56 protein-coding genes and 1 pseudogene (2 of these 57 cut by a window edge) are annotated in these 55,928 nt (G+C 64.6%); 28 read left to right on the top strand and 29 right to left on the bottom strand.

Going from position 1 to position 55,928, the window contains the following annotated elements; all coding sequences use genetic code 11:
• A protein-coding gene (locus tag J2T21_RS04130; RefSeq protein WP_307578783.1) for a M14 family zinc carboxypeptidase crosses the window boundary here: on the bottom strand, positions 1-1,078 show its 5' portion. 89 nt of this gene lie to the left of the window's left edge; 1,078 of the gene's 1,167 nt are visible here — the first part of the coding sequence; its start codon is at positions 1,076-1,078; its stop codon lies beyond the left edge, outside the window.
• Between the two features lie 218 nt (positions 1,079-1,296).
• On the opposite strand from J2T21_RS04130, the gene J2T21_RS04125 reads away from it, so the two are divergent.
• Positions 1,297-1,914 carry a hypothetical protein gene (locus J2T21_RS04125; RefSeq protein WP_307578781.1) on the top strand — a complete coding sequence of 206 codons (618 nt, stop codon included), beginning with the start codon at positions 1,297-1,299 and terminating at the stop codon, positions 1,912-1,914.
• Here J2T21_RS04125 and J2T21_RS04120 read toward each other — a convergent pair.
• Together J2T21_RS04120 and J2T21_RS04115 are read right to left on the bottom strand one after the other, a co-directional pair.
• Positions 1,911-2,918 carry a PDR/VanB family oxidoreductase gene (locus J2T21_RS04120; RefSeq protein ID WP_307578779.1) on the bottom strand — a complete coding sequence of 336 codons (1,008 nt, stop codon included), beginning with the start codon at positions 2,916-2,918 and terminating at the stop codon, positions 1,911-1,913. The two genes, J2T21_RS04125 and J2T21_RS04120, sit on opposite strands and share 4 nt — an antisense overlap.
• Before the next feature lie 36 nt (positions 2,919-2,954).
• Positions 2,955-4,049, bottom strand: coding sequence for an aromatic ring-hydroxylating dioxygenase subunit alpha (locus tag J2T21_RS04115; RefSeq protein ID WP_307578777.1), 1,095 nt, complete (start codon positions 4,047-4,049; stop codon positions 2,955-2,957).
• A 115-nt stretch (positions 4,050-4,164) separates the two neighbouring features.
• Between J2T21_RS04115 and J2T21_RS04110 the strand changes: the two genes are divergently transcribed.
• The 3 genes from J2T21_RS04110 to J2T21_RS04100 all read left to right on the top strand — a co-directional run bounded on the left by J2T21_RS04110 (position 4,165) and on the right by J2T21_RS04100 (position 6,226).
• Positions 4,165-4,746, top strand: a complete 582-nt coding sequence (locus tag J2T21_RS04110; RefSeq protein ID WP_307578774.1) for a PadR family transcriptional regulator — start codon at positions 4,165-4,167, stop codon at positions 4,744-4,746.
• Positions 4,747-4,867: 121 nt separating this feature from the next.
• Positions 4,868-5,269: a VOC family protein gene (locus tag J2T21_RS04105; RefSeq protein ID WP_307578772.1), complete on the top strand. Its 402-nt coding sequence runs from the start codon at positions 4,868-4,870 to the stop codon at positions 5,267-5,269.
• A 105-nt stretch (positions 5,270-5,374) separates the two neighbouring features.
• Positions 5,375-6,226: a methylenetetrahydrofolate reductase gene (locus J2T21_RS04100; protein WP_307578770.1), complete on the top strand. Its 852-nt coding sequence runs from the start codon at positions 5,375-5,377 to the stop codon at positions 6,224-6,226.
• Positions 6,227-6,311: 85 nt separating this feature from the next.
• Here J2T21_RS04100 and J2T21_RS04095 read toward each other — a convergent pair whose 3' ends face one another.
• Positions 6,312-7,310, bottom strand: coding sequence for an ABC transporter substrate-binding protein (locus J2T21_RS04095; RefSeq protein ID WP_307578768.1), 999 nt, complete (start codon positions 7,308-7,310; stop codon positions 6,312-6,314).
• A gap of 301 nt (positions 7,311-7,611) precedes the next feature.
• Between J2T21_RS04095 and ligM the strand changes: the two genes are divergently transcribed.
• Positions 7,612-9,018 carry a vanillate/3-O-methylgallate O-demethylase gene (ligM, locus tag J2T21_RS04090; RefSeq protein WP_307578766.1) on the top strand — a complete coding sequence of 469 codons (1,407 nt, stop codon included), beginning with the start codon at positions 7,612-7,614 and terminating at the stop codon, positions 9,016-9,018.
• A gap of 172 nt (positions 9,019-9,190) precedes the next feature.
• Here the strand turns inward: ligM and J2T21_RS04085 are convergent, their stop codons facing one another.
• From J2T21_RS04085 to J2T21_RS04040, 10 genes are all read right to left on the bottom strand, one after another.
• Positions 9,191-10,054, bottom strand: coding sequence for an ABC transporter ATP-binding protein (locus J2T21_RS04085; RefSeq protein WP_307578764.1), 864 nt, complete (start codon positions 10,052-10,054; stop codon positions 9,191-9,193).
• The gene (locus J2T21_RS04080; RefSeq protein ID WP_307578763.1) at positions 10,044-10,817 is read right to left on the bottom strand and encodes an ABC transporter permease; all 774 of its coding nucleotides are present in this window, start codon (positions 10,815-10,817) and stop codon (positions 10,044-10,046) included. Before J2T21_RS04080 ends, J2T21_RS04085 begins: the two co-directional genes overlap by 11 nt.
• On the bottom strand, positions 10,814-11,653 hold the full coding sequence (locus J2T21_RS04075; protein WP_373457887.1) for an ABC transporter permease: 840 nt from the start codon (positions 11,651-11,653) through the stop codon (positions 10,814-10,816). The genes J2T21_RS04080 and J2T21_RS04075 overlap by 4 nt, the downstream gene beginning before the upstream one ends.
• Positions 11,650-12,630, bottom strand: a complete 981-nt coding sequence (locus J2T21_RS04070; RefSeq protein WP_307578761.1) for an ABC transporter substrate-binding protein — start codon at positions 12,628-12,630, stop codon at positions 11,650-11,652. Before J2T21_RS04070 ends, J2T21_RS04075 begins: the two co-directional genes overlap by 4 nt.
• A gap of 15 nt (positions 12,631-12,645) precedes the next feature.
• Complete coding sequence (locus J2T21_RS04065; RefSeq protein ID WP_307578759.1) at positions 12,646-14,190, bottom strand: acyl-CoA synthetase; 1,545 nt, start codon at positions 14,188-14,190, stop codon at positions 12,646-12,648.
• Positions 14,191-14,253: 63 nt separating this feature from the next.
• On the bottom strand, positions 14,254-15,249 hold the full coding sequence (locus J2T21_RS04060; RefSeq protein WP_307578757.1) for an ABC transporter substrate-binding protein: 996 nt from the start codon (positions 15,247-15,249) through the stop codon (positions 14,254-14,256).
• 231 nt (positions 15,250-15,480) lie between these two features.
• Complete coding sequence (locus tag J2T21_RS04055) at positions 15,481-15,936, bottom strand: MaoC family dehydratase (protein ID WP_307578755.1); 456 nt, start codon at positions 15,934-15,936, stop codon at positions 15,481-15,483.
• A 73-nt stretch (positions 15,937-16,009) separates the two neighbouring features.
• Positions 16,010-17,197: an acyl-CoA dehydrogenase family protein gene (locus tag J2T21_RS04050; protein WP_307578753.1), complete on the bottom strand. Its 1,188-nt coding sequence runs from the start codon at positions 17,195-17,197 to the stop codon at positions 16,010-16,012.
• A complete protein-coding gene (locus tag J2T21_RS04045) occupies positions 17,194-18,087 on the bottom strand; it encodes an amidohydrolase family protein (RefSeq protein ID WP_307578751.1) in 894 nt (297 codons plus the stop codon). Before J2T21_RS04045 ends, J2T21_RS04050 begins: the two co-directional genes overlap by 4 nt.
• A 17-nt stretch (positions 18,088-18,104) precedes the next feature.
• On the bottom strand, positions 18,105-19,031 hold the full coding sequence (locus tag J2T21_RS04040) for an SDR family oxidoreductase (protein ID WP_307578748.1): 927 nt from the start codon (positions 19,029-19,031) through the stop codon (positions 18,105-18,107).
• A gap of 128 nt (positions 19,032-19,159) precedes the next feature.
• On the opposite strand from J2T21_RS04040, the gene J2T21_RS04035 reads away from it, so the two are divergent.
• From J2T21_RS04035 to pcaC, 11 genes are all read left to right on the top strand, one after another.
• On the top strand, positions 19,160-19,627 hold the full coding sequence (locus tag J2T21_RS04035) for a MarR family winged helix-turn-helix transcriptional regulator (RefSeq protein ID WP_307578746.1): 468 nt from the start codon (positions 19,160-19,162) through the stop codon (positions 19,625-19,627).
• Positions 19,628-19,716: 89 nt separating this feature from the next.
• Positions 19,717-20,127, top strand: a complete 411-nt coding sequence (locus tag J2T21_RS04030; protein ID WP_307578744.1) for a TOBE domain-containing protein — start codon at positions 19,717-19,719, stop codon at positions 20,125-20,127.
• A complete protein-coding gene (gene modA / locus J2T21_RS04025; protein WP_307578743.1) occupies positions 20,124-20,927 on the top strand; it encodes a molybdate ABC transporter substrate-binding protein in 804 nt (267 codons plus the stop codon). Before J2T21_RS04030 ends, modA begins: the two co-directional genes overlap by 4 nt.
• Positions 20,928-20,931: 4 nt before the next feature.
• On the top strand, positions 20,932-21,750 hold the full coding sequence (locus J2T21_RS04020; protein ID WP_307578741.1) for an ABC transporter permease: 819 nt from the start codon (positions 20,932-20,934) through the stop codon (positions 21,748-21,750).
• Positions 21,751-22,797 (top strand): sulfate/molybdate ABC transporter ATP-binding protein, encoded by a 1,047-nt coding sequence (locus J2T21_RS04015; protein WP_307578739.1) that lies wholly within the window; start codon positions 21,751-21,753, stop codon positions 22,795-22,797.
• Between the two features lie 466 nt (positions 22,798-23,263).
• A complete protein-coding gene (locus tag J2T21_RS04010) occupies positions 23,264-24,454 on the top strand; it encodes a 4-hydroxybenzoate 3-monooxygenase (protein ID WP_307578737.1) in 1,191 nt (396 codons plus the stop codon).
• A 58-nt stretch (positions 24,455-24,512) separates the two neighbouring features.
• Positions 24,513-25,346, top strand: a complete 834-nt coding sequence (gene pcaH / locus J2T21_RS04005; RefSeq protein ID WP_307578736.1) for a protocatechuate 3,4-dioxygenase subunit beta — start codon at positions 24,513-24,515, stop codon at positions 25,344-25,346.
• Between the two features lies 1 nt (position 25,347).
• Positions 25,348-25,941 carry a protocatechuate 3,4-dioxygenase subunit alpha gene (gene pcaG / locus J2T21_RS04000; protein ID WP_307578734.1) on the top strand — a complete coding sequence of 198 codons (594 nt, stop codon included), beginning with the start codon at positions 25,348-25,350 and terminating at the stop codon, positions 25,939-25,941.
• A gap of 174 nt (positions 25,942-26,115) precedes the next feature.
• Positions 26,116-27,537 (top strand): lyase family protein, encoded by a 1,422-nt coding sequence (locus J2T21_RS03995; RefSeq protein WP_307578732.1) that lies wholly within the window; start codon positions 26,116-26,118, stop codon positions 27,535-27,537.
• Positions 27,534-28,349 carry an alpha/beta fold hydrolase gene (locus J2T21_RS03990; RefSeq protein WP_307578731.1) on the top strand — a complete coding sequence of 272 codons (816 nt, stop codon included), beginning with the start codon at positions 27,534-27,536 and terminating at the stop codon, positions 28,347-28,349. The genes J2T21_RS03995 and J2T21_RS03990 overlap by 4 nt, the downstream gene beginning before the upstream one ends.
• Positions 28,346-28,753: a 4-carboxymuconolactone decarboxylase gene (pcaC, locus tag J2T21_RS03985; protein ID WP_307578729.1), complete on the top strand. Its 408-nt coding sequence runs from the start codon at positions 28,346-28,348 to the stop codon at positions 28,751-28,753. Before J2T21_RS03990 ends, pcaC begins: the two co-directional genes overlap by 4 nt.
• 68 nt (positions 28,754-28,821) lie before the next feature.
• On the opposite strand, the gene J2T21_RS03980 is transcribed toward pcaC, so the two are convergent.
• Positions 28,822-29,238: a winged helix-turn-helix transcriptional regulator gene (locus tag J2T21_RS03980; protein WP_071213785.1), complete on the bottom strand. Its 417-nt coding sequence runs from the start codon at positions 29,236-29,238 to the stop codon at positions 28,822-28,824.
• Between the two features lie 101 nt (positions 29,239-29,339).
• Here J2T21_RS03980 and J2T21_RS03975 point away from each other — a divergent pair, with 101 nt between their 5' ends.
• Positions 29,340-30,218 (top strand): SDR family oxidoreductase, encoded by an 879-nt coding sequence (locus J2T21_RS03975; protein ID WP_307578726.1) that lies wholly within the window; start codon positions 29,340-29,342, stop codon positions 30,216-30,218.
• Positions 30,219-30,592: 374 nt separating this feature from the next.
• On the opposite strand, the gene J2T21_RS03970 is transcribed toward J2T21_RS03975, so the two are convergent.
• Positions 30,593-31,714: a hypothetical protein gene (locus J2T21_RS03970; RefSeq protein WP_307578724.1), complete on the bottom strand. Its 1,122-nt coding sequence runs from the start codon at positions 31,712-31,714 to the stop codon at positions 30,593-30,595.
• Between the two features lie 90 nt (positions 31,715-31,804).
• Here J2T21_RS03970 and J2T21_RS03965 point away from each other — a divergent pair, with 90 nt between their 5' ends.
• Entirely contained in the window at positions 31,805-32,764 is a 960-nt protein-coding gene (locus tag J2T21_RS03965) for a D-2-hydroxyacid dehydrogenase family protein (RefSeq protein WP_307578722.1), read from the top strand.
• Positions 32,765-32,800: 36 nt separating this feature from the next.
• Here the strand turns inward: J2T21_RS03965 and J2T21_RS03960 are convergent, their stop codons facing one another.
• A complete protein-coding gene (locus J2T21_RS03960) occupies positions 32,801-33,733 on the bottom strand; it encodes a LysR family transcriptional regulator (protein WP_307578720.1) in 933 nt (310 codons plus the stop codon).
• A 156-nt stretch (positions 33,734-33,889) separates the two neighbouring features.
• On the opposite strand from J2T21_RS03960, the gene J2T21_RS03955 reads away from it, so the two are divergent.
• Positions 33,890-35,263 carry an MFS transporter gene (locus tag J2T21_RS03955; protein WP_307578718.1) on the top strand — a complete coding sequence of 458 codons (1,374 nt, stop codon included), beginning with the start codon at positions 33,890-33,892 and terminating at the stop codon, positions 35,261-35,263.
• 52 nt (positions 35,264-35,315) lie between these two features.
• Positions 35,316-36,128, top strand: a complete 813-nt coding sequence (locus tag J2T21_RS03950; RefSeq protein ID WP_307578716.1) for a 3-hydroxybutyrate dehydrogenase — start codon at positions 35,316-35,318, stop codon at positions 36,126-36,128.
• Between the two features lie 350 nt (positions 36,129-36,478).
• Here J2T21_RS03950 and J2T21_RS03945 read toward each other — a convergent pair whose 3' ends face one another.
• The 3 genes from J2T21_RS03945 to J2T21_RS03935 all read right to left on the bottom strand — a co-directional run bounded on the left by J2T21_RS03945 (position 36,479) and on the right by J2T21_RS03935 (position 37,694).
• Entirely contained in the window at positions 36,479-36,718 is a 240-nt protein-coding gene (locus tag J2T21_RS03945; RefSeq protein WP_139194746.1) for a hypothetical protein, read from the bottom strand.
• 45 nt (positions 36,719-36,763) lie between these two features.
• Positions 36,764-37,027, bottom strand: coding sequence for a hypothetical protein (locus tag J2T21_RS03940; RefSeq protein ID WP_139194745.1), 264 nt, complete (start codon positions 37,025-37,027; stop codon positions 36,764-36,766).
• 322 nt (positions 37,028-37,349) lie between these two features.
• Positions 37,350-37,694 (bottom strand): hypothetical protein, encoded by a 345-nt coding sequence (locus J2T21_RS03935; RefSeq protein WP_307579566.1) that lies wholly within the window; start codon positions 37,692-37,694, stop codon positions 37,350-37,352.
• Between J2T21_RS03935 and J2T21_RS03930 the strand changes: the two are divergent.
• A pseudogene (locus J2T21_RS03930) lies at positions 37,681-38,229 on the top strand (tripartite tricarboxylate transporter permease); the annotation flags it as partial. The gene J2T21_RS03935 and the pseudogene J2T21_RS03930 overlap by 14 nt on opposite strands.
• A gap of 108 nt (positions 38,230-38,337) precedes the next feature.
• Here the strand turns inward: J2T21_RS03930 and J2T21_RS03925 are convergent.
• Together J2T21_RS03925 and J2T21_RS03920 are read right to left on the bottom strand one after the other, a co-directional pair.
• Positions 38,338-38,994 (bottom strand): NADPH-dependent F420 reductase, encoded by a 657-nt coding sequence (locus J2T21_RS03925; protein ID WP_307579539.1) that lies wholly within the window; start codon positions 38,992-38,994, stop codon positions 38,338-38,340.
• 61 nt (positions 38,995-39,055) lie between these two features.
• Positions 39,056-39,868 (bottom strand): EamA family transporter, encoded by an 813-nt coding sequence (locus tag J2T21_RS03920; RefSeq protein ID WP_307579537.1) that lies wholly within the window; start codon positions 39,866-39,868, stop codon positions 39,056-39,058.
• Positions 39,869-40,036: 168 nt separating this feature from the next.
• On the opposite strand from J2T21_RS03920, the gene J2T21_RS03915 reads away from it, so the two are divergent.
• The gene (locus J2T21_RS03915) at positions 40,037-40,939 is read left to right on the top strand and encodes a LysR family transcriptional regulator (protein ID WP_307578712.1); all 903 of its coding nucleotides are present in this window, start codon (positions 40,037-40,039) and stop codon (positions 40,937-40,939) included.
• Positions 40,940-41,306: 367 nt separating this feature from the next.
• Here the strand turns inward: J2T21_RS03915 and J2T21_RS03910 are convergent, their stop codons facing one another.
• From J2T21_RS03910 to J2T21_RS03885, 6 genes are all read right to left on the bottom strand, one after another.
• The gene (locus J2T21_RS03910; protein ID WP_307578710.1) at positions 41,307-41,903 is read right to left on the bottom strand and encodes a short chain dehydrogenase; all 597 of its coding nucleotides are present in this window, start codon (positions 41,901-41,903) and stop codon (positions 41,307-41,309) included.
• A 96-nt stretch (positions 41,904-41,999) separates the two neighbouring features.
• The gene (locus tag J2T21_RS03905) at positions 42,000-42,656 is read right to left on the bottom strand and encodes an amino acid ABC transporter permease (RefSeq protein ID WP_307578708.1); all 657 of its coding nucleotides are present in this window, start codon (positions 42,654-42,656) and stop codon (positions 42,000-42,002) included.
• Positions 42,653-43,291, bottom strand: coding sequence for an amino acid ABC transporter permease (locus tag J2T21_RS03900; protein WP_307578706.1), 639 nt, complete (start codon positions 43,289-43,291; stop codon positions 42,653-42,655). The genes J2T21_RS03905 and J2T21_RS03900 overlap by 4 nt, the downstream gene beginning before the upstream one ends.
• 4 nt (positions 43,292-43,295) lie before the next feature.
• Entirely contained in the window at positions 43,296-44,090 is a 795-nt protein-coding gene (locus tag J2T21_RS03895) for an amino acid ABC transporter ATP-binding protein (protein WP_307578704.1), read from the bottom strand.
• Complete coding sequence (locus J2T21_RS03890) at positions 44,091-45,092, bottom strand: ornithine cyclodeaminase family protein (RefSeq protein WP_307578702.1); 1,002 nt, start codon at positions 45,090-45,092, stop codon at positions 44,091-44,093.
• Positions 45,093-45,117: 25 nt separating this feature from the next.
• Positions 45,118-45,966, bottom strand: a complete 849-nt coding sequence (locus J2T21_RS03885; protein ID WP_307578699.1) for a substrate-binding periplasmic protein — start codon at positions 45,964-45,966, stop codon at positions 45,118-45,120.
• Positions 45,967-46,191: 225 nt separating this feature from the next.
• Here J2T21_RS03885 and J2T21_RS03880 point away from each other — a divergent pair, with 225 nt between their 5' ends.
• Positions 46,192-46,857, top strand: a complete 666-nt coding sequence (locus J2T21_RS03880; RefSeq protein ID WP_307578697.1) for a GntR family transcriptional regulator — start codon at positions 46,192-46,194, stop codon at positions 46,855-46,857.
• On the opposite strand, the gene J2T21_RS03875 is transcribed toward J2T21_RS03880, so the two are convergent.
• Positions 46,823-47,770 (bottom strand): LysR family transcriptional regulator, encoded by a 948-nt coding sequence (locus J2T21_RS03875; RefSeq protein WP_307578695.1) that lies wholly within the window; start codon positions 47,768-47,770, stop codon positions 46,823-46,825. The genes J2T21_RS03880 and J2T21_RS03875 overlap by 35 nt on opposite strands.
• A gap of 131 nt (positions 47,771-47,901) precedes the next feature.
• Here J2T21_RS03875 and J2T21_RS03870 point away from each other — a divergent pair, with 131 nt between their 5' ends.
• From J2T21_RS03870 to J2T21_RS03850, 5 genes are all read left to right on the top strand, one after another.
• Positions 47,902-49,095, top strand: a complete 1,194-nt coding sequence (locus J2T21_RS03870; RefSeq protein WP_307578693.1) for an NAD(P)/FAD-dependent oxidoreductase — start codon at positions 47,902-47,904, stop codon at positions 49,093-49,095.
• Between the two features lie 53 nt (positions 49,096-49,148).
• Positions 49,149-50,573: a 2-oxoadipate dioxygenase/decarboxylase gene (hglS, locus tag J2T21_RS03865; RefSeq protein ID WP_307578691.1), complete on the top strand. Its 1,425-nt coding sequence runs from the start codon at positions 49,149-49,151 to the stop codon at positions 50,571-50,573.
• 45 nt (positions 50,574-50,618) lie between these two features.
• Entirely contained in the window at positions 50,619-52,148 is a 1,530-nt protein-coding gene (gene amaB / locus J2T21_RS03860; protein ID WP_307578689.1) for an L-piperidine-6-carboxylate dehydrogenase, read from the top strand.
• A 97-nt stretch (positions 52,149-52,245) separates the two neighbouring features.
• Entirely contained in the window at positions 52,246-53,385 is a 1,140-nt protein-coding gene (locus tag J2T21_RS03855) for a Glu/Leu/Phe/Val family dehydrogenase (protein ID WP_307578687.1), read from the top strand.
• Between the two features lie 29 nt (positions 53,386-53,414).
• Positions 53,415-55,928 carry the 5' portion of an FAD-binding and (Fe-S)-binding domain-containing protein gene (locus J2T21_RS03850; protein ID WP_307578685.1) on the top strand. Its footprint extends 372 nt past the window's final position, so the window shows 2,514 of its 2,886 coding nt (coding positions 1-2,514); its start codon is at positions 53,415-53,417; the stop codon falls past the right edge of the window.

Genomic DNA, 55,928 nt, shown 5'->3' with positions numbered 1-55,928 from the left:
CAACGGCGCCGCTGGCAATTCCAGTTAGCAGCTCCTTGACGGCAAGCGCGTTCTGCTTGATGGACTTGCCGCGTGCCTTCTGTCCCAGGCTGCCGTTGGAGGTGTTGCCGGAGGTCTCGAAGAACACCACCGGGTTGGAGTGGCCGGTGGGGTTCATGCCCTTGTAGTCAAGGCCGAGCATCATCGCCGAGACGACGCCGCCCTTGATGTCGATCTCCATGCCGTTGCCGACCTGGTAGCGGTCGGTGTTGACGAACCCGTACTTCCTGAGTGAATCATAGACGTGGACATTCATCTGGCGGGTCTGGTCGTTGTAGAGACCATCCTTGATGCCAGGAAGCGTCGGTCCGTTCGGTGCCAGCGAGATGCCCAACGAGAACGTCACGTCATCGCCGGTTTCCCACTGCTTCTTCAGGCCCTGGTGGTGGATGTCGATTCCATAGTCGGGCTTGACCGTGGTCCAGTACTCGTAGAAGGCCAGGGACTCCTTGGCAGCGAATCCGGTGGGCGTCCAATCTCGGTTGAGGTCGATCAGGCGCTCGCGCCCGTTGGCACCGAGCAGCGGCTTGTTGGATATCTGATCCCACAGGATCGTGTGGCGGATATTCGCCTCGGATCCATCCGGGTTGTAGTTGGGGATGAAGTGCAGCGTGAATTCCTTGCGGAGCAGCTCGTAGTCGGCCGACCCGTTGGTACCCACGTCCTTCAGCACCTGCAGCAGGGCCTCGGCGCCGTACGGTTCGTTGCCGTGGATCCTGCCCTGGAGCCACACGTGCTTCGGCCCTGTGCCCACCGTTGCAACATACAGGTCACGCCCCTGCTCGGACGTGTTCACCGCCATGCCGGCCTCGGTCAGGGTGAAGACATCGACGTTGAACCGGGATGTCTTCTCGAGCTTGAGCATCTCCGACACGACATCCGCATAGGACAGGATGCTGGAGGTATTTGTGGTTCCCTCAACACTGGGGAAGTTTGCATCGGCGGTTGCCGGGGCGACTCCCGCAAATGGAAGGCTGAGTGCAAAGGCACCGGCCATGACGGCGGCGGTGAATTTTCTCCCGTTGACGTTTTTCGACACGTGGACATCTCCTTGGATGGACTTGGGTCTTGAAGCGAAATTGCGGGGATGATCATCCGCAGGCGAGCCTAACTTGGTACTTCGTGTTACGCACGCAAAAAACGGTTGTAGATACAAAGAACGCTCTTACTCGCCGGTACCAATGTTTTTGTCCAGCCTTTTCTTAAACATTTCGTGAACCAGGACCATGCTCTGGATATTTCCTCGAGAAAGGGTTATTGATCAATGCTTTCCAGGCCCTACCCGAGGCCAGGGAAACTCCCCGTGCCCGTGAATTCTCCGCCTCATGGCGCCCCATGGCGATAGGGCAACAGGAGCCGCATCGCACCCACGGCCAACGGATCGGACAAACCATGCTGCTGGGCGGAATCAACCACAGCGCGATTCTTCCCAAGGACGCCAAGCGGCTGGGCGACTTCTACCGCGCGGTCTTCGACGCCGAGGTGGGGGCGTTGGATTTCGCCCAACCATGGAACCCCCTGTGTACTTCGGTGTACTCGGTGTACTTCTGTGTACCGAATGAACAAGAGTGGCTACTGCCCCGTGGCACGCCGAATCTTTCAACGAATCAAGATTCTTTTCCGCCGAACCAAGGTCCTCGCATCAACGGCACCGGCGGGGACAAAAGTACTTTTCGCGCCTTTGCTACCCGCTGGCACCGGTCAGCCGGGTCAATGGGTGCCGCCGGTGGCGATCGGGCGGCATGTGGTCGTCTTCGTCTTGTCCAGGTGCGCTCGGCGCCGCTCCCGTGGTCGGTTGTCATCTCGGCGATGGCCCGGTCGTCGTTGAAGCGGCCCTTGGGCCTGTCGGGTGGATTCCAGGGCGGCTGCGGCTAGTTCGGTTCGATCGTGATGACCGCCGGTCCGGCGCCCGCATCGCTCCGGGAACCTGTCGGGGAGGTGACGGCGCGCGAGACGCAGCAGTTCATCTTCGTGCCCTGGCGCTGCTGGCGCTCGGAATAGAACACATCGCGGTGGTCGATGGCTCCGGAGAGCTCGGTGATGCGGACCTCGCAGAGCCCGCATTCGCCCTTGCGGCAGTCGAACATCATCTCCGCGCCCGCGTCCTCGAGGGCCTCGAGCATGGAGCGGCCCTGGGGGACCTTGACCTCCAGGTTGAGCTTGGGAACCCTGACGATGAATTCCTCGGGATCGTACCAGCCGCTGTTGCCGAAGGTCTCGTAACGAAGGTTGGGCAAGTCCAGTTCGCGCCCGACCCAGCTGCGGCGCACCGCGTCCATCAGCCGGATCGGCCCGCACATGTACAGCTCGGTGTCCGCATCCGCGCGGTCCACCAGCGCGGGGACGCCCAGCGAGGAGCCCTCGTCGTCGACGTGCACCTCGAGACGCTCGCCGTGCAGTTCGGACAGTTTTTTCAGGTACGCCATGGCGCTGCGGCTGCGTCCGACGTACACCAGCGTGTAGTCGGCCTTCAGCCGTTTGAGCACCGCTGCCATGTTGGCGATTGCGGTGATGCCGATGCCTCCGGCGAGCAGGATGTAGCGCCGGGCGCCGACGCGCAGCGGGAAGTTCTGCAGCGGCTGCGTGATTTCAAGTCGCTGCCCCGGCACCAGGCCGTGCATGAAGATCGAGCCTCCCCGCGAGAGCGGCGCCTTCATCACGCTGATCACCAGCCGGGTGCCGTCGTGGTTCGACTCCACCACCGAGTAGGAGCGCTTGGCCGGCTCCCCGTCGATCTTGACCATCAGGTCCACGTGCGATCCCGGTTCGGCCTTGAGCGGCAGGGAGGGTTCGAGCACGATGCGTGCAATGCCGTCGGCGACCGGTACCACCTGTTTGACGGTGGCCGATTGCCAGGTTTCAATGTTGGTTGCTGCCATGGTCCTTGTCCGTATCCTTCGCTGTCCTTCTCCGCCTTAGGCGGAGGCGGCCAGGCGGCCCTCGGCGGCCAGCATCGCTTCGAGGATGCGGCGCACCCACATGCCGCCCGAATCGATGTTCAGGTTGTAGAACTCGTAGTCCGGGTTGGCGTCGATGGCCGCCTGCTGGGCCATGAGCATTTCCTCGTCCTCGCCAAAGACCCCGTGGACGCCGTCGCGCAGCTGGGTGGTGATCAGCTGGCTGTCGAGGCAGTAGTTGCGCATGAAGGCCCAGAAATAGTGGGAGGACCTGTCGGTTTCCGGGGTGATGGTGTTCATGACGAAACCGTTCACGCCCTGGCTGCGGTCGCCTTCCGGTGCACCGGTGCCGGCCTTGGCCACGCCCACGTCGATGCTGATGGTGGAGGGTGCCTCGAAGTTGATGATTTGCCAGCGGTCGACCTTGCCCTCGAAACCGGGGAACTTGTCGCGCATGTTCTTGAGCCAAAACGGCGGGGCGTCGATGTTGTGCATCCAGCGAGTGACGGTCACCTTGTTGCCCTCGCGCACGGTGACGAAGTCGGACTCGCTGAGTTCCTCCTGGCCGATCGTGGAGGAATGGACGAACTCCTCGTGGGTCAGGTCCATGAGGTTGTCCAGCACCAGCTGGAAGTTGCAGGCCGCGTGGATGGTCAGCCCGTCTCCCGCCCACTCGTCGGAAGTCATCTGGTGCATGTCCGGCACCAGGTCCGGGTCGGCCAGCGTCGGGTCGCCCATCCAGATCCACACATAGCGGTAGCGCTCCACGACCGGGAACGAGGGGACGGTGGCGGAGGGGTTGATGGTTTCCTGCGCCGGCATGGAGACGCAACGGCCGGCCGAGTTGTAGATGATGCCGTGGTACGGGCACTGGATGGTGTCCTTTTCCATGGTCTTGCCCATGGACAGCGGCGCAAGCCGGTGCCAGCAGGCGTCCGCCAGCGCGACGGCCCTGCCGTCCTCGGTGCGGTAGAGGGCCACGGGCCGGTTGGCGATGCGGCGGGACATCGGCTTGCGGGTGACCTCGTGGTCCCAGCCGGCCACGTACCAGGCGTTCAGCGGGTGGGGCAGGACCTTGTTGGTGGTGGAGCTGGTCGTGGCGACGACGGTCATGGGGTTTTCCTTTCGATACGGCAGCAAGACTACCTATCGACATAGTTAGTGGTGTTGGTCATAGAGTAACTGCGGATATAGTGATTTGCAACACCCCTGACCGACGAAAGTTGCCATGAGTCTCCGTAATGCATTGTTTGCCTTGCTCGTTGTCGAGCCGATGACCGGATACGACCTGCACAAGCAGTTCGAGTCCTCGGTCGGCCACGTGTGGCACGCCCCCGACTCGCAGATCTATCCGGAGCTCAGGCGCATGGAGTCCGAGGGCCTGCTCGAAGGCGAGGAAATCCCCTGGGGCCCACGTGGCAAGAAACGCCAGTACCACGTGACCGAGGCAGGCAAGGCTGCATTCAGGAACTGGATGGACACCCCGCTGGAATACGCCCGTACCCGAGACCCCGCGCACCTCAAGGCCGCCTATCTGGAATGGGCGGATCCGGATGCCGCCCGGGAGCAGTTGCGCGCCCACATCGAACACCACACGGGGCTGCTGGGCCAATGGCGCGAAAAGGTCAGGGAAATCGAGGACGGCTCCAGCGCCATGCTCAACCGGCGTCTGGCCAACACCCCGGAGGCCGACCGCGAAAAGACCAGCGCCTACAAGATCTACACCTACGAGGGGCTCATGTCCCAGGCGGAGGCAGAAATCGCCTGGGCCCGGCGCGGACTCAAGCTCATCGACCGGCTCAACGGCTGACCGCCAGCCCCATTCGCCCCGAACCGGCCACCGCTGGGCCGCCCTTGAAAACGCCCGGAACCTGTAGCTCAATGGCAGGGAAGGCACTCGAGCGTGCCATGGCAAAACGGAGGATGGCAACATGTTGCTGGATGGGGTCAACCACATCGCGATCATCTCAAACGATGTCGGAAAATTGGGCGAGTTCTACCGAAAGGTCTTCGACGCCCAGGTGGGACCGACCCGCAACCACGGCCCGGGCGAGACCATGACGAACATCAGGATCGGACCGGGCACGGAACTCAATGTCTTCGTGATCGACGGGAACGCCGAGGCACGACGGCAGACCCCGATGTGGGGCCGCGGGCGCATCGACCACCTCGGCCTTGCAGCCGCCTCCCGGCCGGCCTTCGAAACCATCCGCAACCGGATCATCGAGTCCGGAGCGGGAGACGGGAGAATCAACGACTTCGGTTCCGTGCTCAGCATGTTCTTCCGGGACCCGGACGGACTCGAGGGCGAGGTGCTCATTCCCAAGGAATGACCGACCCTCCCCCTGGCCATGGACACCATCGTGCATCCGGGATATACCTATGGGCCTAGGCAATGATGCCGACCTGCCCCACGGGGCACGAAAGGGGCACCACCGATGACAACGGATCATCCCGGCACCACCTCCGGGGGCTTGCTGAACGGATTCTCCCTGGAAATGACGGGCAAGGACATCGCCGCACTCCAAGCGGCAGCCCCGTCTCTGCCGCCCGGAACCCCCGTCAACGTCACTTTCCTGGGCAACGAGGATCTGTCGATGCGGGTGGCCGCGGCGGCAGCCGTCAAGCAGGCCGGACTGCATCCAGTGCCGCACATTTCGGCGCGCAGGCTGGCATCCACCGGCGAGCTCGACGGCTTCCTTGAGGCGCTGGTGCAGGTCGGGTCCGGAAGCCACGTCTTCGCCGTCGGCGGCGACCCGGCCGAACCCATGGGCCCTTTCCCTGATTCGCTGTCGCTGATCACCTCCGGGCGGCTCGAGGCCTTCGGAGTGAACACGGTGTCGATCGCCGGCTATCCCGACGGCCATTCCGAAATCGAGGCCGACGCACTCTGGTCGGCCCTCGAGGCCAAGAGCGCCGCCCTTCGGGAGCGGAGATTCGAGGGCGAAATCATCACCCAGTTCGGGTTCGACACCGTCCCGGTCCTGGACTGGCTAACCACGTTGCGTGAGCGCGGCATCACGTTGCCGGTGCGGATCGGGGTACCCGGTCCGGCTGGCATCAAGCGGCTGCTGGGCTATGCCCGACGGTTCGGAGTCGCTTCCTCCGCCGGGATCGCCAAGCGCTACGGATTTTCCCTGGGGAACCTGCTCGGGACCGCCGGGCCCGAGCGCTTCGTTGCCGACCTGGCCCGGGACTACGACCCGGCACGCCATGGGGAGATCAAGCTGCACTTCTACACCTTCGGCGGCATCAAGACCACCGCGGACTGGGTTGCGACGCACCGCTGAGACGGGGACCAGGAGCATGCAGAACCGACGGCGGCCTGCCGGGAAACCGTTCCCGGCAGGCCGCCGACTTCATGCTTGGTAGGAGCTACTTTGACGGCAGCAGCGCCGTGAGGTCCGGGATCTGCTCGATGAGTCCGCGGTCCAGCGAGATCTCGGCAATCTTCTCGATGGAGGCCTCATTGACCTCGGTGTAGTACCTCGGCATCGTCAGCTTCTCGATGACATCCGGCTCCAGCGAGGTGTAGTCCGGCAGGACGGCCTTGGCCTTTTCCGGGTTCTCGTCGGCAAACTTCTGCGAGGCCGTCATGGCCCGGGCAAATTTGGCGGCCGTCTCGGGGTTTTTCTTGATGTAGTCATCCGAGGTGAAGTACACCGCGACGGTCAGGTCATCGACCGGCTCTGCGTAGTTGGAGAAGATCGGAACATTTCCGTCGGCCTCGGAGATGGTCACGAATGGCTCGACGGCCGCCATGGCATCGACGTTTCCGGCAGCAAGCTGGGCCGTCATGTCGGGGAAGCCCATTTCCACGAAGTGGACCTGCTTATAGTCCCCGCCTGCCAACTTCACGGCCTCGCTGATAGTGGAGTCTGAAATGTTGTTCAGGGTGTTCACCGCGATCTTCTTGCCGACCAGATCCTTGATCTCCTTGATACCACTGTCCGGCTTGGTCATCACCGAGGCGAAGTCCGCCTTGGTGTCTCCGGTGGAACTACCACCGGGTGCCACCATCTTCAGCGGCAAGCTCTTGGAACGCGCCACGATCATGGAGGTGACATTGGAGAAGCCGAAATCCATCTGCTCGCTCATGATGGCCGGGACGATGGCCGCCCCGCCCTGGGCCAGCGTCAGCTTGACGTCCAGGCCCTCCTTTTCGAAGAGCCCTTCCTTGACGCCCAGGTAGATCGGCGCGACGTCCACGATGGGGATCACCCCGACCTCGACCTTTTCAAGTCCCGTGGCGGCGCCGCTGCCGGAGGCACCTTCGGTGGACGATTCGGCCGGTCCGGTCGACGGCGATCCGCTGCCGCAGGCCGCCAAGCTCAGTGCCGCGAACAGGGCCAACGCCCCTTTGATTCTCTTCATGCTGGTCTCCAGGATTCCCGGGGTCGCCCCCGAAACAAAAAGTGATGTACGTCGCATACTACCTATTCCGATAGTGTTTTGGGGGATCATGACGGGACCAAGTATTTGGGCGCACAACTCCACCGCCTCCGGGGGGCGCGGCAAGGACGGGTGGGGTTTGATTTCCCGGAAAATAACTATCGACTTAGTGAGTCTGTTGGCCTATGGTCGGGGTAGCGGCAGATACGCCGCTCCTTCGTGTTCCGGTGCGGGCCTGACAAGAAGAGGGCACCGCTCCCCAAAGGAAAGGAAGCCTTCTCGCATGTCACCCAAGAACCTCCAGGAAGTCCTGGATGCGGCTGGCAACACCGCCGAACTGCTGCGCAATTCCCAGCTCGGGGCCTACGTCTATCCGGTGGTGGCCCCGGAATTCTCCAACTGGCGCAGCGAACAGCGTGCCTGGCGGGAAACCGCAGTGCTCTACGACCAGACCCACCACATGGACAACCTTTTCATCAAGGGCCCCGACGCCCTGAAGCTGATCTCCGACACCGCCATCAACAGCGTGGCGGTGTTCCCCGTGAACCGGGCCAAGCAATACGTACCCACCACCCCGTCCGGCCACGTCATCGGCGACGGCATCCTCTTCCACGAGGAGCAGGATGAATACGTGTACGTGGGCCGGGCGCCTGCTGCCAACTGGCTGCTCTTCCAGGCGGAAACCGGCGGGTACGACGTGCAGATCGAGGTGGATCGCCGCTCACCCTCCCGCCCCATGGGCAAACCGGTGCAACGCAAGTACTGGCGCTTCCAGATCCAGGGGCCGCAGGCCTGGAACATCATCGAGAAACTGAACGGGGAGCCGCTGGAGCAGCAGCGCTTCTTCTCCATGGACACCATGAACATCGCCGGGACGGAAGTGCGCACGCTGCGCCACGGCATGGCCGGGGCACCGGGGCTGGAAATCTGGGGACCGTACGAATCCTACGACACGATCCGCGCGGCGGTACTGGAAGCCGGGGCGGAATTCGGCATGGTTCCCGTCGGCGCGCGGGCATATCCCTCCAACACCCTGGAATCCGGTTGGATCCCTTCTCCGTTGCCGGCGATCTACACCGGCGAGGAGCTGCGCGCCTACCGTGAGTGGCTCGGCGCCGACAGCTATGAGGCCACCAACGCCGTAGCCGGAAGCTTCGACTCCGCTGACATCGAGGACTACTATCACACGCCCTGGGAACTGGGCTACGGGTCCTTCGTGAAGTTCGACCACGACTTCATCGGCCGCGAGACACTGGAAAGAATCGATCCGGCCAGCCAGCGCAAGAAGGTCACCCTGGCCTGGAACGCTGAAGACCTGGGCACGATCCTTTCCTCCGTTTTGGACCCCGACGAGGTCCCCTACAAGTATTTCGACCTCCCGCTGGCCAACTACGGCTCGTCGAACTACGACCGCGTCATCGATGCCGACGGCAAGACCGTGGGCCTTTCCATGTTCACCGGCTACAGCTCCAACGAGCGCCGCGGCCTGTCCCTGGCCATTGTTGATCCGGATGTCCCGGAGGGCACCGAGCTGCGTGTGGTGTGGGGCGAGCCGGACGGCGGGACGAAGAAGACCACCGTGGAGCCGCACCGCCAGTTCGAGGCCCGCGTGGTGGTCAGCCCCGTGCCGTATTCGACCGTGGCCCGGGCCGAATACCAGGGTGGTTGGCGGACCTCCTACGGGAAGTAGGCACCCCAGCAGCCGGCAAAGTGGCCGCCGATCCCGTGAATGGGAACGGCGGCCACTTGTACGTGGTTCGACGGACGAGGCGCGGGCCACAAAAGGACGCCGTACGCCCGTCATCGCCCGACTACGGGGATGACGGACGCACGGCGTCCCGGTAATGAGGGTAAGGATCTTGCTACTTGGCGACCATGGTGATGGCTTCCTCGGGGCGGTGCCCCTGCTTGGCCTTCTGGATCTCCGCATACACGTGGTGGCGCAGCTCGGTGAACCGCGGCAGGGAGCGGGTCTCCAGCTGGTCCCGCTCGGCCGGCAGGTCGATCACGATGTCCTCCTGCACGATCGTCGGCGAGGAGGACAGGATGATGACGCGCTCGCCCAGGTAGATCGACTCGTCGATGTCGTGGGTGACAAACAGGACCGTCACCCCCAGCTTCTTCCAGACGCTGCGGATCAAATCCTCCAGGTCCGCACGGGTCTGCGCGTCCACGGCCGCGAACGGCTCGTCCATCAAAAGCACCTCCGGCTGGTAGGCCACCGCCCGGGCGATCGCCACGCGCTGCTGCATGCCGCCGGAGAGCTGCCACGGGTAGGACCTGGGCACGTGGTCCAGGCCCACCGCCTCCAGCGCCTCGGCCACCAGGCGCTTGCGTTCCTCCTTGGGCACCCCGGCGTTTTTCAGCGGCAGCTCGACGTTCTCCGCCACACGGAGCCACGGGAACAGGGAACGGCCGTATTCCTGGAACACCACCGCCATCTTCTTCGGCGGGCCGGTGACCTTTTGCCCGTCCAGGAGCACCTCTCCGGAGGTGGAATTCAGCAGCCCGGCGATGCACTTGAGCAGCGTCGTCTTGCCCGAGCCCGAGGGACCGACCAGGCAGACCAGCTCGCCGCTGCCCAAATCGAAGGTCAGGTTCCGCACCGCCTCGATGTCCCCGGCGTCGGTGTGGTAGACCTTTTTCAGGTTCCGCACCGAGAGCAGTGCCTCGCCCTCGGGCAGGGTACGCCCGCCTTGGTGGGACGTGGGATTCTCAGACTGCATTTTCAACCTCTTTCAGGCCGTGGTACCAGCGCAGCACGCGGCGTTGGACCCATTGGAAAATAAAGGACAGGGCCACGCCTATCAGCCCCAGGACCACGATGCCGGACCACATTTCCGGGACCGCGAAGGACCGCTGGAACTGCACGATCGTGAACCCCAGGCCGGAGGACGAGGCGAACATCTCGGAGATGACCATCAGGATCAGCCCGATGGACAGCGCCTGGCGCACCCCGGCCATGATCGTCGGGGTCGCCGAGGGCAGGATCTGGTAGCGGATCCGGGAGAACCCGGTGATCCCGTAGGACCGCGAGGTCTCGTTCTGCACCGGGTCGATGGAGCGCACGCCCTCGATGGTGTTCAGCAGCACCGGCCAGATGCAGCCGGAGATGATCACCGCGACCTTCATGCCGTCGTTGATGCCCACCAGCAGCATCAGCACCGGAACCAGCACCGGCGGCGGCAGCGCCCGGAAGAACTCGAACACCGGCTCGGTCACCGCCCGCAGCGTGCGGTTCAGGCCCACGGCCAGCCCCAGCACGATGCCCAGCACGATCGCGGCCAGCACCCCCACCACCAGGCGCATGATGCTGGGCAACACGTCGGTGAGCATCCGCTCCCCGAACCAGGTCTCGATGAACGTGGTGACCAGCTTCGCCGGGGTGGGCACGAAGAAGTTCGGCGCCCCGGAGGTCGCCAGCCACCACCAGGTAAGCAGGATCAGCGGCAACCCCAGCAGGTAGCCGAAGGATTTCAGGATTTTCATGCCGTCGCCTCCCCGCGAACCGACGGGTGCCAGGACAGCACCCGTTTCTCAACCACCCGGGTGACCCCGTTGATCGCGACCCCCAGGAACCCGGTGGCCAGGATCAACGCATACATCCCGGAAATCGCTCCGCCGGACTGCGCCAGGGCGATCTCCTTGCCCAGTCCCGGGGAGCCGATCAGCAGCTCCGCGGTGATCGCCAGGATCAGCGCCACCGAGGCGGCCAGCCGGACCCCGGTCATCAGGTACGGCAGCATCGTGGGGAACACGACGTCCCGCACCCGCTGCGCGTAGGAGAATCCGTAGGACCTGGCGGTCTGCATCGCCACGTTGTCCACGTCCGCCACCCCGTAGAGCACCTGGATCAGCACCTGCCAGAAGCAGGCGTAGACGATCAGCAGCAGCGAGGACTCGATCTTGATGCCAAAGAGCAGCACCGCCAGCGGGATCAGCGCCACCGACGGGATCGGGCGCAGGAATTCGATGGTCGAGTTGGTGAAGCGCCGCAGGAACGGCGACATCCCGATCACCAGGCCCAGCACCAGGGCGGCAGCCACGGCGATCGCCAGGCCGATGGCCCAGGCCAGCATCGTGTCGCCCACGGCCACCCAGAACGCCGTCAGCCCCAGGTCGGTGGCCAGGGCCGCGATGACCTCGGAGGCCGGAGGCAGGTACTTGGCCTGCACCACGCCCAGCGCCGGCATCAATTCCCAGAAGCCCAGGAACACCACGATGCCGATCAGGCCCAGCACCCACTTCGGCAGGCCCTTGGACGGTGCGCGGGAGGCCTTGGCCTTCACCGCGGCGCGCGTCGATGGTTCGGTCATTTGGGTCATGGCAACAGGGCCTCGAGGTCAACGGGCTTGGCGATGGCACCGAATTCCTGGGCCGCGTCGCCGAGCTTCTGTGCGGCCTCGGTGTTGATGTCCACGCGGTAGCGCGGCAGCACCAGTTTGGCGCGGGTTTCCTCATCGATCTTGGTGTAGGTGCCCACGATGTCGCGGACCTCCTGCGGGTTCTCGTTCGCGTATTCCAGCGACTTGTTCATGGCGCGCTGGAACTTGGCCGTCAGCTCGGGCTCGGCGGCGACCTTGTCCGAGGAGGTGAAGTAGCCTGCGATGTCCAGTTCCGGATCGAAGTCGGAGAAGTTGTTGCTCACGACCCGCGCGCCGCCGCCCTTGGCCTGGACCAGGAAGGGATCGAGGATCCAGGCGGCATCCACGATGCCGTTTTCCAGGGCCGCCGGGGCATCGGGGAACGGAACCTCGACGAAGTCAACGGTGCTCGGGTCCCCGCCATCGTCCTTGACGACCTGCGAAACGGTGATGTCTCCGATGTTGGAAAGGTTGTTCACCGAGACCTTCTTGCCTGCCAGGTCCTTGGGGCTCTTGATCGGCGAGTCCTTCGGGACCACCACGGCGCCGAAGTCCCCGTCCTTGTTCCCGGAGGTGGTCACACCGTTGGCAACGACCTTCATGCTCAGGCCCTTGTCGTTGGCAACCATGAGCGAGACGTAGTTGGAGAAGGCGAAGTCGTAGCTTCCGGACTGGATCCCCGGCACGATGGCCGAGCCGCCGGTGGCGGTCTGGATGTCCAGGTCCAGGCCCTCGGCCTCGAAGAAGCCCTTGGAGTCGCCGAGGAAGATCGGGGCGGTGTCCACGATCGGGATCACGCCCACGGTGATCTTTTCCAGACCGGCGCCGCCGGATTCGGAGGCGGCGCCGGCGGCCTCGCCGCTGGGCGAGCCCGAACCGCAAGCGCTCAATGCGAGAATCCCCAAGGCGGCCACTGCGAGTGTGAGTCTGTTTTTCATGGTCGTCATGAATCCTTAGCTGGTGTGAACAGGCGGGGTCGTCCCGCCGAAGGTCTTGCGCAAATCCGTCTTGCGGATCTTGCCGCTGGCGGTGCGCGGGAAATCGTCCGTGAGCACCACGGAACGGGGGATCTTGTACTTGGCCAGGCGTCCGGCGAGGTGTTCCCTGATGTCGGACTCGGTGATGGCCACGCCCTCCACCGGGACCACGACGGCCCGCGGCACCTCGCCCCACTTTTCGTCCGGGACACCGATGACGGCCACCGAGGCCACGCCCTCAAGTTCCATGATGGCCTGTTCCACCTCGGCCGGGTAGATGTTCTCCCCGCCCGAGATGATCATGTCCTTGAGCCGGTCGGAAATGTAGAGGAAGCCCTCGTCATCCTGGTACCCCATGTCCCCGGAGCGGAACCAGTGTCCGTCGATGAAGGCAGCCTCGCTGGCCTCCGGAAGCTGCCAATATTCCTTGATCACGTTCGGGCCCGAGATCAGGATCTCCCCGGCCTGTCCGGCCGGCAGCCGGGCACCTTCGGGGTCGACGATCATGACGTCCGTGAAGAAGTGTGGCAGTCCTGCCGATCCGGCCTTGGAGCGGGAGCGTTCGGCCTGCAGGGAGGTGGCCCCCGGTGCGGTTTCCGTCAACCCGTAGCCGCCCGAGAATCCCAGGCCCCGTTTTTCGTAGGCCTCGAGCACACGCATCGGGACCGCGGACCCGCCACAGGTGAGCATGCGCAGCGAGGAAATGTCGGTGCCGGCCCAAGCGGGGTGCTCGGCCAGCATCTGGTAGGTGGTGGGAACCCCGGAGAGCGAGGTGATCGAATGGCGTTCGATCGCAGCAAGCACCGAGGAGGGCTCGAATCTGTCCTGCAGCACCAGGGTGCCGCCCTTGAGCAGCGTCGGCAAAGCGCCCATGCCCAGCGAGGCCACGTGGAACATCGGGGCGATCATCAGGGCCTTCGCGTCGCTGGTCACGTCGTAGTCGACCAAGACGTTCAGGGAATTCCAGGTCATGTTCCCGTGCGTCAACACCGCACCCTTGGGCCGGCCGGTGGTCCCGGAGGTGTACAGGATGATGGCGGGGTCCTCGTGGTCCACGGCGATGTCCCGGTAGCCGGCCTCCGCCGCACCCAGTGCGCGCTCGTACGCCGAGTCGGCCCCGGGCTCGTCATCGAGCACCAGGTGGTGCTCCACGGGGCTTTCGCCCAGCGAGGCCTGCGCCAGGTCGTCCAGGGACACCGGGCTGATGAGTACGGTGCTGCCCGAGTCGTTCAGCGCGTAGTTCAGTTCACGCGGGGTCAGCCTGGTGTTGAGTGGCACGAAGATGGCACCGATGCCGCCGCAGGCAAAGAGTGTCTCCAGGAAGGCGGAGTGGTTGTTGCCCAGGTATGCCACGCGGCTGCCCTTGGCCACGCCCAGGGCCCGAAGCGCGTTGGCCAGCTTGTCGATGCGGGTCGCCAGCTGCGCGTAGCTCAGGGATTTTTCCCCCTCGATGACGGCCGCGTGGTCCTGCGACTTGACGCGGCGCTTGTGGATCCAGCCGCCGAGGCCTTGGTTGAGCATGGGTGCCTTTCCCGTGTGCCGGCCGGATGGCCGGCACACCTTCTTGGAACGTTGTTGTCGGTACTACTTGACCGTCATGGCCGCGACGTCGGGTGCCTTGGAGAGGAACTTCAGCTTGGCGGCCAGCTCGGCCAGCTTGGCGAGCTGGTCGCTGGGCACCACGCCGTCCCAGGTTTCCATCTTCAGGTTCTCGGCCACCTTGGCGTCCATCTTCATGAACTCGGGCAGCATGGCCTTGGCCCCGGCCTGGTCGGCTTCTGCAGCGGCGAGGGTTTCGGTCATGGCTGCCTTGAAGTCGGCGACGACTTCGGGCTTCTCCTGGGCGAACTTGCCGCTGGTGAAGCTGACCATGGTTGGCAAGCCGGGGATGGCCTTCTGGTTCGGGTAGCCGAGCAGTGCGTTGTCCGGGTTCGCCAGCGCCTTGGACAGGAAGGGCTCCGGGAGCCAGACTGCGTCCATGTTCCCGCGGTCGAGCTGGGCTTCCATGTCCGGGAACGGCATCTCGGAGAATTTCAGGGCCCCCGAGTCCCCGCCGTCGATCGTTGCGGATTCCATGATGGTCAGGTCGCCCTGCGTCTTCAGCGCGTTCACCGAGGTGGTCTTGCCGGCCAGGCCGGCAAAGTCCTTGATGCCCGAATCGGCACGCACGACCACGCCGTTGATGTCGTCCCCTTCGGCCTTGGAGTCGGAGTAGCCCGAGACGATTTTCATGTCCAGGCCCTTGTCGACCGCGGTCAGTACCGAGAGCGGGTTGCCGACGGCGAAGTTGAGGTCGCCGGTGGAGACGGCCGGAAGCATGGCCGCACCGGCGGAGCTGGTGGTGAACTCGACGTCGAGTCCGTGCTTTTCGAAGATGCCCTTGTCGATTCCGTATTTCACGGCAACTGACGGTGCGATCGGCAGGACGCCGACGACAACCTTGGTCAGTCCGTCGGAGCCGGCGGCGGCGGCTCCGGTATCCGAGGCGGCGGAGCCGGAGGGCGATCCCTGGCCGCAACCGGTCAGTGCGAGAGCTGCAATCGATGCCCCGGCGAGGATGGTGGACAAACGCTTCTTCATGGATGCTCCTTGGTGAAAAATGATGGGCCAGGCACCTACGCCCCAACCGCGAGATTCTGTGACCCCTGCCACATAAGACAATCTAAGCACAATCATTGAAAAAATCAATAGTTGTCACTTTTGCGCACCTGGGATGGCTGAATGTGACGCCACATTCGGGCCAGCGACCTTGCGCCACTACGGCAAAGGCCGGGAACACCCCCCAGCGGGCTCCCGGCCTTTTGCTGGATACTAGGCGTAGAAACGGTAAATGCCGCGCGACACCACTGCGGGCTTCGGTGCGCCCTCGACCTCGACAACCTGGTCGACGGCGATCTGGTAGCCGCCCTTGACCTCTTCGACCTCGGCGATCTGCGCTTTCATGCGAATCTGCGCGCCCACCGGCACCGGCGAGGGGAAGCGGACCTTGTCCAGGCCGTAGTTCACGCGGGTGGAGACGCCAGTGACGTCAAAGAGCTCGGACCAGAAGGCGATCTGCAGGCTCAGCGAGAGGTAGCCGTGGGCAATCGGGCCGCCGAAGGGGCCGTCCTTGGCCTTTTCCGGGTCGGTGTGGATCCATTGGTGGTCGTCGGTCGCGTCGGCGAACGTGTTGACCTGGTCCTGGGTGACGGTGCGGAAATCGCTGTAGCCCAGGTCGGTGCCGGCGGCGGTTGCGAGCTGCTCGTAGGAAAGTACTGTCTGGCCCATGATGGGTACTCCTTTAATTAAGTGGCTGTTGCTGAAGTGTTTGGCAAAAGGCTTGGTGGTGCCGGAGTCTTTCTTAGCGGAAGGCCCCGATGCCGGTGATGGCCCGGCCGAGGATCAACGCGTTGATCTCGTCGGTGCCCTCGTAGGAATAGATGGCCTCGGCATCGGCGTGGAAGCGGGCGACGTCGTAGTCCAGCACGATGCCGTTGCCCCCGCAGATCTCCCGTGCCAGGGCCGCGGTCTCCCGGAGCATGCGCGCGGTGAACATCTTGGCCATGGCCGAGTTCTCGTCCTTGTAGATGCCCTCTTCCTGCGCCTGGGTCAGGCTGACCACCATGGCCAGGGAGGCCGTCACATTGGTGAGCATCGTGGCGAGCTTTTCCTGGATCAGCTGGAAGGACACCAGCGGCTTGCCGAACTGGTGGCGCTCGGTGACATACTTCAGCGCCGCCTCGTAGGCGCCGGCCGCCGCTCCGGCGGCGATCCAGGCGACGTCCGAGCGCATGTTGCGCAGGCAGGCGGCGACATCGGCGAATGAGTTGATGTTCGCCAGCCGCGCCGAGTCCGGAACCCCGACGTCAACCAACTCGATGTCGGCGTTCTGCATGATCCGCAAGCTGGTCTTGCGCTCGATCTTGCTCAGCTTCACCCCCGGCGCGTCGGTGGGCACCAGGAAGCACTTGACCTTCGAATCGGCGGTGTCGCGGGCGAAGACCGCCAGCACGTCGGCCTGGGCCGCACCGCCGATCCAGCGCTTGGCGCCGTTGATCACCCAGCGCCCGCCCTGGCCGTCGTCCGTGAAGGTGGCCCGGGTTTCCAGTCCTCCGGCGATGTCCGAGCCGTGGTCCGGCTCGGTGAGCGCGAAGACGCCCTTGTACTCGTAGGAGGCGATGCGCGGGTCCAGTTCGGCGACCTGCTCCGTGCTTCCGCCCAGGTTCACCGTGGTGCGGAACAGCCCGGACTGGGCGTTGTAGAAGGTGACGACCGAGGCATCCACCCGGGCCAGCTCGAAGTTCCGGAAGCCGCCAAAGAGGCCGCGGACCTTTTCGCCGGCGGCCAGCACCTCGGCCGGGCGCATCATGTCCAGCTCGATCAGCGGGGCGATGATCGATTCTGGGAACTCGCCGCGGTCCCAGTGGTCGTTGAGCACCGGGCGCACGTGCTCATCGAGCACGGCGCGCAGGCGCAGCAGCGCCGCGCGCTCGGCATCGGTCAGCAGCCGGGCAAAGCCGTACTGGTCGCTGGGGTAGAAATCGGTCATTGCTTGTCCAGTCCCAGCACCCGCACCGCGTTGTCCTTGAGGATGCCCGGGCGCACTTCGTCCTTCAGCGGCAGCTCGGCGAAGGCGCGAAGCCACTTTTCGGGGGTGATCAGCGGGTAGTCGGTGCCGAAAAGCACCTTGCGGGAGAGCACGTTGTTGCTCATCTTCACCAAGGACTCCGGGAAGTACTTCGGGCTCCAGCCCGACAGGTCGATGAACACGTTCGCCTTGTGCGTGGCGATCGAGTTCGCCTCGTCCTGCCACGGCACCGAGGGGTGGGCCATGATGATCACAAGGCCCGGGAAGTCCGCGGCCACGTCGTCGAGCAGCAGCGGGTTGGAGTAGCGCAGCTTGATGCCTCGCCCACCGGGAAGCCCGGCGCCCATGCCGTTCTGCCCGGTGTGGAAGATGCACGGGCGCCCGATTTCCTCAAGCGCCGCCCACAGCGGGTAGAACTCCTCGCTCGAGGGGTCGAAGCCCTGCAGCGAGGGATGGAACTTGAAGCCGCGCACCCCGAGCACGTCCGCCTGGCGGCGCGCCTCGGTGATCGCGGCCGGGCCGGTGCGCGGGTCGACGGAGCCGAAGGGGATCAGCACGTCGTTGTTGCGCGCGGCCCCGGCCACCAGGTCGTCGATGGAGTTCGGCTCGTGGCCCAGCGCGGTGCGGGCATCGACGGTGAAGAGCACCGCGGCCATCTTCGCCTCGCGGTAGAGCTGCGCGATGCGGTCCACCGAGGGGGTGCGCTCCGCGGACTTGAAGTACGCGGCCGAGGCCTCGAAGAGGTCCTCGGGCATGGCCTTGTGCCCGCAGTCGTCGACCTCGAGGTGCACGTGCATGTCGATCGCGGTGACCGCGTCGAGGTCGATCCTGGCTTCGTAGCGAACGCTCATCGTGATGGTGGTGCTTTCTACTTGGCTGCCGGTTCGGGCTGCAGCTCGGCCGGCAGCTCCGGGAACTTTTCGCCGACCGACTGCAGGTTGTCCGCAAACGGGAAGCGTTCGAGCAAGGTGGCGTAGTCCCAGCCGCCGTCGTTGAATTCCGAGGCAATCGCCTCCGGGTGGCTCCACAGCTGCAGGCGGTCCCCGCCGGCGCCGATGGCCTGGCCGGTGATGTTGCCGGCCTGCTCGGAGGCGAGGAAGGCGATGAGTCCTGCAACGTCGTCGGCGGTGCCGAAGCCCAGTTCCTTGCGGAAGAAGTCCGGCATGGCCTCGCCGCGCTCGTCGGCCTCGACGGCCTTGGCGAAGAACGGCACGGTCTTGGTCATGGCGGTGGCGGCCACCGGGATGACGGCGTTGACGGTGACGCCGGCGCGCTTCATTTCCATGGCCCAGGTGCGCACCATGCCCACGATGCCGGCCTTTGCGGCGGCGTAGTTGGTTTGGCCGAAGTTGCCGCGCTGGCCGGTGGGCGAGCCGATGGTGATGATGCGGCCGGCGATGTTGTTTTCCTTGAAGTAGCCGTAGGCCTCGCGGACGCAGGTGAAGGTGCCGCGCAGGTGCACGTTGATGACCAGGTCGAAATCCTCGTCGGTCATCTTCAACAGCGACTTGTCGCGCAGCACCCCGGCGTTGGTGACCAGGATGTCCAGGCGCCCGAAGTTTTCCACGGCCGCGGCCACCAGGGACTTGGCGGTTTCGGTGGACCCGACGGGAGCCACGACCGCCACGGCTTTGCCGCCGGCCGCGGTGATCGAGGTGACCGCCTCGGCGGCCACGTCGGCATCCACGTCGTTGACGACCACGGCAGCACCCTGGCGGGCGAGTTCCTGCGCGTAGCTCAGGCCAAGTCCGCGGCCGCTGCCGGTAACGATTGCAACTTTTCCAGCCAGTGACATGTCTGTTCCTTCGAGGGTAGTTATTGCCCCCGCCGACCCTGTCGTGGGAACCTTGCTATATACATAACAACTTAAACTCTTGATAAAGTCAACGATTAAGTTTCTTATCAATCTCGAGGGGCAGCACCATGGCAACCAAGCCGGGCACCACCATGAACACCATTGACCGATTCCTGTCCAGCGAACTGGCGGGCGAAATCGAGTTTCTCACCGCCCGCACCCGCTCACTGGGATCGGCGCGGGCCAACAAGCTCCTCGAGCCACTTGACCTCAAGGTCCGCTCCTACTCGGTGCTCTCGCTGGCCTGCAGCGGACTGGCACCCACACAGCGGGAACTGGCCGAATTCCTCTCGCTGGATCCGAGCCAGATCGTGCCACTGGTCGACCAGCTGGAAGGCCGGGGCCTGGTGGAGCGAACCGCCGACCCCAACGACCGCCGCTCCAAGGTCATCACCGGCACGACATCCGGCGAGCAGCTTTACACCAAGGCGCGCAAGGCCACCGCCGAGGGCGAGGCCGTTGCCATGACGAATCTGAGCAAGGCAGAACAAGAGACCCTGCGCGACCTGCTCTCGCGGATCGCTTTTCGCGACTAACCGCTTCGAGGCACCTGGAAATACGGGCACTTTTCCCGATTTGCGCGCTTTAGGTCCCATTACCGCCGCAAATGAGGCACCATGGGAGTATGCCGAAAATTCGCGTCTCCGAAGCAGCCCGCTTTCTCGGGGTCAGCGACGACACCATTCGCCGCTGGACCGAGAACGGAAACCTCACCCCGCAGAAGGACGCCTCGGGCCGGCTGGCCGTCGACGGGCTCGAGCTGGCCCACCTCGCCCGGAACCAGGCCCACCTGCCGGATGACCCCTCGCAGATCGGTTCCTCCGCACGCAACCGATTCGTCGGGCTGGTCACCGCCATCACCATGGACACCGTGATGGCGCAGGTCGAGCTGCAATGCGGTCCCTTCCGCGTGGTCTCGCTGATGAGCAGCGAGGCTGCCCGGGAACTGGACCTCAAGCCGGGGTCCATTGCCACCGCCGTGGTCAAGGCGACCACCGTCATCATCGAATCCCCGCAGGGAAAGACTGCGATATGAGTTTCCTGGGCAAAAGCATGGCCACACTCGTCATGGCAGGGGCGCTCATCGCCTCGCTCGCCGGATGTTCCCCGGGCACCGCAAGCGACGCCTCGTCCAACTCCCCCGGCACCGGGCCCACCGGAAGCATCACGGTATTTGCCGCGGCCTCCTTGAAATCCACGTTCACGCAGCTGGCTGACAACTTCGAGGCCAGCCACCCCGGCACCACCGTCCACCTGAGTTTCGCCGGATCCTCGGACCTGGTCACCCAGATCACCGCCGGCGCCCCGGCCGATGTCTTCGCCTCGGCCGACACCAAGAACATGTCCAAGCTCCAAGACGCCGGCCTGGTGGCCGGCACGCCCGTCGATTTCGCCACCAATACCCTTCAAATCGCGGTTCCCCCGTCCAACCCCGCCTCAATCACGTCTTTTGCCGACCTGGCCAGACCCGGCCTCAAGCTGGTCATCTGCGCATCCCAAGTCCCGTGCGGGGCCGCGACCAAGGCCGTCGAAGAATCCGCCGGAGTGACGCTCGCCCCGGTCAGCGAGGAATCCTCCGTCACCGACGTACTGGGCAAGGTGACCAGCGGCGAGGCCGACGCGGGGCTGGTCTACGTCACCGACGTCTTGGCTGCCGGGGACAAGGCCAAGGGCATCGAATTCCCCGAGTCTTCCGCTGCCGTGAATACCTACCCGATCGCCACCATGGCCACCAGCAAGAACAAGGAACTCGCGGATGCCTTCATCGCCTCGGCCACCGGGCCCGAGGGCCGCAAGGTCCTGGCCGCCGCCGGCTTCGGAAACCCGCGGGGCTAGAGGGATGCGTCGACGAAGCGGTACCGGATACACCGCGGTCCCCCCGTGGATCTATGCGTTCGCAGCCGTGGGTGCGCTTTTTGTCATGCTCCCGCTGGTTGCCATGGCCGCGAAAATCAACTGGGCCCAGTTCATCCCGCTGATCACCTCCGAGTCCTCGCTGACCGCGCTGGGGCTGTCACTGCGCACCTCGGCGGCCAGCACGGCGCTGTGCATCGTGCTGGGCATTCCGCTGGCACTGGTGCTGGCCCGCGGCGATTTCCCGGGCCAGCGTGTGCTGCGCGCCTTCGTGCTGCTGCCCCTGGTGCTGCCGCCCGTGGTCGGCGGCATCGCCCTGCTCTACACCTTTGGTCGCCAGGGCCTGTTGGGCCGGTCCCTGGAGCTGGCCGGGATCCAGATCGCATTTTCCACCACTGCGGTTATCCTGGCCCAGACCTTCGTCGCCCTGCCCTTCCTGGTGGTCAGTCTCGAGGGCGCGCTGCGCACCGCGGGCGGCAGATACGAGGCGGTCGCGGCGACGCTGGGGGCCCGTCCCACCACGGTGCTGCGCCGCGTGACCCTGCCGCTGGTGCTTCCCGGACTGGCCTCCGGAGCGGTACTTTCCTTTGCCCGCAGCCTCGGGGAATTCGGGGCGACCCTCACGTTCGCCGGCTCCCTGCAGGGCGTCACCCGGACCCTGCCGCTGGAGATCTACTTGCAGCGCGAGACCGACGCGGATGCCGCGGTGGCACTGTCCCTGGTGCTGGTTGCCGTGGCCGTCATCGTCGTGGCCCTGTCCTACCGTTCGCCGCGCGGGCGCCAGGCCATGGCGGGGGCAAGCTAGGTGGGGCTCCGGTTCGAGGCCGCGCTGAAATCCCGGAACTTCGAGGTTGCCCTGGAGCTGGCCCCTGGTGAGACCCTGGCGGTGCTGGGCCCCAACGGGGCGGGCAAATCCACGTTGCTGTCCATCATTGCCGGGCTGCTGCGCCCGGACTCGGGCAGCGCGACGATCGGCGAGCGCACCCTCTTTGACCTCGCTTCCAGCCGGTCCACCTGGGTGGCGCCGCACGACCGGGGCACCGCGCTGCTGGCGCAGGAGCCCCTGCTCTTTCCGCACCTGAGTGTGCTGGAGAACGTGGCCTTCGGCCCGCGCAGCACCGGCACCCCCGCGGCCGAGGCCAGAAGCGTGGCGCGCCAATGGCTCGCCTCCACCGACACCGGGGCGCTGGAATCCCGGCGCCCCGGCGAGCTGTCCGGGGGCCAGGCGCAGCGGGTCGCCGTGGCCCGGGCGCTGGCTGCCGGTCCGGACCTGTTGCTGCTCGATGAGCCCATGGCCGCGCTGGACATCCATGCCGCGCCCCTGATGCGCCGGCTGCTGAAGCACGTGCTGGCAGGCCGCAGCGCCATCATCATCACCCACGACGTGCTCGATGCCCTGATGCTCGCCGAAAGGGTCATCGTCATGGAGGATGGGCGCATCACCGAGGCCGGGGCCACCCGTGAGGTGCTCAACAGGCCGCGTTCCCGCTTTGCCGCCGGGCTCTCCGGGCTGAACCTGCTCACCGGCACGGCCCGCACCGAGGGGATCGACACCCGCTACGGACTGGTCTCCGGAACCCCCGAGGGGACGGTGTCGCCGGGCGTCCCGGCGGCGGCGGCCTTCCACCCCTCGGCGGTCTCGGTGTACCTGGATCCGCCGCACGGCAGCCCGCGGAACATGCTTCGCGCCACCATCACCGATCTGGAACCCCACGGGGATGCGATCCGGGTGCGGGCCGGCGACCTGGCCGCGGACATCACCCCGGCGGCGCTGGCCGACCTCGGGCTGGCGCCCGGAATGCGGGCCTTCTTCGTGCTCAAGGCCACCGCCGTCACGATCTATTCCACCTGAAACCGGACGCTGCCCCGTCCCGCGCCGTTACGATTGCCAATGTGACACGCAGCCCGCAGGAACCCGTAGGCATGGACTTCCTTGTTAAGGAAAATCAGCCCGAGCCGTGAGGCGAGCGGGCTGATCATGATGCAACGAGCCTAGCAGAATTCCATCGAATATCAGTGGCAAGCCGTTCAAATCTGGAGCACTCGCTCATGTACGCAAAGCCACCCAGGATTCCTTGACGCCGCTCTGGAGCAGGGCGGCACCGTAGAGTCATTCCCGCCTACGTTCAGCATCTCCATGAATCACCAGAAAATACATTCTCATTCAATGAGATGTGGCATGTGCTTTGTGTGCCGGCGCCCACAGACTGTTTGCAGACGGATCACATTCATTCGGCTTCCCCAGGTTTCCCGCGCGACGACGCACGGCCGCCGGCAGGGGGAACCGCCACCGACGCACCAAAGGACTCAATCGCCCCATGGCCACAGAGCGCACCATCCTCAAGACCCAGGTCGGCATCGTCGGCGGTGGCCCCGCCGGCCTGATGCTCTCGCACCTATTGGCCAAGACCGGCATCGAGAACCTCGTCGTGGAATCCCGCGACCACGAGACCATCCGCAACACCCACCGCGCCGGCATCCTCGAGGCGGGCTCGGTCAAGATGCTCACCGACACCGGGGTCGAGGGCCGGGTGCTCACGCACGGGGACGAGCACGCGGGGATCGACCTTCGCTTCAACGGCGAATCCCACCCGCTGGATTTCACCGACCTGGTCGACGCCACCGTCACGCTGTACGCGCAGAACGAGGTCTTCGTCGACCTCGCCGCGGCCCGGGCGCGCGACGGAGGGGACGTGCGCTACTCCGCCGAGGTCACCGCGGTCTTCGACCTGGAAACCGAGACCCCGAAGTTCCACTTCACCGATGCCGAGGGCAACGCCTTCGAGGTGCACTGCGACATCCTGGTCGGCGCCGACGGCTCGCGCAGCTTCTGCCGCCGCGCAGTCCCCGGAACCCAGGATTTCAAGATCGAGTACCCCTTCGCCTGGTTCGGCATCCTCACCGAGGCCCCCAAGTCCGCACCCGAGCTCATCTACGCCAACTCCCCGCACGGCTTCGCGCTGATCTCCCAGCGAAGCGAAACCGTCCAGCGCATGTACTTCCAGTGCGACCCCAACGAGGACGTAAACACCTGGAGCGAGGACCGCATCTGGTCCGAGCTGCAGCGCCGCGTCGACGGGCCGGACGGGTTCACGCTGAAGACCGGAAACATCTTCGACAAGACGGTGCTGAAGTTCCGCTCCTTCGTGCGCGAACCGCTTTCCCACGGCCGGATGTTCCTGATCGGGGACGCCGGGCACACCGTCCCGCCCACCGGCGCCAAGGGCCTGAACCTGGCCTTCGCAGACGTCAAGGTGCTCTTCGAGGCGCTGGATTCCTTCTACGCCACCCGGAACGACACGCTGCTGCACGGCTATTCCGACCTGGCGCTGAAGCGCGTGTGGAAGGCGCAGAACTTCTCCTACTGGATGACCTCGATGCTGCACACCCCGGTGGACGCGGACCCGTTCATGGCCAAGCGCGCCCTGGGCGAGCTCGACACCGTGACCTCCTCGCGCTACGGGCAGCAATACCTGGCCGAGTCCTACACCGGCTGGCCGCACTCCTAGCCTTCACCCCCGCCTTTTCTCCACCACACCCGCACGCCCCCACCGAAAGGAGCACGCAGTGAGCACCGAAACGACCTCGAACGAAGCCTTCACCGATTCGCACGTGCTGGATCCCGCAGCCACCGCCGACTCGCAGGAATCCATCAGCAAGGAAATCACCGACATCCACGCCGCCTACCGCCAGTCCGTTGTTGACGGGGCGAAGGCCGAGACGCAGCCGCGCATCGACTTCGCGCCCTACCGCTCCTCGCTGCTGCGCCACCCCACCAAGAGCCTGCACCACGCGGATCCCGAGACCATCGAGCTGCACTCCCCCGCCTTCGGCGAGCGCGACGTGCACGCCCTGGAATCGGATTTGACCATCCAGCACAACGGCGAGCCGATCGGCGAGCGCATCGTCGTGGCCGGCCGCGTGCTCGACGGCGACGGCCGCCCGGTCGCCGGCCAGCTCGTGGAAATCTGGCAGGCCAACGCCGCCGGCCGCTACATCCACAAGCGCGACCAGCACCCGGCCCCGATCGACCCGAACTTCACCGGCGTGGGCCGCGCGATCACCGGCCCCAACGGCGAGTACTCCTTCACCACCATCAAGCCGGCGCCCTACCCGTGGAAGAACCACCACAACGCCTGGCGCCCGGCGCACATCCACTTCTCGCTCTTCGGCACCGACTTCACCCAGCGCATGATCACCCAGATGTACTTCCCGGGCGACCCGCTGTTCAGCCTCGACCCGATCTACCAGGCCATCACCGACGCCGAGGCACGCGACCGCCTGGTCGCCACCTACGACCACTCGATCACGTCCCACGAATGGGCCACCGGCTACAACTGGGACATCGTACTCACCGGCAGCAACCGGACCTGGATGGAAGACGAAGAGGGAGATCACTAACATGACGCAGGCATCCAACACCCAGGCACCCGCGCTGAAGCTCGCCCCCACCCCGGGCCAGACCATCGGCCCGTTCTACGGCTACGCGCTGCCCTTCGACAAGGACAACGAGCTGGTCAACCAGGCCCGCCCCGGCGCGGTACGCCTGCACGGCGTGGTCACCGACGGCGCCGGCACCCCCATTCCCGACGCGCTGCTGGAAATCTGGCAGGCCGACGAGGACGGCAACGTGGTTTCGAAGGACGGCTCGCTGGTGCGCGACGGCTACACCTTCACCGGCTGGGGCCGCACCGCGGTGGACAACGTCGGGCACTACACCTTCACCACGCTGAACCCCGGGGCCACCGAGGAGGGCAAGGCACCGTTCATCATGCTCACGGTCTTCGCCCGCGGCCTGCTCAACCGCCTGTTCACCCGCATCTACCTGCCCGAGGACACCGCGGCGCTGGCCAACGATCCGCTGCTGGCCTCGCTGGATGAGGCCGGGCGCAAGACGCTGATCGCCACCCGCGAGGCCGACGGCTCGCTGCGCTTCGACATCTCGCTGCAGGGCGAGGGCGAAACCGTGTTCCTGTCCTACCCGCGCGAGTCGTAAAACGCGCACACCTTTTGGCCCCCGCCTGCCGCAGAACTCGCCGTTCCGTCCCCGAACCGGGATGATGGAAAGTGCGCCTTCCGGCACCGCGGGGGCTTTGGGGGTTCACCCCCAGGAGTTCCCGGGCCTACCCGGAACCGCAGAAGCCACCTTGTCCCACCCCCTCCCAAGGAGATGCAGCAGCGAATGTACCCGGTCGATTACGGATTGCTGACCCCCGCCTGGGCGGCAACACCAGTTGCCGAAACTGCCTCGGATGCCGCCTTCGCCCAGGGCATGCTCGACGTTGAAGCCGCCTGGGCCAGGGTCCAGGCCGAGGCCGGGCTCTGCAGCCAGGCGGACGCCGATGCTGTCACCGCCATCGCCAAGGTCGAGCTCTACGACCTGGGCGCGCTGGCCCAGCGCGGGCCCGATGGAGCCAACGCGTTGATCCCGCTGCTGGGCATGATGCGCGAACAGCTCGCCGCCTCAGGTGCCCCGTCCACCGCGGCGCTGGCCCTGCACCGCGGCGCCACCAGCCAGGACATCATCGACAGCGCGCTGATGCTCCTTGCGTCCCGCTCCATCGCGGCCATTCGCACCGACCTGCTCGCCGCAGCCGCGGCGCTTTCGGACCTCTCCCACCAGCACGCCGCCACCCTCTGCGTGGCCCGCTCGCTGACCCAGCACGCGCTGCCCACCGTCTTCGGGCTGCGTGCCGCCAACTGGCTCGCCGCCCTCACCGCGGCCGGCCGCCAACTCGACGCCGCCGCGGCGTCGCTGCCACTGCAGTGGGGCGGAGCGGTGGGCACGCTGGCCTCGCTGCACCAGCGCCTGGGCGCGGCCCTGCCCTACAAGTCCGACCACCAGCTCTCGGCCCGCGCCGCCGAGCTCGCCGCGAACCTCGCCGCCGAGCTCGGACTGGCCGCACCCGCGGCCCCGTGGCACACCGTGCGCCAGCCGGTCCTGTCGCTGGGCTCCGCGCTGGCCTCCGTGGCCGCGGCAACCGGCACCTTCGGCGCCGACGTGCTCACCGCCTCCCGCCCCGAAATCGGCGAGCTGTCCGAACCCCGCGAGGCCGGCAAGGGCGGATCCTCGGCCATGCCGCAGAAGCAGAACCCCGTGCACTCGGTGCTGCTGCGCAATGCCGCGCTGGCCGCCCCCGCGCACCTGGCTACGCTGTACACCGCGGCCGGCACGGCCGTGGACGAGCGCCCCGACGGCGGCTGGCACACCGAGTGGTCCGCCCTGCGCGAGCTGCTGAGGCTGGCCGGCGGCGCCGCGCACCACGCTTCGGTCCTGGCCGCGGGCCTGGAGGTGCACCCCGGGGCCATGTCCCGGAACATGGCCCTGTCCGGGGACCTTCTGGTCTCCGAACGCATCTCCACCGTCGCCGCACCCCTGGTGGCAGGCGGCAAGGCGGCCGTGCAGGAGCTGGTCCTAGAATCCCTGCGCACCGGCACCCCGCTGCGCACCCTGTTGCAGGGCGTTCTGCCCTCGGACATGGACAATCAGCTGTTCCTGGACGATCTGCTGGACCCGGCCGGCTATCTGGGTTCGGCCGCCGACTTCATCACCCGCATCCGCGAAGACTACACGAATTGGAAGGACTCATGAGCATTCCCGCACTGACCCCGTCCCTGCTGCACCAAGCAGCCGACCTCCCCACCCTGGTGCTGGGCCCCTCGCTGGGCACCGGCTCGCTGGCCCTCTGGGGCCCGGCGGTCCCGTACCTCAGGGAGCGCTTCCAGCTCGTGGCCTGGGACTTGCCCGGCCACGGCGAATCCGCGCCCTCCACCGGGGACTTCTCGATGGCCGAGCTGGCCTCCGGCGTGATCAAGATGCTCGAGGCGCTGGAAACCGACGGCGTGATTGTCCCCGGGACCCCGCTGTTCTACACGGGCGTTTCCGTGGGCGGGGCCATCGCGCTGCAGCTGGCCAACGACTTCCCCGGCACCTTTGCCGGGCTGTCTGTCATCTGCTCCGCTGCGAAGATCGGCACCCCGGAGGGCTGGAGGGAACGCGCCGAACTCGTGGCCAAGGCCGGCACACCGGTGGTCGTCACCGGATCGGCCGAGCGCTGGTTCGCCCCGGGCTTCATCGAGGCCAACCCTGTCATCTCCACCGACCTCTTGCACAACCTCCAGGACGCGGACCGCTTCGCCTACGCCCACGTCTGCCGCGCCCTGGCCGGCTTCGACCTGCGCGAGGCACTGCCGGGCATGAAGGATCCGATCCTGGCCATCGCCGGCGCCCACGACGTGGTCTGCCCGCCGGCCGACGCGCAGTTCATCGCCGAGCACGCCCCGAACGCCCGGGCGGCCACCATCGACACCGTCGCGCACCTGGCCCCGGCTGAGGACCCGGAGGCGACCTCCGTACTTCTCGTGGAGTTCTTTGCTTCCGCCACCGCGGAGAAGACCGCATGAGCGCCGCCGAGCGCCTCCCCGGCGACAGCTACGACGCCGGTCTGGAGGTCCGCAAGCAGGTCCTGGGCACCGAGCACGTCGCCCGCGCCACCGCGAACTCGACCAACTTCACCGACGAGTTCCAGGAAATGATCACCCGCTACGCCTGGGGCACCATCTGGACCCGCGACGGGCTGCCGCGCACCACACGCAGTGCCATCACGCTGACCGCACTGATCGCCGGCGGCTACTGGGAAGAGCTGGAAATGCACGTGCACGCGGCCCTGCGCAACGGCATGACCGCCGACGAAATCAAGGAAGTCTTCCTGCAGTCGGCCATCTACTGCTCGGTGCCCGCGGCCAACACCGCGTTCAAGATCGGCAAGGCAGTGCTGGCCGAATACGAAGCGCAGGACGCCAAGTAGGTACCTGATTCAAGGCAAGGCCCCGGGCCCCGACGATTCGGTTGAATTGTCCGGGGCCCGGCGTGTTTTCAGGCCGCGCCCGGGTCCTTGTCCGGGCGGGACGGACGCGTGGACGGCGTCTGGACGATCCCATCGGCGTGCTCACCGATCCAGGTGACCAGGGGAAGCAGCCGCTGGACCAATTCCTGGCCTAGGGCCGTGAGGCTGTAGTCGACGCGCGGCGGGATCACCGGCTGGGCGTCGCGATGGACGAATCCATCCCCTTCAAGGGTCTTCAGGGTCTGGGCCAGCATCTTCTCACTGATGCCCTCGGCGCGGCGGCGCAGCTCGCTCCAGCGTTGCGGGCCGCGCGCCAGCGCCACAAGAATGAGCACGCCCCATTTGCTGGTGACGTGGTCAAGGACCGTCCGGCTCGGACACCCCGCCTGCAAGACCATGACGGATGCGGGTAGTGCGGGTGGCTGGAGACTGGTGGTTGCCGACATGACACCAACTTACCTTAAAGTGCGTACTCTCTTTTGGGAAGCAATTTCTCGGGTGCATGGTTGTGATGGAAGACAGCCAATATTTCCCGAAAGGAAACGCCATGACCATCCTCATCACCGGGGCCACCGGCAAGCTCGGCCGCCTCGTCGTCGAAGCACTCCTGGAGCGAGGTTTGCCTGCGGAACAGATCGTGGCAGGGGGCCGGAACCAGGCCAAGTTGGCAGAACTCGCCCGACTCGGCATCCAGGTCCGCTCCATGGATTATTCAGACCCGGCTTCGCTGCGCGAGGCATTTGCCGGCGTCGAGAAGGCTCTGCTGGTCTCGGGCAATGAGCCGGGACTGCGGGTTGCCCAGCACCTCGATGTCATCGAGGCGGCCAAGGATGCAGGCGTCCAACTTCTGGCCTACACCAGCATCCCGAATGCCGACACCACCACCATGGTCCTGGCCGCCGACCACCAGGAAACCGAGCGGGCCCTGCGCAATTCCGGTCTGCCCCATGCCCTGCTGCGCAACGGCTGGTACTTGGAGAACTACACCGCACAGCTGGGGGGATTCCTGCAGCACGGCTCGGTCTTCGGCAGCGCGGGCGAGGGCCGGCTCAACGGCGCGACCCGCGCCGACCTCGCACAGGCCGCCGCGGCCGTCCTGCTGGCTGACGACCAGGCGGGAATGGTCTACGAACTGGGCGGAGAAGAATCCTTCAGCCTCGAGGACCTGGCCCGCGAGGTCAGCGCGGCCACGGGCCAGGCGGTGACCTACCAGGACCTGCCGGAGGAGGACTTCTCCCACCTGCTCGTGGGTGCAGGCGTTCCCGGAGACTTTGCGAGGATCCTGGCCGACAGCGACCGCGGCATCGCCCGCGGCGAGCTGCTCGTCGAAGGCAATGCCCTGGCCACGCTGCTTGGCCGCCCCGCCACGACGCTGGGCGAAGCCGTCCGGGCCTCCGCCGGTGCATTGGCCACACAGCGGGCCTGACCGGACAGGGGCACCAGGAGGCGGGGCGACAGGTCTACCCGTCTCAAGTACGATCCAAATATGCCAACCCCGTTGCCTTCCCGAAAGAAGCCCCGCCCACCCGGGCGGGGCATGACCCGGGAAGGAACATCACATGGCCCATTCGCCTCACCGCCGAAATCGGGGGTGCGCGCTGTGCAAGCCGCACCAGTGGCGCGGGCAGGGCAAAGCCCGCAAGTCACCTGGCGCGTCAACCGCACCATCGGACGCAAACGGCGCTGGGAACGCCGGACCATGGATGGCTGACGCCCCTTGTCCGATTCCGAACGGCCGGCACGGCCTCCTCCGGGGATGCCCTGCCGGCCGTTCGTCCGGGCGGATGGCACCCGGGAAGCCTATTCGGCAACGCGTGACCATGTACCCTCCCCGGAATTCGCATCCGCACACACCCACGCCGTTTCTTCGCCCCGAAGCGCCACCTCGTCGCTGAACCAATGGGTCTCATCCGGGTTCCACCCGGCGATCACGCTCGCCCGTTCCGCGCCGACTTCGATGGCTTCGCCGGCCAGCCCCAGATACGCAGCGACCGTCAGGTGCACGCCGTCGTAGCCGCGGGCCAGCTGCGAGAAATCGGGCATGACCCATGCCCCGACCCGCCCGGTGGTGCGGTACCAGTCGTGGCGCTTCTGCGCCGTGACCTCCATCGGATGGTCGTGGCACAGCTGCGCCCAGTCGGCGGCCTGCGTGATTTCGAAGATGCGCACCGCTTCCGGCACCTCCACCCGACGGGTCTTGGCCCGCTCCCACCCGAAACCGTCCTCCACGCACCACAGCCCAACCGGGGATCCGTCCTCGAATGTACCGGTGGAATGCAGCAGCTTTGCCGGCGGCATCGACCACCACTCACCTCCGTAGTTGGCCGCGGGGTCGGCCGGACGTTCGATTCCCGCGCGCCGCTCCTCTTGCTCCAACGCCTGATGCCAAGCGTCCAGCACCGTTGCCGCAGGTTCGCCGCTCGGTGCCCACCAATCCGGCGCGTCTTCCTGCTCCCATTGGACTCGCCACTGTTCTCCGGTCGCGGCCGTACGCATCCACCAGACGGCCAACCCGGATGCGGCAAGGTGTCCGGCGACCCGCACCAGTTCTTTGCGCACCGGCGCCGAGGCCGCGATCACGTCGGCCCCCTCGGGTGGCTGCCAGTAGCGGGCGGTATCGACGCTCCGGGCCAGGACCGTGCGCAGCAAAGCCGCGGTGACGGGCACCAGCCCGGTGGCGGCGAGCAGCTCGGCCACGTCTTCGGCGGTGACGATGATTTTCCGGCCCTCCTCGGCGCCGGGCCCGAACAACGACACCGCTTCGCCTCGTGCGACGTCCTCTCGGTAGGAGGCGTAGAAAAGCCCTCCATGCAGCGGATGCTCGGCTTGGCCCGTGAGCAGGATCGCCTCGGATTCCAGCGCGAACTCCAGCAGCAGCCGCCGGCCCCGCCGACCTCCCAGCAACGCCTCAACCAATTCCATGACCGTTTTCTCTCCCGAAAGGTATGGCCAGCCGTCACATGGCTGCTTGGCTTCCACCGTACCCGGCGTGCCGGGTCCTAGACTGGGGTCATGCGCATAGCCGTCCTCGATGACTACCAAGACGTTGCCCGTTCCCTGGCGGACTGGGATTCACTGCCCGGGCAGACCGTTTTCTTCACTGCGTTCCTGGGACACGAGGATGACGCCGTCACCGCTGCCCTGCGGGACTTCGAGGTGGTGGTGGCCATGCGTGAGCGCACGCCGTTCACCGCCGCGCGCCTGGCCGAGTTGCCAAACCTCAGGCTGCTGGTCACCACCGGCATGCGCAACGCCTCCATCGACCTGGATGCGGCGCGGGAGTTGGGCATCACGGTGTGCGGCACCGCCGGCAGCGCGACCGCCGCGGTGGAACACACCTGGGCGCTGATCCTGGCTGCCGCCCGCCAGCTGGATGTGGAGCTGTTCTCGACCGACCGGCCGCGTGCCGCCGGCCAGCCCTGGCAGCAGACCCTGGGCACCGGGCTGTCCGGCAAGACACTAGGGGTCTACGGCCTGGGCAAGCTGGGCAGCCAGGTCGCACGCATCGGGCAGGCCTTCGGGATGCACGTGATCGCCCACAGCCAGAACCTCACGGCGGAACGCGCCGCGGAGGTCGGGGCCGAGCAGGTGTCCAAGGAGGGGCTCTTTTCCCGCAGCGACGTGCTCACCATCCACCTGAAGCTCTCCGAGCGCACCACCGGTGCGGTGGGAGAGGAAGAACTTGCGTTGATGCAGCCCGGCTCGATCCTGGTCAACACCTCGCGCAGCGCCATCGTGGATACGGACGCCCTGGTTTTCGCCCTGGACACGGGAGCCCCGTCGCTGGCGGCCATGGACGTGTTCGACGTCGAGCCGCTTCCGGAGGGCCACCGGTTGCTGCGCACGCCCGGGGTGATTGCCACCCCGCACCTCGGCTACGTGACCGAGGACCAGTTCAGGATCTTCTACACGGGAGCAGCACAGGACATCGCCGCCTGGGCGGCGGGGACGCCGGTCAACCTGCTGGCCTGAAACGGGCCTACCGGTGAACCCGCAACGCCGCCGCCGTCAGCGCTCCAGCCGTTCGGTGCCCAGCAGCGCGTCCTCGACGTCGACCGTCCGGCGACGCAGCGCATCTGCCACTGCGGCGACCGCGGGCTGGCGCAGCGAGTCGGGACGCAGCACCATCCAGTAGGGCAGGCGTTCGGCGAAGTCCACGGGCAGGAGCCGCACCAAATCCGGGTGGGGGTCGGCCATGAAGCAGGGCAGGAAGCCGATTCCGGCTCCGGCGCGCGTGGCCTCGACCTGGACGAACACATTGGTGGAGCTCAGCGCATCCGGCATCCCGGGAACCAGCCGCCGCGGGGCATCCAGGTCGTCGACCTGCAGCATCGAATCGACGAAGTACACCAGCCCGTGCGCGCTCAGTTCCTTCACGCCGGCGGGCGTGCCGAATTCATCCAGGTAGCGGCGCGAGGCGTACATTCCCAGTGTGTAGTCGCCGAGCCGGATCGCCTCTGCCCGGTGCACCTGGGGCTCGCCGACCACCACCTCAAGGTCCAACCCGGAGCGGTGTTGCAGCGCCCGGCGGGTCACGTTGACGATCTCCACGCTGAGGTTCGGGTGTTTCCGGCGCAGTTGCGCCACCGCCGGCGCGATGATGAATGCGCTGAAGCCATCCGTGGCGGAGATGCGCACGACCCCGGTGATCCGGCCCGTTTCCACCTCGCCTTCGTGGATGGTGGCCACCGCGGTTTCCACGTCCTCGGCTGCCCGCACGGCCTTCCGGCCCAGGTCGGTCAGTTCCCAGCCGCCCACGGTGCGGGCCAGCGTTCGGCCGCCGAGGCCCTTCTCCAATGCGGCGATCCGCCGCGAGACGGTGGTGTGGTTCAGGCCCAGGGTCTCGGCGGCCGTCGTGAACCGTCCGGTGCGCGCCACCGCGAGCAGGATCAGCAGGTCGTCGGGATTCGGGGCCGCGGATCCGGGAGTCTTCAGGTTCATATCTGCAATTGTGCACCCCATCACTGCGCAACTGGTCATTGATGCACACTAGCGCTCGTGTCCATACTGGGTGGAGCTTCCCTGTGTGGCAGCACACAGTCCCCCTCTCAAGGCCGGTGTCAACGCCGACACCTGCATGGCATAAGGAGTGCAAAGATGAGCACCAGCAAGCTGACCGACGTCCCGAAGACGGCAACGTCCGGGCTGAAAAAGGTGGTGGCCGCCTCGATGGTGGGCACGGTGGTGGAATGGTATGAATTCTTCCTCTACGCCACCGCCGCCTCGCTGGTCTTCGGAAAGTTCTTCTTCCCCAATGCCGACACGGAACTGGACGGCATCATCGCAGCCTTCCTGACCTATGCGGTGGGCTTCATCGCCCGCCCGCTGGGCGGCATCGTCTTCGGCCAGATCGGCGACAAGCTCGGCCGCAAGCACACGCTGCAGGTCACCATCGTCATGGTCGGCGTGGCAACGTTCCTGATGGGCTGCCTGCCCGGCTTCAGCTCCATTGGCTACTGGGCCCCGGCACTGCTGGTGATCCTGCGCTTCGTCCAGGGCTTCGCCGTGGGCGGCGAGTGGGGCGGAGCCGTCCTGCTGGTGGCCGAGCACAGCCCCAACAAATCCCGCGGCTTCTGGTCCAGCTGGCCGCAGGCCGCCGTTCCGGTGGGCAACCTGCTGGCCACCCTGGTGCTGCTGGGCATGAGCTGGATCCTGCCCGCCGACCAGTTCCTGTCCTGGGGCTGGCGGGTGGCCTTCTGGGTCTCCGCGTTCATCGTCATCATCGGCTACTACATCCGCACCCACGTGTCCGAGGCACCGATCTTCCTCGAGGCCCGCGCCCAGGCGGAGGCCGACAAGGCCGCCAGCTACGGCGTGCTGGAGGTCGTACGCAAGTACCCCAAGGGCATCTTCGGTGCCATGGGCCTGCGCTTTGCCGAGAACATCCTCTACTACATCATCGTGTCCTTCACGATCGTCTACCTGAAGACCGTGCACGCCTACGACACCAGCCAGCTGCTGCTGGCCCTGCTGGTCGCCCACGTCATCCACTTCCTGGTGATCCCGCAGGTCGGACGGCTCTCCGACGCCTTCGGCCGCAAGCCGGTCTACCTGGCCGGAGCGGTGCTCGGGGCAAGCTGGGCGTTCTTCGCCTTCCCGATGTTCGACACCCGCAACCCGGTCATCATCATCGTTGCGGTCACCATCGGCCTGTGCTTCCACGCGCTGATGTACGCGGGACAGCCGGCCATCATGGCCGAAATGTTCCCCACCCGCATGCGCTACTCCGGGGTTTCGCTGGGTTACCAGGTCACCTCGATCGTGGCCGGTTCCATGGCGCCGATCATTGCGACCGCGTTGCTGCAGGACTTCGGCTCGTGGCTGCCGGTGGCCATCTACGTGGCGGTCGCCTGTGCCATCACCACCGTCGCGGTCATCACGCTGAAGGAAACCCGCGGGGCCTCGCTGCAGGACATCGACGACGCCGACGCACGCAAGCACGGGCTGAACACGGCCCGGGTCGGCCGCTGAGCCGGCAAACGCCCGCACATTGCACCAATACGCTCTACACAAGGGAAAATTCATGACCCATCAGGAATCCGAACGGATGACCCCGCAAGCCCTCCAACCGGCTCTTCACCCCTTGGCCGGCCGGCGGGCGCTGGTCACCGGAGGGGCCAGCGGGATCGGCCTGGCCGTGGTGCGCACGCTGGCCGCCCGCGGCGCCCACGTCGTCGTCGCCGATCGGGACGCGGCCGGTGCCCGGGCGGCGGCCAACGAGGTCGGCGGCTCCAGCTGGGTGGTCGACCTGCTCGATCCGTCGGCCGTCACCGACGATCGTCTGGCCGAGGCGCTCGACGGGGTGGACATCCTGGTCAACAATGCCGGGATCCAGCACATCAGCCCGATCCAGGACTTCGATCCGGCCACGTTCCGCCGAATCATGACCCTGATGCTGGAGGTCCCGTTCCTGCTCATCCGTGCGGCGTTGCCGCAGATGTACGCGCAGGGGTTCGGGCGGATCATCAACGTCTCCTCGGTGCACGGGTTGCGCGCCTCGGCGTTCAAGTCCGCCTATGTCACCGCCAAGCACGGGCTCGAGGGGCTGTCCAAGGTCACCGCGCTCGAGGGCGGCGGGCACGGGGTGACCAGCAATTGCGTCAACCCCGGATACGTGCGGACTCCGCTGGTGGAAAAGCAGTTGGCCGATCAGGCCCGGGTCCACGGAATCCCCGAGGCCGAGGTCCTGGCGAAGATCATGCTGACCGAAAGCGCCATCAAGCGCCTGGTCGAGCCGGAGGAAGTCGCCTCGCTGGTGGCCTGGCTGGCTGGCGACGAAGCGGCCATGGTGACCGGCGCCAGCCACGCGATGGACGGCGGCTGGTCGGCCAGCTAACGATTGCCTGTCGCGCCGCAACACCGAAACCATCCCCGGGCGAGCCCATCAAGCGCTCTCCCGGGGATGGTTTCGTCGCGGGCGGGCGGAATTCAAGACAGCTGCCGTGTCATGGCGCGCATGCGCACCGGCAGTCTCCTCCCCCACGACAATTCATCCAGGGTGGGCTCGAGCAAGCGTAAGCTGGCGGCCGTATCTGACCCCCAAACGATCCAGCTCCTGTAATGAAGCCACGCCCGCAGCCAGCCTTGATGACTGCCAAAAGGTTGCCTGCACCCTTGCCGGCGGGGAGCCCCAACCAGGTTTTGGCATAAAGTTCATGTTCGGATGAAGGGTGGCCTGCGCTGCGGTCAGGCGCTTTTTGCCAAGTCCACGATCCACTGCTGCGTTTTCACGCCGCGTTTCTTGTCGTAGGCCATGCGGATGCGTGCGGCACTAGCTCGTTGGGAGTCACTGATCGGGTCTGCCTTGCCCTCTTCGATCAACTTCATCAGGGTATCTCTGCGTTCAATCAACTCTCGAATGGTTGAACCCGATGGCAGCCGGCGCGAAAAATCAAAACCACCAGATTTTTCATATTTGGACTTCATGGGGGATCACCTTTCCTTCCACTGCTGATTCGATTGTCCAATGATTCAGTCCGCGAGTCCACCATCAGCCTCACTCAGTGGCACAAAGTAGCTGCTGATGACCGCATCAATAATCTGTGCCTCGGTCTCCGTCGCATCTTGAAGAAGCACCTCAAGAACCCGCATTCCCGTATCACGGGATGCATCTTCCTTGGTGGCTGCCAAGTTCAACGCCCATTCGGCCCGGTACCACCATTCCTGCCGCCGCGCTCCCCTGCTGGATGCACTGGCCGACTGCCTGGCGGCACCGAAAGCGATGACGGCAGCCACCACTGCCGCCATCCCTCCCACGGCAGGACTCACCCAGAAGGACCGCCAGAATGGGTCGTCCAGAACGAACGGAGGCAAGAGCCGCCCAATGACCCCACCAACCACAACGCCACTGGATCCAACGGTGAGATACAACCAATTTCTTCGCCACCAGAACATGGCCCGCATTCCCTTCTTGCTGCACACCCGGGGCTGCCAGTATGTGCGGGAAGAACGTCAGCCTGTGGCAGGTTCGCTCCTGGTTGTGGATAGCCCCGTCAGGGGATGAAGCAGGTGACGAAGGCGAAAGCGTCGGTTTCGAACGTCGAGCCATCCGGGCCACTCAGCCGTGTGGCAGGCCGATCCGGCCAAAAAGCGACAGCCGGATCTTGCGCGCCTCGCCCATGTGCCGGCGCATGGAGTCCTGCGCCGCGGCGCCGTCGCGGTCATGGGCAAAAGCGTTCCGGGGCCGCAGTTCTTCCCCACCATCGTCTGCGTGCTGCTCTTCCTCATGGCGGGAATCCACACGATCAAGATCCTGCGCACCCGGCGGTTCCCGCAAGCCGACAGCGAGGGGCACAACCCGGATTTCTCCAGGGACATGCTCGGCGACCTGGGCGACACCGAGGGCAAGCCGATCTACGGCACCGCTTCCACGCCGACGTCGGCCGGAAAGCGCAGCGATCATGCTGGCCGCCTTCCAGCAGTACGGCATGCAGCCGGGCCCGCTCCTGTTCGAACGCAGCGGCGCGATGGTCTGGACCCTGCTCGCTTCGCTGTTCATCGGCTTGGTGATCCTACTGGTGTTGAACATGCAGTTCGCGGTGCTCTGGGCCAAGCTCCTGTTGATCCCCCGGCACTACCTCTACGCGGGCATCACGGTGCTCTCGGTGCTCGGGGTGTACGCGATCAGCTCCTCGATCGTGGACCTGTGGATCCTGCTGGCCATCGGGCTGCTGGGCTTCTTGATGCGCCGCTACAAGTTCCCGCTGGCGCCGGTGCTGATCGCCGTGATCCTCGGCCCGCTGGCCGAAACCGAATTGCGCCGCGCGCTGACGGTCTCGGAAGGCGACCTGTCGATCCTGGTCAGCAGCCCCGTCACGATGGTGCTGTACGGGTTGCCGGTAATCGCCCTGGCGGTCACCGGCATCCAGCACCTGCGCCACAGCAAGGCCGCCCGAAGCCAGGCACAGAAACTCGATCGCGACGAGATCAACGCCTAGCATCACGGCGCCCGGAGCGCAGGGAAACTGAAATCAGGAGGTCGTCACGGTCCCGCCGTGGCGGCCTCCCCCTGTTGTTGCCGGACAACGCCGCCGGACGGCGGCCCGTCAGATGGTCCGCGGGGCCTTGGCCAGGTTCGCCTTCAGTTCCTCGGCATTCTGCCGCACCACGTAGGCCGGACGATCGCGTTCAACCCGCCAGCTCTCGGCCAGCGGGCCGATGTTCACGGTGTCGAAGCCGAACTCGTCGTAGATCCGGGTGACAAGTGCCGCGGCGTCCTCATGGTCGCTGGCGGTGGCAAGTGCGCGCCGATTCTCGCTGCCCGCCGGGGTCCCGGAGGTGGTGATGTCGCCGGAGGGGATGTGGTTGAAGCCCTTGGTCACGTGTGAGTCCGCCAGGTGCGCCTGGACCAGGCCCGAGGTGGTGGCTTCGCCGGCATCCAGTTCGGGGAAGTGGCCATCGCGCTCAAAGTAGTAGTTGATCGTGTCGATCACTACCTTGCCGGCCAATGCTTCGGCGGGAAGTGCCTTGTAGTTTTTCAGCGGGATGGTCACGACGGCGAAATCGGCCGCCGCCCCGGCTTCCGCAGCGGTGGCCGCACGAGCGCGCGGCCCCAATTCGGCCACCAGCTGCGTGAGGGTTTCGGGCCCGCGCGAGTTGCCGATGACCACGTCGTATCCCAGCTGCACGGCCTTGCGTGCAATCTGCGATCCAATGTGTCCTGCTCCGATGATTCCGATGGTTGTCATGCTGGGTTCAACGATGCCGCGGCCGTTCCCATTCCTTTTTGACGCCGCATGACGCAGCGCATCCCCGGGATCCGGTTCAGGCAGCGCGACGCGGTGGAACTGCGGCGACGACGGAATTGGCGCTGACAATCACGATGATGGCCAGCCACGCCAGCGAATCGAGGCGCTCTCCAAGAACCACCAGACCGATCAGCGCCGCGATGACAGGACTGATGCTCATGAACATTCCAAAGGAATGGGCCGACACCCGGCGCAGTGCCAGCAGGTCCACGAGGAATGGCACAGCCGAGGAAAGCACTCCCGCCGCCAAGGCGTAGCCCAGAACCGCCGGGCTCGGCGGGTGGTGCCACAACACCCAGATTCCAACAGGGAGGTAGAGCATCCCTGAAATCCCGGCGGCCGCTGCGGTGCCCTCCAAACCGGGGAGGCTGGCTCCCACGGCGCGGTTAAGCATGATGTAGCTCCCCCAGCACACTGCCGCGAGAAGCGCCAGACCGATGCCGAGGTAGTCGGTGGAGGGCGTGGGCCGCACCAGCAAGAGGACTGCAGCTGCGGCGGAAACCGCGCAGACCATGTTGACCACGCGCCGGGAACCAATCAACGCGATGGTCAATGGTCCGAGGAACTCCAGCGTTACTGCCAGCCCCAATCCGATCCTGTCGATCGCCATATACAGGGACAGGTTCATCGCGGCGAAAACCAACGCCAGACCCAACACCAGGCGCCATTGGGCAGCAGTGAAGTTCCGCAACTTCGGCCTGCCGATGCACCACAGCACAATGGCGGCCACCCACTGCCGCACCGCCACCACGCCTGCCGGTCCGATGGCAGGAAAGGCAAACGTCGCGATCGATGCGCCGCTTTGGCTGGACAAGGCCCCAGCCAGCATCAGGACCACACCGGTCAAGCGTTTTCCGTCCGGGGACGTAGTAGGTCCGCTGGGTTGGGCATCCCGGGGTTCGGTGCCAAGGGATTCAGACGAGTTGAGTCGCATACTCCCCATCGTGGGACCACTCTGAGGATACGCATAATGCATTTGCAGGGTAATCTATGCGTCATGCGCATAGATAAACGAGTGGGGGACGCTTCAACCATCGAGTTGAGGCATTTGCGGTGTCTGGTTGCGATCATCGACTCCGGAAGTTTCACCGATGCGGCGATTGAACTCGGCCTGTCCCAGGCCGCTGTGTCCCGCGCGCTGGCCGCACTCGAGGACATTCTCCAGGTGCGTCTGCTGCACCGGACCAGCCGCAGCGTCGCTCCCACCACCATCGGGGTCCAAGTCCTGGCGCGCGCCCGTTCGCTGCTCAATGGCGCCGACGAACTCGTCCGAGAGGTCGCCACAGGCCATAGTCGTCTGCATATCGGCCACGCCTGGTCCGCCTTCGGCGACCACACCGCCGAATTCCAGCGTCGTTGGCAAGGGCAGCACCCGGAAATCGACCTACGTTTCATCCGCCACGACACCCCTACCGGTGGGTTGGCCGAAGGATTATGCGACCTTGCCGTCGTCCGGGCGCCGCTCGATCTGTCGTCTTGGCCGCACGCGCTCGTTGGCCACGAGGCACGTTATGTGGCCGTCGCTTCGGACGACCCCTGGGCCAAGCGCCGCAGCATCCGACTCGATGAAATCCCGACACGTACCCTGGCCATCGACCGCCGAACCGGCACGACAACGCTTGGGCTATGGCCTGAACAAGAGCGTCCAACCATCGAATACACGGGAGACATTGATGACTGGCTCTCGGTCATTTCCACCGGCCGCTGCATCGGGCTCACCCCCGAGGCCACGGCGTCCCAGTACCGACGCGACGGCATTACGTATCGTCCCCTTCGCGATGCCCCGCTCGTACCCGTATACGTCATCTGGCGGCCGCACGATTTCCACCCGGCCACGCACACCGCGGTGGCACTGGCCAAGGAGCTCTACCACCGCAAGCACCCGGTGGCGAAGAGCTGACGTGCAGGCCTCTCGGGCTTCAAGCAAGGGCATGCACCAGCCCTGCCTCTTCGGCTGATCCAGTGGCACCCTGGCAGCCGCTCGACCCGACTTTTCGGGTCCAGGCATGCCCAGAAGTCAGCAGGCGAGGAGTATCGCTGCGACGAACCATCCCGCGGAATTCGAAACGTGAGCAAAAGTAGTGTTGTTCCGATTTCCCTGTGCACGATGGAGGAACAGTCGCGTTTCCCGAAATCCAGGTCGTCGGGGATGCAGGCAAAAAATGAACGGCACGGATGGCGAAAGGTCCAGTCAACGGTTGGTTTCGGACTGTGTTTGATCCGCGGAGAGGCAAGAAAAGCGTGGCTGCAACGGAATACTGACGGCTTTATCCCTCGACCCCGTAAACCTTGCCGGTATGCGTTCCCTCGACAGATTTGGCATACGCCGCGGCCACGCGTGCGGCCGGGACCGGTACAAATCCGGGGAAGAATGCATGGTATCCCGGGGCTTCGGCCAAGACCGTGGCGCTGACTGCGTTGATGCGGTGCCCTCGATCGAGCTCGGTCGCAGCAGCTGGCACCCATGATTCCAGCGCACCGTTTGCCATGGATGCGGCAGCCCCGGTCAAGATGGGTTCACGAGCCAGTATCCCGGTGGTCAGTGTGAAGGACCCACCATCGTTGAGGTAGTCTCGCCCGATATTCACCAGACGGATTTGGCCCAGGACCTTGTCGTTGAAGGCATCTTGGTAGTCGGATCCAGCGAGGTCTCGAAGCGGTTTGAATGGAACCGTCCCTGTGCACGCCACGATGGCATCAACCTGACCGATGACTTCAAACAATTCGCGCACCGAGTCGTCCGAAGTCAGGTCAACCGAGGGATATGTACGGCGGCTCGCCTCAAGCACCGTGTGGTCCAGGCCGAGCCGGGACGATACTGCTTTTCCAACGGTTCCGCTTGAACCAACAATGAGGATTTTCATGGCGTTTCCTTTGACTAGGACCGAATAGGGATCTGGCGAGGTCGAAACCTTTGAATTGTGCGACCCCGCCAACGCTGGATAAGTTGAAAACCAGGCTTACAGATGCCTGCTGAGCCGCTTTTCCGTAAGAACCGACAACCACGTGGCGGGGATGGATATGGCGGCATAGATGAGCCCTGCCGCGATGAATGCAGGCAGGTACTTGAAGGTCGATGAACCTGTGGAGTACGCCTGGCTCATGAGTTCCGGCACGGCCACCGTGTAGGCAAGGGAAGTCGCTTGGAAGAGCAACACGGCGAAGCCCATCAACGAGGGCAATGCGATGCGCAGACCCTGGGGAATCACGATGAAACGAAGCCTGTCCACCGGGCGCATACCCAATGCATCGGATCCTTCAAGTTCCCCGCCCGGAACAGCCTGCATTCCACCGCGGAGCAGTTCAGCAGTGTAGGCCGAGGTTGTCCAAATCAATGCCAGGCAGGCCGAGACCAAGGACGACAGGGTGATGTTTACGTTGGGCAAGCCGTAGTACATCAGCTGCAGGAGGACCAGCGCCGGCGCGCCACGTCCGACCTCGACGAAGAAGACACACAGGTAGCGATAGGCCTTGTTTTGGGCGATGATGCCAAATGAGAAGACCAGGCCAATCGGAAGACCGATGAGCAGGCTGAAGAACGTCAACGCCAGGCTGATTTTCAGACCGCCTAGAAGCGTGGGCAGGATGGTGAGGATGTCCGGCAATAGGGCGTTCATCGTGCAACCGCCTTCCGCATTTTGGTGTCTAGATGACGTGAGAAGATTCCGAGCGGCATGCTCAGCAGAATGTATACGCCCGCGGCAATGAAGAAGATCAGGATGCCCTCACCCGACTGTCTGGCGTATTGATTGGACATGAACACGATCTCCGCGACACCGATGGTGGACGCAATCGAAGAATCCTTGAGCAGTCCAATGGCATAGGTGGTGTAGGACGGGATGGCTGTCCGCCAGGCCTGGGGACCGACCACCTTGATCCAAGCCGTACCGCTCCTGAAGCCCAAGGCTGAGCTGGCCTCCCATTGGCCCTTGGGAACCGAACCGATGGCCCCGCGGAATATCTCCGCCAAGTAGGCGCCGGAAACCACGCCCAATCCGATGACACCCGCCTGGATCGCTGACATTTTCAGCTGACCGATGGAGACGCCATAGTAGAGAATGAATAGCCAGACGACCGGTGGTATGCCGCGAAGCAGATCTATGGTCCCACGCGCCAGCAACCAGACTGCACGGTTTTTGCTGCGAAGTCCCGCTACCAGAGGCAGCGAAACGACGGTTCCAATCATGAGAGCCAGTACCGTGATCAAGAGCGTCAGCGGTAGGCCTACGGCAATTGCCTTCAACATTTCCATGGGTTCAGCGCTCCAGAACGGCGCGCAGGAATCGGCGCGTGCGTTCATGCTGCGGGTCGCTCATGATTTCGCGGGGATCTCCCTTTTCAATGATGCTTCCGTCGGCCATGACCACCAGTTCATTGGAGACATTCGCGGCGAAGCTCATTTCATGTGTAACAACCACCATGGTCATTCCTTCGGCAGCCAGTTCCTTCATGACTTCAAGGACTTCGACCCCAACTTCGGGATCCAATGCCGAGGTAGGCTCGTCAAATAGCATGACCCGGGGCTCCAGCGCCAGGGCACGGGCAATGGCAATTCGTTGTTGTTGGCCGCCCGAACAGCGGGAAGGGTAGTGATCGGCCTTTTCGGCCAGTCCCATTCGGCGCAGAAGCTCCATGGACTTCGTATTGGCTTCCTCGCGGCTGCGGCCCAATACCCGCTCTTGGGGAAGGCTGATGTTCTTGAGCACCGTCATGTGCGGGAACAGGTTGAAGTGTTGGAAAACCATTCCAGCACTTCGGCGCAATTCCGCCAGGTTTTTGGGTGAAATCTTCTTGCCCGCATTGATGACGTGGCCGTCGATAATGATCTCGCCACTATCGGGCTTCTCCAAAAGGTTCATGCATCTGAGAGCCGTACTCTTGCCGGCACCACTGGGACCAATCATTGCTGTGACGGTGCCCTCGGCGACCGTCAACGAAACGTCCTTAAGGACGGTGAGGGGCCCGTATGACTTGGCCAGGTTCCGAACTTGGACAACGTTTTTGACTGCGGTTTGTGCATTTTGCGTCATGGTGGTTTCTTCGACTTTCATTTACGCGTTGCTCGGCAATGCATTTTCGGAGAGAGCACTTGGATTGTGAAGTACGTCCAGAACAGCGCGGGCAATGACAAGGTCCTGCCATGGCATGCCTGTTGTCTTAAATACCGTGGGGCGACCTTCGATGGGAATCTTGGCCCCGGAGACCACCTCCGCGAGCGACATCAATTCAGAGGCGTCACGAATTGCTCCGGATTCAATTGCCTGGATTACGTCTCCTGCTTCTCGCAACGCACTGTCGCGAGATTCCACGACGACATTGGATCGGTGAAGCAGCACATCGTCCAGTTCCCTGCTGGTGGGTTCGTGGGCTCCCATTGCCACGACCACTGCGTGTTCGCTAACGAGGTTGCCGTCGAAAAGTGGTTCGACAGACGCCGTACAGCAAATGATTAGATCTGCCCGGGAAACTTCAGAAGCTGCCCCAACCGCGCCATCCAACCCGAGTTCGGCTTTGGCGCGGTCAATGATTGCCTGTGCGCTGCTTGGGTTCCGCCCCACAACCGTGATCGCTGAAATTTCAAAGACATCGGCAAACGTCTGGATATGGGCCCATGCTTGCACACCTGTACCGAAGACCAGGAGATGCTTCGGCCCACGACCTGCTGCAAGTCGCGCTCCAAGTGCCGAAACGGCCGAGGTTCTCAGGTTGGTGAGTTCTATTCCGTCCAGGATGGCAAGTGGAGCTTGGGAACTGCCACCAAATATCGCATAAATCCCTTGGATGACGGGATTCCCATTCGAGGCATTCGTTTCTGTGATCGTGAGAAGCTTGGTCCCCACCGAGTCCTTCCACGTCGATGGCATTTGCAAGAAGAGCCCGGAGCTTGTGGTCACGCGGGTACGCGGGGCATCTGACTCGGGGTCCAGGCCGGCTTCAAGCACCGCTTGGAGCGCGTTGACTGCTGCGGTTGGATTAAGCGCTCCCCGCAGTTGCTCTCCACTGATGAAGGGGATCTGTTGCCGTGAAACCGGGCTGGCCAGAGACGATGTCATGAAGGATTCCTTAGCTGCGAGACCGTTACTTGATGAGACGGGGTGCGCCGACTTCGGCTGCCGATTCCGGAAGGCCGTTGGCGACCAGCAGCTTCACGATGGTGCCATCGTCATGCATGGTCTTGATGCTGGCATTCAGAGCTTGAGTCAAGCTCGTGTTGCCTTTGGTATGCGGGAACCCGATCTGTGCGGGCTCTGTGGAGGCCACCACCCGGGGGTCCTTCTGCACTGCAGCAACCTTGAACTTTGCATCGTCCTTGTACATATGGGCAGCCGACCCGAATCCGTCGAGTCCGACCTGGATGCGGCCGGCCTTGAGGTCTGCCTGCATTTCAACGGCGCTTGGGTAAATGGTGAGATTCGAACCCATCACCTTTTTCATGTCGGGAACCCAGAGGTAGCCATCAACGGTTCCAACCTTGAGCGGCTCCATGGCACTGACGGCAACAACGTTGTCCGCGGAAATCGAGGCCATTTCATCGGTGTAGACCGGGTCTGACATATCGACGATTTCGGCGCGCTGGGCGGTGCGGTAGTAGCAACCGATGGCTACATCTGCACGGTTTGACTGGACTGCGGGAATGGTTCCTGCATAGGAGGTTGGTTCCATTTTGACCTCAAGGCAGTTCTTGGCTGCGAATTCCAGGACCACATCGGCATCGATGCCCGTGGCCTTGCCATTTGAGACGGAAGAAAAAGGAGGAAATTCAGGAGCCGCAACAGTGAGGATGCCCTTTTGCATTGTTGTCACTTCGCTCTGCGGAACACAATCGCTGGCAACGGTGCTGGCGGAAGTTGATCCCCCACAAGCAGCAAGGGAGAAAGTCATGAGGGCTGCGGAAGCCCCGAGTGCGAGCGCGGAACGGTACTTCATTGTGTGGCTCCTTGGGTTCTAAACGAGAGATGTTCGGTCTAGTGTGATCTGTAATACACAACCGGTTGTCGATTACTCTGGTAGGAAGAAGTCGACATGTCAAGGCTTTAGCGGAAATTGATCTCGAGTCCTACTGACGACATCGACGCAATCCCGTGCATTAAATCCCTCCCAGCGGTCGTGACATAGGCTGGGACAAATCACCGCAAGCCCAGAAGGAGTGCCATGCAAGACACATACCGAGAGATTGCCGGAGTTCGGATTCTGGGTGGCCGCGGAACCTTGAAGGACGAGGCAATTGCGGTGGTCCGCCGTGCCTTGATGGCCGGGGACATGAAGCCTGGATTAATCTACTCTGCGAACTCCCTGGCACCCCAACTAGGGGTTTCCAACAGCCCGGTGCGTGAAGCCATGATGGAACTGGCGTCAAAGGGGTTGCTCGAGGTGGTCAAGAATCGGGGGTTCCGTGTTGTCGAAATGACAGACAAGGACCGCCAGGAAATTTACGACCTCCGCATGCTAGTGGAGGTTCCATCGGTTCTCCAGGTCGCCAGGAAGGGACTCACTGAGGAGCAGATAGTTGAGGTCGAAAGGCTCGCCGACGATACCTTGGCTCAAGCGCGCCCCGACAACATGCTCGCTTATCTGGATGCCGACCAATCGTTTCACATGGCAATCATCGGGATTCTCGACAATCAGCGCTTGACTGCAATCGTGGAAAATCTTCGCGATCAATCGCGCGTGCGCGGCTCGTACCAGCTGGCCGAACGTGGCGTCCTGAGGGAAAGCGCCGAGGAACACCTTCCAATCGTGCGGGCCCTAGTTGCCGGGGATATCGAGCTTCTAGAGAAACTCCTCATCGATCACCTTGACTACGCACGGCCTCACTAAAGTCCCGCCCTGCACGCACCAGTGCCTGATGAACCAGGCGGGCACTGGGGCGCTGAAGGCTGGCATTTTTCGCCAGCAAAACCAAGGTACGTTCCAGACTTGATACAAATAGCGTCCGAACAGGGTTCCGATGGAAGTCGAGCATGCTCTGCGTGGCTATGGTGAGGCCATGTCCAGCGGAGGACAACGCCAGGGCAAGAGCCGTGTCGGTAACGACGTGAGTTTTTACATAACCACTGGTCATCTCTGCAACCAGCCTCCGCGCTGTCTGGCCAAAGAGGGACCGATCGTGGGGCAGCAACCACTCATGCCCCTCACTCAGCTCCCCCGGCAGGAATCCCGCCTCGGAAGACCCGACACCTTGCTCCGGGAAACCCTCATGCGCCACAACCAGTAGGGGCTCAGTCACAAGCGCTTGTTGATTCAAGGACTGCCCGCCGGAAATCGGCAGGTCCGAGTACTCCAGGCAAAGCGCAATATCCACCAAGCCCGAACGTACGGCCTCAACAGCCGCCTCGGGATCGATCTCCTGCAAGAGCACCCGAATATGCGGATCCTCCAGGGCCAGCGTCGCGATCGCCGGGGATACGCACATCAACGCGGATGACCCAAAGACCCCCACGCGTACGGTCGAGCTGATTCCGTCGCTGAGGTCGCCAAGCGCTTGGTCGGCCTCCTCGTCGGCCGCAATGATGCCCAAGGCGTGCTTAAGCAAGAGATGGCCGGCATCCGAAAGCACCAACTTCCTGCCGTCCTTGATAAACAGTGCCGCCCCCGCCTCGTGCTGGAGCGCCTGCATCTGCTGGGAGATTGCGCCGACCGTGTAGCCAAGCTCTGCGGCAGCCACGCCCATGGTCCCCGACCTGGCAACGGCGATGAATGTGCGAAGTTGATTCAAGGTCCAAGACCGCATGGATTCTCCCTATAGGAAATCTAAACAATTCCGATCAGCAACTATAGCTTGACGTGAGCGGCATCACGTCTAGAGTGTTGTATATAACCCGTAACCGATTGTTCGAATCGACTACCACCACAGGAGTGACCATGGTCAATCAAGTCGTACCCCTAGCGCTCCCCACCGGCGTCGCCCAGCCAACTGATGCCGACGTCGTCATCATTGGTGGAGGCATCATGGGAGTCAGCACTGCCTTTCACCTGGCAGAAGCCGGTGTGCGCAACGTTGTCCTGATCGAACGTGGAGAGCTTGGAACCGGTTCATCAGCGAAACCGCTGGGCGGGGTGCGATCGACGTTTTCGGATCCGGCAAACATAGCGCTCGGCAAGCGCAGCCTTGACGCCTACGGAAGATTCGGCGAGCGCTTTGGCGTTGACATCGGACTTCGAAAGGTTGGTTACCTATTCCTGTGCCGGAACGAACAAGAAGTACTTGACTGCGAGCGCAGCGGTGTTCTCCAAAACGATTTCGGCAGCGTCAATCGCATGGTTTCCCCGGACGAGGCCCTGGCCATAAATCCCTTCCTGAACAAGGATGCACTTCTCGCCGCCGCTTATTCGCCGGATGACGGATTTGCCGAACCTGCAAAGGCCGTTGCCGCATATGCCGCTGCAGCGCGCGCAGCCGGCGCGACGTTGCTGACCGGCACGGAGGCCCTTGACATCGAGGTCGGCAACGGCGGGATCAAGTCGATCACCACCAACCGCGGAACAATCCGAACGAACGCCATTGTTTGTGCGGCCGGCGCCTGGTCCCGACACGTGGGTCAAATGGTGGGAGTTGAAATGCCGGTGACCCCGGTCCGCCGCCAAATCGGCATGACCCGCCAACGCGCAACGGCCTACCCAACGGTGCCGTTCACCTTGGATCTTTCCACCACCATGTACTTCCACAACTACAACAACGGAATGCTTGTCGGGATCTCCAACCAAAACCAGGCCGCCGGATTCGGCAGGGACTTCAGCCACGAATGGCTTCCGGAATTCAACGCGGCTGCCACAATCTGCGCGCCGTCACTGGTGGAACCCGATCTGGAATTCGGGTGGGCCGGGCTCTACGAAAACACCCCGGACCACAATGCGCTGATCGGTGCCTCGGACAAACTTCCCGGTTTCTTCTACGCCACCGGCTTCTCCGGGCACGGTTTCCTGCAGGGCCCTGCGGTTGGCGAGCTCATGCGCGACCTATACCTGGGCCGACCGTCCTTCATGGATCCATCCACGTTCTCGGCGGATCGCTTCATCGACGACTCGGCACTGGTCCGGGAAGTCCACATCATCTAGCCATGCCCCTATCTCCGTATCGACCTAGCCGTCATCAAGAAAGGACCACCCCGATGAGTTTCAAGCCCCTTTGGGAACTCCGCGCGGCATTCGCCAAGAGCCTATCCACCATGTACGGGAGCGAAGTCCCCGCCTACAACACGTTGGTGGATGTTTCGACGCAAGTCAACAAGGAGTTCTTGGCCGTGCACGGTGCTGCGGCCGAGCGCCTCGGCACCATCTCCCGTGTCACTGCCGAACGCCATGGTGCCATCCGGGTCGGTTCCGAACGTGAGATGTCCCAGGTTGCACGCGTCTTTGCCGCTTTTGGCATGCACCCAGTTGGTTTCTACGACCTGCGTGATGCGTCGTCGAGCGCGGTCCCGGTGGTTTCCACCGCGTTCCGCCCCATCGACTCCGAGGAACTGGCGAAGAACCCGTTCCGCGTCTTCACCTCCATGTTGGCCGGCGAGGACCCGCGCTTCTTCGACGACGAGCTCCAGGCCGAACTCCGCGCGTTCCTGGACAAGCGCGAGCTTTTCGGCCAGGAACTGTTGGAGCTGGCGGATCGCTCCGCAAGTGAGGGCGGCTTGGACGAAGAATCTGCCCAACGCCTGCTGGCACTGGCGACAGCGGCCTTTGAACTGTCCGGCGAACCGGTGAACCACCAATGGTACCGACGCCTAGAAGCCATCTCGGCCGTTGCCGCCGACATTGGCGGAGTTGGCAGCACGCACATCAACCACCTGACACCACGCGTGCTGGACATCGATGACCTATACCGCCGCATGGAAGCGCTGGGCATCGAGATGATCGACGAGATCCAGGGCCCTCCGCGGTGGGACGGACCGGATGTCTTGCTTCGCCAGACCTCGTTCCGTGCCTTGGGCGAGGACCGCATGTTCCTCCACCCCGATGGGAGCATCAAGCCCGGCAACCTGCGCGTACGCTTTGGCGAGGTCGAAGCACGCGGCATCGCCTTGACCCCGGCAGGCAGGGACCTCTACGACCGCATGGTCGCCGAGACCGATCGACGGCTCAAGTCCCAGCCCGGCGCGAAGCGCACCGACGTCGCCCGCGGCGTATGGGAAGAGAACCTGCCACGCACGGAGAAGGAACTGGCCGAGCAGGGTCTGGCCTACTTCACCTTCAGGCTGGAACGAGATGCCCTGGCCGCCACGAAGCTTGCCGCCACGGTCAAGCTCAGCGAGCTGATCGCCCAGGGCATCGCCGTTCCCGAACCAATTGTCTATGAGGATTTTCTGCCTCGATCGGCAGCCGGCATCTTCCAGTCGAACCTCACCGAGCAAGGTTCGAAGGACGAGGCCCGGGACGGAACCAACTACGACATCGACCGCATGTCGGAGATCGTCGGCAATACAGTGATCGACCCCAACGTGCTCTACCAAGAACAGCAAGATCTCTCGGTTGCCGGCCTTGCCCGGGAACTGGGCATCCACATCGTGTCCGACGCAGCAGCGCTCGACGCCGCCCGCTAATCCACCACCCCTCCCCCAAGAAACCTACGTAAAAAGGAAAACATCATGACTGAGACCCTTACCCAGAGCAGTGTCCTGACCACACGCGTCAAGGCCGCCCTCGAAGCCTGTGGCGTCGATGCCTCGGCGTACGGCACCGACCGCTCGTCCTTCTCCCCGCTGACCGGTGAAGTGCTCGCCCAGCTGCGTTCCCATGGCGCTGACGAGGTCGACGCCGCCATCGGCAAGGCCGATGCGGCATTCAAGACCTGGCGCGAGGTCCCGGCCCCGGAGCGCGGCAACCTCATCAAGCGCTGGGGCGAACTGCTCACCGAGCACAAGGAAGACCTGGCCGTGATTGTCCAGGCCGAAGCCGGAAAGATCACCTCCGAGGCCCTCGGCGAGGTCCAGGAAATGATCGACATCTGCGACTTCGCGGTCGGACAGTCACGCATGCTCTACGGCAAGACCATGCCCTCGGAACGCCCGGGCCACCGCCTCATGGAAACCTGGCACCCGCTCGGCGTTGTCGGCGTGATCTCCGCGTTCAACTTCCCGGTCGCCGTCTACTCGTGGAACACCGCCCTGGCCCTGGTCTGCGGCGACACCGTGGTCTGGAAGCCGTCCGAAATCACCATGCTCAGCGCGTTGGCCTCGCACGCCCTGCTGGCACGTGCGGTACGCGAATGCCAGGCACCTGCCGATATCCACCAGCTCATCGTGACCGACCGCGTAGGCGGCCAGCTCCTTGTCAAGGATCCCCGTGTTGCACTGCTCTCGGCAACCGGTTCGGTCCGCATGGGCCGCGAAATCGCACCCCAGGTCGCCGAACGCTTCGGCCGGGCCCTGCTGGAGCTGGGCGGCAACAATGCCGCGATCGTTTCCCCGACCGCCGACCTGGACCTGGCCCTGCGTGGCATCGTGTTCTCGGCCGTCGGAACCGCGGGCCAGCGTTGCACCTCCATGCGCCGCCTGATCGTCCACGAATCGATCGTTGACCAGCTGACCGAAAAGCTGGTGCAGGCCTACGGCACGCTGAGCATCGGCAGCCCGCTCGATGAGAAGAACCTCGTGGGCCCGCTGGTCCACGAGCGCAGCTTCAAGGACATGGAACAGGCCCTCGTCGATGCACAGGAGCAGGGCGGCACCATCCTCACCGGTGGCAAGCGTGTCCTGGCCGACGAGTTTCCAAACGCCTACTACGTTGAGCCGGCCATTGTCCGGATGCCGAGCCAGACCCAGGTCGTCCACGACGAAACGTTTGCGCCGATCCTCTACGTGGTGACCTACAGCGACTTCGACGAGGCCATCGCGCTGAACAACGAGGTCCCACAGGGCCTTTCCTCCTCGGTCTTCACCCAGGACCAGGGCGAAGCCGAACGCTTCATGGCGGCCTCCGGCTCCGACTGCGGCATCGCCAACGTCAACATCGGCACCTCAGGGGCGGAAATCGGCGGCGCCTTCGGCGGCGAGAAGGAAACCGGCGGAGGTCGCGAATCGGGATCGGATTCGTGGAAGGTCTACATGCGCCAGGCAACCAACACCGTCAACTACTCGGGCAAGCTGCCGCTGGCCCAGGGCGTTGAATTCATCTAATACCAACAACGGTTGGTGGGGGCCATTCGTGTGCGGATGGCCCCCACCAACGCATCACCCGTACGGCAAACAACTTATTCAATGAGGAGCAGGACTCGTGGCCAACGTATTTGACCTGATGGACCAGTGGGGACCGGAAAAGATCGTTGCGGTCAGTGACCACAAGACCGGCATGAAGGGCGTGCTTGTCATTGACAACACCGCCCGCGGCATGGGCAAGGGCGGGACCCGCATGCAGCCCAATGTCTCGGCCGAGGAAGTCGCGCGCCTGGCGCGCGTCATGACCTGGAAATGGGCCAGCGTCGATCTCTTCTACGGCGGGGCCAAGGCCGGCATCTGCGCCGACCCCGCCTCCCCCTACAAGGAAGAGATCCTGCGTTCCTTCGTGCGCAAGCTGCGCAACGAAGTGCCCGAGGAATACGTCTTCGGCCTGGACATGGGCCTGACGGAGAACGACGCGGCAATCATCAACGACGAACTCGGTGACCGCGGGGCCGCGGTGGGGACTCCCTACGACCTGGGCGGCGTCCCCTACGACCAGCTGGGCGTGACCGGCTTCGGCGTCGCCGAGGTCGTCGATGAAGCCGTGGCAACCATGGGCCTGGCCGGTCGCCGCGTGGCCTTGCAGGGCTTTGGCGCGGTGGGCCATGCCACGGCCGAACGCCTGCACGCCCTGGGATTCCAGGTGGTTTCCGTATCCACGGCGGCCGGCGCCCTGCATGACCCAAACGGACTGGACATCCCCGAGCTGCTGCGCCTGCGGGCCGATTTCGGGGACGCATTCGTCAGCAACCTCCCGGAGCTGAAGATCAAGGCCGGCTCGGAGCTTTTCGTGGACGCCGACATTGTCGTGCCCGCGGCCCTGCAGGACGTGCTCAACGGCGACAACGCCACGCGGATCAAGGGCAAGCTGCTGGTCGAGGGCGCGAACCTTCCCACCGACGCTGCTGCCCAAAACGCCTTGCGCCAGGCCGGCGTCACGGTGATCCCGGACTTTGTCGCAAACGCCGGCGGAGTCGTGAGCGCCGCGTTTGCCATGGATTCACGATACTCGGCCTTCCGGCCGGAAACAGACCAGATCTTTGATGCCATCTCCACCAAGTTGCGCGCCAACGTATCCACCGTGCTCGACGAGGCGGAGCGCTTGAACGGAACCACGCACGAAGCAGCACGCAGCCTGGCGCAGGATCGGGTGCGCCGTGCCATGGAACTTCGCGGCAAGCCACTTCCGGTCTAATCTCCACGGGAACCAAGGAACGCAAGAATATGAACATCACGGCAGCAATCACGAAGCTGGACAGCCTGCTCGAGGGCGACGTGGATGCAAGCCCGGTCCGCCTGGCCCAGTATTCCACCGATGCCTCGAACTATCGGGTCATCCCGCAGGTCGTCGTCATGCCCCGGCACGAAGACGACGTGATTGCTGCAGTGAAGGTCGCCGCGGAACACGGGTTGCCCGTCACCGTCCGCGGCGGCGGCACCTCGTGCGCGGGCAACGCCGTGGGTCCTGGCATGGTCCTGGATGTCGGCAGGTACATGAACAAGATCATCTCCATCGATCCACAGGCACGCACCGCCGTGGTCCAGCCCGGAGTTGTTCTTTCGGACCTGCAGCAGGCCGCGGGACTGCACGGCCTGCGCTTCGGCCCGGACCCCTCAACCGCCACGCGATGCACCCTGGGCGGGATGATCGGCAACAATGCGTGCGGCCCCCACGGGCTGGCCTACGGACGCACCGCCGACAACGTCCGCAGCCTGCGCTGGCTCGCAGGCAACGGAGAGGTGCTGGACGTGGGTTCCGGCAAGGAAGCCATCGACATGGTTCCGGGGCTCGAGGCCTTTGTGATGGCCAATCTGGCACTGCTGCGCACGGAGTTCGGCCGATTCGGACGCCAGATCTCCGGATACAGCCTTGAGCACCTCTTGCCCGAAAACGGGTGGAACCTGGCTGCCGCGTTGACGGGAACCGAAGGCACCTGCGGCATCATCCTGTCCGCCGAGATTTCCCTGGTGCCGGTGTCCGCGGCACCGGCCCTCGCGGTTCTGGGCTACCCCGACATGGCCACTGCGGCAGATGATGTGCCAACGTTGCTGCCGTTCAAGCCCTTGGCGCTCGAGGGCCTCGACGCGGCCATCGTCGACACCATCCGGAAGTCAAAATCAGGTGCCGACTTGCCGGAGCTTCCCCGGGGCAAAGGCTGGCTCATGGTGGAAATTGCCGGCGAAAGCACCGAAGAGGCCGTGGCCGCCGCCCATGAAATGGTGCGTGCGGCCGGCGCCCTGGACGCCGTTGTCTTGCCGTCGGGACCGGAGGCCACGCGGCTCTGGCAGGTACGCGCCGACGGGGCAGGGCTTGCCGGCCGCACCGCCGCCGGCGCCCAGGCCTGGCCCGGTTGGGAGGACTCCGCGGTTCCCCCGGAACATTTGGGCGACTACCTCAGGGACCTCGCGGCCCTGATGGAGCGGGAAGGTCTTTCGGGGTTGGCCTACGGGCACTTTGGCGATGGCTGTGTGCACTTGCGCATCGACTTCCCCTTCGATTCGACCCCGCAAACCATGCGATCGTTCCTGGACCAGGCGGCCGAACTCGTGGCCAAGTACGGGGGCTCGCTTTCCGGCGAGCACGGCGACGGCAGGGCCCGAAGCGAGCTGTTATCGACCATGTACTCGAAAGCGTCCATCGATGCGTTCAAGACCTTCAAGGAACTCCTCGATCCGCAAAACATCATGAACCCCGGCGTCGTGGTGGATCCGGATCCATTCGATGCATCGCTTCGCCGCCCCGCGGCCAAAACCCTCATGGCCACGGACGGATTCGCCTTCAGCCACGATGCCGGAAACATCACCGACTCCCTGCACCGCTGCGTCGGGGTGGGCAAATGCCGCGCGGACAACAACGCCCAGGGCGGATTCATGTGCCCCTCCTACCAAGCGACTCGCGACGAAGGAGAATCAACCCGGGGACGTGCCCGCGTCCTGCAGGAAATGCTCAATGGCGGCATCGTCGAGCTGGGGTGGGCCTCCCCCGAGGTGCATGAAGCCCTGGACCTCTGTTTGAGCTGCAAGGCGTGTGCCAACGATTGCCCCACCGGCATCGACATGGCCATGTTCAAGTCCGAGGCACTCTTCCAAACCTACAAGGGGAAGGTGCGCCCCCTGGCGCACTACACCTTCGGGAGGCTTCCCCAGTGGCTGTCGATGGTGGGGCGATTGGGCCCACTCATCAACTTCGCAACACGGTTCAAGCCGATGACGCGGCTGATGATGGTCCTTGCCGGGGCCGATCCACGCCGGAAGCTTCCGCTGTTCCCTGCCCGGCCCTTCCGTGCCCTGAACGCCGCTCCGGCTGTTTCTTCCAGTGTCGGCGGTCCCGGTCCCGTCTCAGGCAACGGACCCCCGGTGGTCTTGTGGGTTGATTCCTTCACCGATGCAATGGGCCCGGACATCGCGTTGGACGCCGTCAAGGTCTTGCGCTCCGCCGGTTGCTCGGTTGAACTCGCCGGGCCGGGGGTCTGCTGCGGGCTGACCCTGATCACCACCGGGCAGCTCACGGCGGCAAAGGCCAAGCTGACAAAATCCCTGGACATCCTGCATCCGCAGGTTTCCGCCGGGAAAACCATTGTGGGGTTGGAACCCTCGTGCACGGCGGTCATGCGGTCGGACCTGCTGGAGCTGCTGCCCGAGGACCCTCGCTCCGCTGCAGTTTCCCGTGCGACGAAGACCGTCTCCGAGTTCCTGCGCAGCATCGACTGGGCACCGCCGCTGGCCGCGGAAAAACTC

Origin of the sequence: Paeniglutamicibacter psychrophenolicus, assembly GCF_030812255.1 — a bacterium.
Lineage (GTDB): Bacteria > Actinomycetota > Actinomycetes > Actinomycetales > Micrococcaceae > Paeniglutamicibacter > Paeniglutamicibacter psychrophenolicus_A.
Note: the sequence above shows the minus strand (reverse complement) of the source record. Positions and strands in the feature narration are given on the sequence as shown.

Coding starts and splice junctions, on each gene's coding strand:
- J2T21_RS03975 (WP_307578726.1), top strand. CDS start 29,340: ATGACCATCCTCATCACCGGGGCCACCGGCAAGCTCGGCCGCCTCGTC.
- J2T21_RS03910 (WP_307578710.1), bottom strand. CDS start 41,903: ATGAAAATCCTCATTGTTGGTTCAAGCGGAACCGTTGGAAAAGCAGTA.
- J2T21_RS04055 (WP_307578755.1), bottom strand. CDS start 15,936: ATGGGCCAGACAGTACTTTCCTACGAGCAGCTCGCAACCGCCGCCGGC.
- J2T21_RS03990 (WP_307578731.1), top strand. CDS start 27,534: ATGAGCATTCCCGCACTGACCCCGTCCCTGCTGCACCAAGCAGCCGAC.
- J2T21_RS04035 (WP_307578746.1), top strand. CDS start 19,160: ATGGCAACCAAGCCGGGCACCACCATGAACACCATTGACCGATTCCTG.
- J2T21_RS04105 (WP_307578772.1), top strand. CDS start 4,868: ATGTTGCTGGATGGGGTCAACCACATCGCGATCATCTCAAACGATGTC.
- J2T21_RS04050 (WP_307578753.1), bottom strand. CDS start 17,197: ATGACCGATTTCTACCCCAGCGACCAGTACGGCTTTGCCCGGCTGCTG.
- J2T21_RS03920 (WP_307579537.1), bottom strand. CDS start 39,868: ATGCTGGCTGGGGCCTTGTCCAGCCAAAGCGGCGCATCGATCGCGACG.
- J2T21_RS03950 (WP_307578716.1), top strand. CDS start 35,316: ATGACCCATCAGGAATCCGAACGGATGACCCCGCAAGCCCTCCAACCG.
- J2T21_RS03980 (WP_071213785.1), bottom strand. CDS start 29,238: ATGTCGGCAACCACCAGTCTCCAGCCACCCGCACTACCCGCATCCGTC.
- J2T21_RS04070 (WP_307578761.1), bottom strand. CDS start 12,630: ATGAAAAACAGACTCACACTCGCAGTGGCCGCCTTGGGGATTCTCGCA.
- J2T21_RS04030 (WP_307578744.1), top strand. CDS start 19,717: ATGCCGAAAATTCGCGTCTCCGAAGCAGCCCGCTTTCTCGGGGTCAGC.
- J2T21_RS04020 (WP_307578741.1), top strand. CDS start 20,932: ATGCGTCGACGAAGCGGTACCGGATACACCGCGGTCCCCCCGTGGATC.
- J2T21_RS04100 (WP_307578770.1), top strand. CDS start 5,375: ATGACAACGGATCATCCCGGCACCACCTCCGGGGGCTTGCTGAACGGA.
- J2T21_RS04110 (WP_307578774.1), top strand. CDS start 4,165: ATGAGTCTCCGTAATGCATTGTTTGCCTTGCTCGTTGTCGAGCCGATG.
- J2T21_RS03875 (WP_307578695.1), bottom strand. CDS start 47,770: ATGCGGTCTTGGACCTTGAATCAACTTCGCACATTCATCGCCGTTGCC.
- J2T21_RS03970 (WP_307578724.1), bottom strand. CDS start 31,714: ATGGAATTGGTTGAGGCGTTGCTGGGAGGTCGGCGGGGCCGGCGGCTG.
- pcaG (WP_307578734.1), top strand. CDS start 25,348: ATGACGCAGGCATCCAACACCCAGGCACCCGCGCTGAAGCTCGCCCCC.
- J2T21_RS04065 (WP_307578759.1), bottom strand. CDS start 14,190: ATGCTCAACCAAGGCCTCGGCGGCTGGATCCACAAGCGCCGCGTCAAG.
- hglS (WP_307578691.1), top strand. CDS start 49,149: ATGAGTTTCAAGCCCCTTTGGGAACTCCGCGCGGCATTCGCCAAGAGC.
- J2T21_RS03995 (WP_307578732.1), top strand. CDS start 26,116: ATGCAGCAGCGAATGTACCCGGTCGATTACGGATTGCTGACCCCCGCC.
- J2T21_RS03900 (WP_307578706.1), bottom strand. CDS start 43,291: ATGGAAATGTTGAAGGCAATTGCCGTAGGCCTACCGCTGACGCTCTTG.
- J2T21_RS04120 (WP_307578779.1), bottom strand. CDS start 2,918: ATGGCAGCAACCAACATTGAAACCTGGCAATCGGCCACCGTCAAACAG.
- J2T21_RS03905 (WP_307578708.1), bottom strand. CDS start 42,656: ATGAACGCCCTATTGCCGGACATCCTCACCATCCTGCCCACGCTTCTA.
- J2T21_RS03890 (WP_307578702.1), bottom strand. CDS start 45,092: ATGACATCGTCTCTGGCCAGCCCGGTTTCACGGCAACAGATCCCCTTC.
- J2T21_RS03915 (WP_307578712.1), top strand. CDS start 40,037: ATGCGCATAGATAAACGAGTGGGGGACGCTTCAACCATCGAGTTGAGG.
- J2T21_RS04085 (WP_307578764.1), bottom strand. CDS start 10,054: ATGCAGTCTGAGAATCCCACGTCCCACCAAGGCGGGCGTACCCTGCCC.
- J2T21_RS04060 (WP_307578757.1), bottom strand. CDS start 15,249: ATGAAGAAGCGTTTGTCCACCATCCTCGCCGGGGCATCGATTGCAGCT.
- J2T21_RS03870 (WP_307578693.1), top strand. CDS start 47,902: ATGGTCAATCAAGTCGTACCCCTAGCGCTCCCCACCGGCGTCGCCCAG.
- J2T21_RS03965 (WP_307578722.1), top strand. CDS start 31,805: ATGCGCATAGCCGTCCTCGATGACTACCAAGACGTTGCCCGTTCCCTG.
- modA (WP_307578743.1), top strand. CDS start 20,124: ATGAGTTTCCTGGGCAAAAGCATGGCCACACTCGTCATGGCAGGGGCG.
- J2T21_RS04045 (WP_307578751.1), bottom strand. CDS start 18,087: ATGAGCGTTCGCTACGAAGCCAGGATCGACCTCGACGCGGTCACCGCG.
- J2T21_RS04010 (WP_307578737.1), top strand. CDS start 23,264: ATGGCCACAGAGCGCACCATCCTCAAGACCCAGGTCGGCATCGTCGGC.
- J2T21_RS03895 (WP_307578704.1), bottom strand. CDS start 44,090: ATGAAAGTCGAAGAAACCACCATGACGCAAAATGCACAAACCGCAGTC.
- amaB (WP_307578689.1), top strand. CDS start 50,619: ATGACTGAGACCCTTACCCAGAGCAGTGTCCTGACCACACGCGTCAAG.
- J2T21_RS04080 (WP_307578763.1), bottom strand. CDS start 10,817: ATGAAAATCCTGAAATCCTTCGGCTACCTGCTGGGGTTGCCGCTGATC.
- J2T21_RS03955 (WP_307578718.1), top strand. CDS start 33,890: ATGAGCACCAGCAAGCTGACCGACGTCCCGAAGACGGCAACGTCCGGG.
- J2T21_RS03880 (WP_307578697.1), top strand. CDS start 46,192: ATGCAAGACACATACCGAGAGATTGCCGGAGTTCGGATTCTGGGTGGC.
- ligM (WP_307578766.1), top strand. CDS start 7,612: ATGTCACCCAAGAACCTCCAGGAAGTCCTGGATGCGGCTGGCAACACC.
- pcaC (WP_307578729.1), top strand. CDS start 28,346: ATGAGCGCCGCCGAGCGCCTCCCCGGCGACAGCTACGACGCCGGTCTG.
- J2T21_RS04040 (WP_307578748.1), bottom strand. CDS start 19,031: ATGTCACTGGCTGGAAAAGTTGCAATCGTTACCGGCAGCGGCCGCGGA.
- J2T21_RS04115 (WP_307578777.1), bottom strand. CDS start 4,049: ATGACCGTCGTCGCCACGACCAGCTCCACCACCAACAAGGTCCTGCCC.
- J2T21_RS03945 (WP_139194746.1), bottom strand. CDS start 36,718: ATGAAGTCCAAATATGAAAAATCTGGTGGTTTTGATTTTTCGCGCCGG.
- J2T21_RS03935 (WP_307579566.1), bottom strand. CDS start 37,694: ATGATCGCTGCGCTTTCCGGCCGACGTCGGCGTGGAAGCGGTGCCGTA.
- J2T21_RS04075 (WP_373457887.1), bottom strand. CDS start 11,653: ATGACCCAAATGACCGAACCATCGACGCGCGCCGCGGTGAAGGCCAAG.
- J2T21_RS03885 (WP_307578699.1), bottom strand. CDS start 45,966: ATGAAGTACCGTTCCGCGCTCGCACTCGGGGCTTCCGCAGCCCTCATG.
- J2T21_RS04095 (WP_307578768.1), bottom strand. CDS start 7,310: ATGAAGAGAATCAAAGGGGCGTTGGCCCTGTTCGCGGCACTGAGCTTG.
- J2T21_RS03960 (WP_307578720.1), bottom strand. CDS start 33,733: ATGAACCTGAAGACTCCCGGATCCGCGGCCCCGAATCCCGACGACCTG.